55 protein-coding genes (1 of these 55 only partly in view) are annotated in these 57,303 nt (G+C 39.1%); 20 read left to right on the plus strand and 35 right to left on the minus strand.

The features are described 5' to 3' along the window. The 9 genes from pdhA to hemL all read right to left on the minus strand — a co-directional run. Positions 1-134, minus strand: partial view of a pyruvate dehydrogenase (acetyl-transferring) E1 component subunit alpha gene (gene pdhA / locus CSEC_RS05520; protein ID WP_041017437.1) — the 5' portion only. 892 nt of this gene lie to the left of the window's left edge; 134 of the gene's 1,026 nt are visible here — the first part of the coding sequence; the start codon lies at positions 132-134; the stop codon falls past the left edge of the window. Between the two features lie 196 nt (positions 135-330). Further along, entirely contained in the window at positions 331-1,578 is a 1,248-nt protein-coding gene (locus CSEC_RS05525; RefSeq protein WP_053331812.1) for a dicarboxylate/amino acid:cation symporter, read from the minus strand. A gap of 73 nt (positions 1,579-1,651) precedes the next feature. Next, positions 1,652-3,625 (minus strand): bifunctional GNAT family N-acetyltransferase/serine/threonine-protein kinase, encoded by a 1,974-nt coding sequence (locus CSEC_RS05530; protein ID WP_041017438.1) that lies wholly within the window; start codon positions 3,623-3,625, stop codon positions 1,652-1,654. A 39-nt stretch (positions 3,626-3,664) separates the two neighbouring features. Beyond that, positions 3,665-4,369, minus strand: coding sequence for a YggS family pyridoxal phosphate-dependent enzyme (locus tag CSEC_RS05535; RefSeq protein WP_041017439.1), 705 nt, complete (start codon positions 4,367-4,369; stop codon positions 3,665-3,667). Then, a complete protein-coding gene (locus CSEC_RS05540) occupies positions 4,359-4,877 on the minus strand; it encodes a hypothetical protein (RefSeq protein ID WP_041017440.1) in 519 nt (172 codons plus the stop codon). The genes CSEC_RS05535 and CSEC_RS05540 overlap by 11 nt, the downstream gene beginning before the upstream one ends. 14 nt (positions 4,878-4,891) lie before the next feature. Continuing rightward, the gene (floA, locus tag CSEC_RS05545; protein WP_041017441.1) at positions 4,892-5,893 is read right to left on the minus strand and encodes a flotillin-like protein FloA; all 1,002 of its coding nucleotides are present in this window, start codon (positions 5,891-5,893) and stop codon (positions 4,892-4,894) included. Positions 5,894-5,912: 19 nt separating this feature from the next. Beyond that, on the minus strand, positions 5,913-6,398 hold the full coding sequence (locus tag CSEC_RS05550) for an NfeD family protein (RefSeq protein WP_053331813.1): 486 nt from the start codon (positions 6,396-6,398) through the stop codon (positions 5,913-5,915). Positions 6,399-6,403: 5 nt separating this feature from the next. After that, on the minus strand, positions 6,404-8,032 hold the full coding sequence (locus tag CSEC_RS05555; protein WP_053331814.1) for an NfeD family protein: 1,629 nt from the start codon (positions 8,030-8,032) through the stop codon (positions 6,404-6,406). A gap of 260 nt (positions 8,033-8,292) precedes the next feature. Next, positions 8,293-9,633 (minus strand): glutamate-1-semialdehyde 2,1-aminomutase, encoded by a 1,341-nt coding sequence (gene hemL, locus CSEC_RS05560; protein WP_053331815.1) that lies wholly within the window; start codon positions 9,631-9,633, stop codon positions 8,293-8,295. A 316-nt stretch (positions 9,634-9,949) separates the two neighbouring features. Between hemL and smpB the strand changes: the two genes are divergently transcribed. Together smpB and CSEC_RS05570 are read left to right on the plus strand one after the other, a co-directional pair. After that, entirely contained in the window at positions 9,950-10,411 is a 462-nt protein-coding gene (gene smpB / locus CSEC_RS05565) for an SsrA-binding protein SmpB (RefSeq protein ID WP_041017442.1), read from the plus strand. Between the two features lie 54 nt (positions 10,412-10,465). Beyond that, the gene (locus tag CSEC_RS05570; RefSeq protein WP_041017443.1) at positions 10,466-10,888 is read left to right on the plus strand and encodes a 23S rRNA (pseudouridine(1915)-N(3))-methyltransferase RlmH; all 423 of its coding nucleotides are present in this window, start codon (positions 10,466-10,468) and stop codon (positions 10,886-10,888) included. A 50-nt stretch (positions 10,889-10,938) separates the two neighbouring features. On the opposite strand, the gene CSEC_RS05575 is transcribed toward CSEC_RS05570, so the two are convergent. Further along, positions 10,939-11,433 carry a hypothetical protein gene (locus CSEC_RS05575; protein WP_041017444.1) on the minus strand — a complete coding sequence of 165 codons (495 nt, stop codon included), beginning with the start codon at positions 11,431-11,433 and terminating at the stop codon, positions 10,939-10,941. A 507-nt stretch (positions 11,434-11,940) separates the two neighbouring features. Between CSEC_RS05575 and CSEC_RS05580 the strand changes: the two genes are divergently transcribed. The 6 genes from CSEC_RS05580 (at position 11,941) to CSEC_RS05605 (ending at position 16,350) form a co-directional block, all read left to right on the plus strand. Further along, on the plus strand, positions 11,941-13,050 hold the full coding sequence (locus CSEC_RS05580; protein ID WP_041017445.1) for a PIN/TRAM domain-containing protein: 1,110 nt from the start codon (positions 11,941-11,943) through the stop codon (positions 13,048-13,050). Further along, complete coding sequence (gene acpS, locus CSEC_RS05585; protein WP_041017446.1) at positions 13,051-13,422, plus strand: holo-ACP synthase; 372 nt, start codon at positions 13,051-13,053, stop codon at positions 13,420-13,422. It abuts the gene before it with no gap. Between the two features lie 159 nt (positions 13,423-13,581). After that, the gene (locus CSEC_RS05590) at positions 13,582-13,956 is read left to right on the plus strand and encodes a hypothetical protein (protein WP_041017447.1); all 375 of its coding nucleotides are present in this window, start codon (positions 13,582-13,584) and stop codon (positions 13,954-13,956) included. 50 nt (positions 13,957-14,006) lie between these two features. After that, positions 14,007-14,543 (plus strand): YciE/YciF ferroxidase family protein, encoded by a 537-nt coding sequence (locus CSEC_RS05595; protein WP_041017448.1) that lies wholly within the window; start codon positions 14,007-14,009, stop codon positions 14,541-14,543. A 69-nt stretch (positions 14,544-14,612) separates the two neighbouring features. Beyond that, on the plus strand, positions 14,613-14,768 hold the full coding sequence (locus CSEC_RS12995; protein ID WP_041017449.1) for a DUF3309 family protein: 156 nt from the start codon (positions 14,613-14,615) through the stop codon (positions 14,766-14,768). 469 nt (positions 14,769-15,237) lie between these two features. Further along, entirely contained in the window at positions 15,238-16,350 is a 1,113-nt protein-coding gene (locus tag CSEC_RS05605; RefSeq protein ID WP_079977989.1) for a fatty acid desaturase family protein, read from the plus strand. Here the strand turns inward: CSEC_RS05605 and CSEC_RS05610 are convergent. Genes CSEC_RS05610 through nusB form a run of 4 tightly spaced genes read right to left on the minus strand, consistent with a single transcriptional unit; the run spans position 16,347 to position 19,767 of the window. Beyond that, positions 16,347-17,582 carry a bifunctional folylpolyglutamate synthase/dihydrofolate synthase gene (locus CSEC_RS05610; RefSeq protein WP_041017450.1) on the minus strand — a complete coding sequence of 412 codons (1,236 nt, stop codon included), beginning with the start codon at positions 17,580-17,582 and terminating at the stop codon, positions 16,347-16,349. The two genes, CSEC_RS05605 and CSEC_RS05610, sit on opposite strands and share 4 nt — an antisense overlap. After that, positions 17,557-18,393 (minus strand): PHP domain-containing protein, encoded by an 837-nt coding sequence (locus CSEC_RS05615; protein WP_053331816.1) that lies wholly within the window; start codon positions 18,391-18,393, stop codon positions 17,557-17,559. Before CSEC_RS05615 ends, CSEC_RS05610 begins: the two co-directional genes overlap by 26 nt. Beyond that, positions 18,390-19,262: a UDP-N-acetylmuramate dehydrogenase gene (murB, locus tag CSEC_RS05620; protein ID WP_041017551.1), complete on the minus strand. Its 873-nt coding sequence runs from the start codon at positions 19,260-19,262 to the stop codon at positions 18,390-18,392. The genes CSEC_RS05615 and murB overlap by 4 nt, the downstream gene beginning before the upstream one ends. Before the next feature lie 16 nt (positions 19,263-19,278). Beyond that, positions 19,279-19,767, minus strand: a complete 489-nt coding sequence (gene nusB, locus CSEC_RS05625) for a transcription antitermination factor NusB (protein WP_053331817.1) — start codon at positions 19,765-19,767, stop codon at positions 19,279-19,281. Positions 19,768-19,948: 181 nt separating this feature from the next. Here nusB and CSEC_RS05630 point away from each other — a divergent pair, with 181 nt between their 5' ends. Then, entirely contained in the window at positions 19,949-22,216 is a 2,268-nt protein-coding gene (locus tag CSEC_RS05630; RefSeq protein WP_041017451.1) for an aconitate hydratase, read from the plus strand. A gap of 38 nt (positions 22,217-22,254) precedes the next feature. On the opposite strand, the gene CSEC_RS05635 is transcribed toward CSEC_RS05630, so the two are convergent. After that, positions 22,255-22,716 (minus strand): hypothetical protein, encoded by a 462-nt coding sequence (locus tag CSEC_RS05635; protein WP_053331818.1) that lies wholly within the window; start codon positions 22,714-22,716, stop codon positions 22,255-22,257. Positions 22,717-23,128: 412 nt separating this feature from the next. On the opposite strand from CSEC_RS05635, the gene CSEC_RS05640 reads away from it, so the two are divergent. Next, positions 23,129-23,716 (plus strand): 3'-5' exonuclease, encoded by a 588-nt coding sequence (locus CSEC_RS05640; protein WP_041017452.1) that lies wholly within the window; start codon positions 23,129-23,131, stop codon positions 23,714-23,716. On the opposite strand, the gene mnmM is transcribed toward CSEC_RS05640, so the two are convergent. Together mnmM and CSEC_RS05650 are read right to left on the minus strand one after the other, a co-directional pair. After that, entirely contained in the window at positions 23,673-24,293 is a 621-nt protein-coding gene (gene mnmM / locus CSEC_RS05645) for a tRNA 5-(aminomethyl)-2-thiouridylate-methyltransferase MnmM (RefSeq protein WP_041017453.1), read from the minus strand. The genes CSEC_RS05640 and mnmM overlap by 44 nt on opposite strands. A gap of 41 nt (positions 24,294-24,334) precedes the next feature. Next, a complete protein-coding gene (locus tag CSEC_RS05650) occupies positions 24,335-25,786 on the minus strand; it encodes a hypothetical protein (RefSeq protein ID WP_041017454.1) in 1,452 nt (483 codons plus the stop codon). Between the two features lie 217 nt (positions 25,787-26,003). Here CSEC_RS05650 and CSEC_RS05655 point away from each other — a divergent pair, with 217 nt between their 5' ends. After that, positions 26,004-27,077: a hypothetical protein gene (locus tag CSEC_RS05655; RefSeq protein ID WP_041017455.1), complete on the plus strand. Its 1,074-nt coding sequence runs from the start codon at positions 26,004-26,006 to the stop codon at positions 27,075-27,077. A 31-nt stretch (positions 27,078-27,108) separates the two neighbouring features. Here CSEC_RS05655 and CSEC_RS05660 read toward each other — a convergent pair whose 3' ends face one another. From CSEC_RS05660 to folP, 4 genes are all read right to left on the minus strand, one after another. Continuing rightward, complete coding sequence (locus CSEC_RS05660; RefSeq protein ID WP_053331819.1) at positions 27,109-27,840, minus strand: RsmE family RNA methyltransferase; 732 nt, start codon at positions 27,838-27,840, stop codon at positions 27,109-27,111. Between the two features lie 7 nt (positions 27,841-27,847). Then, positions 27,848-29,077: a CdaR family protein gene (locus tag CSEC_RS05665; protein WP_237559211.1), complete on the minus strand. Its 1,230-nt coding sequence runs from the start codon at positions 29,075-29,077 to the stop codon at positions 27,848-27,850. Between the two features lie 33 nt (positions 29,078-29,110). Continuing rightward, the gene (gene cdaA, locus CSEC_RS05670) at positions 29,111-29,827 is read right to left on the minus strand and encodes a diadenylate cyclase CdaA (RefSeq protein ID WP_053331837.1); all 717 of its coding nucleotides are present in this window, start codon (positions 29,825-29,827) and stop codon (positions 29,111-29,113) included. Positions 29,828-29,933: 106 nt separating this feature from the next. Beyond that, entirely contained in the window at positions 29,934-30,728 is a 795-nt protein-coding gene (folP, locus tag CSEC_RS05675; RefSeq protein WP_041017555.1) for a dihydropteroate synthase, read from the minus strand. Positions 30,729-30,825: 97 nt separating this feature from the next. Between folP and CSEC_RS05680 the strand changes: the two genes are divergently transcribed. The 3 genes from CSEC_RS05680 to CSEC_RS05690 all read left to right on the plus strand — a co-directional run bounded on the left by CSEC_RS05680 (position 30,826) and on the right by CSEC_RS05690 (position 34,968). Next, complete coding sequence (locus tag CSEC_RS05680; protein WP_041017458.1) at positions 30,826-32,208, plus strand: cytochrome ubiquinol oxidase subunit I; 1,383 nt, start codon at positions 30,826-30,828, stop codon at positions 32,206-32,208. Further along, a complete protein-coding gene (gene cydB / locus CSEC_RS05685) occupies positions 32,208-33,239 on the plus strand; it encodes a cytochrome d ubiquinol oxidase subunit II (protein WP_041017459.1) in 1,032 nt (343 codons plus the stop codon). The genes CSEC_RS05680 and cydB overlap by 1 nt, the downstream gene beginning before the upstream one ends. Positions 33,240-33,342: 103 nt before the next feature. Further along, positions 33,343-34,968 carry an alpha/beta hydrolase family protein gene (locus CSEC_RS05690; protein WP_041017460.1) on the plus strand — a complete coding sequence of 542 codons (1,626 nt, stop codon included), beginning with the start codon at positions 33,343-33,345 and terminating at the stop codon, positions 34,966-34,968. A 128-nt stretch (positions 34,969-35,096) separates the two neighbouring features. Here CSEC_RS05690 and CSEC_RS05695 read toward each other — a convergent pair whose 3' ends face one another. From CSEC_RS05695 to CSEC_RS05710, 4 genes are all read right to left on the minus strand, one after another. Continuing rightward, positions 35,097-36,485: an alanine/glycine:cation symporter family protein gene (locus CSEC_RS05695; RefSeq protein WP_237559212.1), complete on the minus strand. Its 1,389-nt coding sequence runs from the start codon at positions 36,483-36,485 to the stop codon at positions 35,097-35,099. Between the two features lie 27 nt (positions 36,486-36,512). After that, complete coding sequence (locus CSEC_RS05700; protein WP_154017636.1) at positions 36,513-37,874, minus strand: alanine/glycine:cation symporter family protein; 1,362 nt, start codon at positions 37,872-37,874, stop codon at positions 36,513-36,515. Positions 37,875-38,125: 251 nt separating this feature from the next. Further along, a complete protein-coding gene (locus CSEC_RS05705; protein ID WP_041017462.1) occupies positions 38,126-38,809 on the minus strand; it encodes an MIP/aquaporin family protein in 684 nt (227 codons plus the stop codon). A 64-nt stretch (positions 38,810-38,873) separates the two neighbouring features. Beyond that, positions 38,874-41,231, minus strand: a complete 2,358-nt coding sequence (locus tag CSEC_RS05710) for a helicase HerA domain-containing protein (RefSeq protein WP_041017557.1) — start codon at positions 41,229-41,231, stop codon at positions 38,874-38,876. A gap of 306 nt (positions 41,232-41,537) precedes the next feature. Between CSEC_RS05710 and CSEC_RS05715 the strand changes: the two genes are divergently transcribed. Next, positions 41,538-41,978 carry a hypothetical protein gene (locus CSEC_RS05715; RefSeq protein WP_041017463.1) on the plus strand — a complete coding sequence of 147 codons (441 nt, stop codon included), beginning with the start codon at positions 41,538-41,540 and terminating at the stop codon, positions 41,976-41,978. Positions 41,979-42,014: 36 nt separating this feature from the next. Here CSEC_RS05715 and CSEC_RS05720 read toward each other — a convergent pair whose 3' ends face one another. After that, positions 42,015-42,413 (minus strand): YchJ family protein, encoded by a 399-nt coding sequence (locus tag CSEC_RS05720; RefSeq protein WP_041017464.1) that lies wholly within the window; start codon positions 42,411-42,413, stop codon positions 42,015-42,017. A gap of 132 nt (positions 42,414-42,545) precedes the next feature. On the opposite strand from CSEC_RS05720, the gene aceB reads away from it, so the two are divergent. The 3 genes from aceB to CSEC_RS05735 are packed head-to-tail and all read left to right on the plus strand — an operon-like array spanning position 42,546 to position 46,072. After that, positions 42,546-44,150, plus strand: a complete 1,605-nt coding sequence (gene aceB, locus CSEC_RS05725; protein WP_053331820.1) for a malate synthase A — start codon at positions 42,546-42,548, stop codon at positions 44,148-44,150. A 20-nt stretch (positions 44,151-44,170) separates the two neighbouring features. Continuing rightward, a complete protein-coding gene (gene aceA, locus CSEC_RS05730) occupies positions 44,171-45,484 on the plus strand; it encodes an isocitrate lyase (protein WP_041017465.1) in 1,314 nt (437 codons plus the stop codon). Between the two features lie 9 nt (positions 45,485-45,493). Then, positions 45,494-46,072, plus strand: coding sequence for a hypothetical protein (locus CSEC_RS05735; RefSeq protein ID WP_041017466.1), 579 nt, complete (start codon positions 45,494-45,496; stop codon positions 46,070-46,072). A 4-nt stretch (positions 46,073-46,076) separates the two neighbouring features. Here CSEC_RS05735 and CSEC_RS05740 read toward each other — a convergent pair whose 3' ends face one another. Beyond that, positions 46,077-46,340 (minus strand): hypothetical protein, encoded by a 264-nt coding sequence (locus tag CSEC_RS05740; protein WP_041017467.1) that lies wholly within the window; start codon positions 46,338-46,340, stop codon positions 46,077-46,079. A gap of 68 nt (positions 46,341-46,408) precedes the next feature. Further along, complete coding sequence (locus CSEC_RS05745; RefSeq protein ID WP_041017468.1) at positions 46,409-47,905, minus strand: hypothetical protein; 1,497 nt, start codon at positions 47,903-47,905, stop codon at positions 46,409-46,411. Between the two features lie 195 nt (positions 47,906-48,100). On the opposite strand from CSEC_RS05745, the gene CSEC_RS05750 reads away from it, so the two are divergent. Continuing rightward, positions 48,101-49,216, plus strand: coding sequence for a 3-deoxy-7-phosphoheptulonate synthase (locus CSEC_RS05750; protein WP_053331821.1), 1,116 nt, complete (start codon positions 48,101-48,103; stop codon positions 49,214-49,216). A 22-nt stretch (positions 49,217-49,238) separates the two neighbouring features. Next, a complete protein-coding gene (locus CSEC_RS05755) occupies positions 49,239-49,667 on the plus strand; it encodes a hypothetical protein (protein ID WP_154017637.1) in 429 nt (142 codons plus the stop codon). A 48-nt stretch (positions 49,668-49,715) separates the two neighbouring features. Here the strand turns inward: CSEC_RS05755 and CSEC_RS05760 are convergent, their stop codons facing one another. The 7 genes from CSEC_RS05760 to CSEC_RS05790 are packed head-to-tail and all read right to left on the minus strand — an operon-like array spanning position 49,716 to position 57,272. Continuing rightward, entirely contained in the window at positions 49,716-50,138 is a 423-nt protein-coding gene (locus CSEC_RS05760; protein WP_041017470.1) for an ATP synthase subunit C, read from the minus strand. A 20-nt stretch (positions 50,139-50,158) separates the two neighbouring features. Beyond that, positions 50,159-52,075, minus strand: coding sequence for a V-type ATP synthase subunit I domain-containing protein (locus tag CSEC_RS05765; protein ID WP_041017471.1), 1,917 nt, complete (start codon positions 52,073-52,075; stop codon positions 50,159-50,161). Between the two features lie 4 nt (positions 52,076-52,079). Beyond that, positions 52,080-52,709 carry a V-type ATP synthase subunit D gene (locus CSEC_RS05770; protein ID WP_041017472.1) on the minus strand — a complete coding sequence of 210 codons (630 nt, stop codon included), beginning with the start codon at positions 52,707-52,709 and terminating at the stop codon, positions 52,080-52,082. Between the two features lie 8 nt (positions 52,710-52,717). Beyond that, entirely contained in the window at positions 52,718-54,034 is a 1,317-nt protein-coding gene (locus tag CSEC_RS05775; RefSeq protein WP_041017473.1) for a V-type ATP synthase subunit B, read from the minus strand. A 42-nt stretch (positions 54,035-54,076) separates the two neighbouring features. Next, complete coding sequence (locus CSEC_RS05780; RefSeq protein ID WP_041017474.1) at positions 54,077-55,858, minus strand: V-type ATP synthase subunit A; 1,782 nt, start codon at positions 55,856-55,858, stop codon at positions 54,077-54,079. Further along, on the minus strand, positions 55,855-56,634 hold the full coding sequence (locus tag CSEC_RS05785; protein WP_041017475.1) for a DUF2764 family protein: 780 nt from the start codon (positions 56,632-56,634) through the stop codon (positions 55,855-55,857). Before CSEC_RS05785 ends, CSEC_RS05780 begins: the two co-directional genes overlap by 4 nt. Beyond that, complete coding sequence (locus CSEC_RS05790; protein WP_041017476.1) at positions 56,631-57,272, minus strand: hypothetical protein; 642 nt, start codon at positions 57,270-57,272, stop codon at positions 56,631-56,633. The genes CSEC_RS05785 and CSEC_RS05790 overlap by 4 nt, the downstream gene beginning before the upstream one ends. Positions 57,273-57,303 lie beyond the last annotated feature (31 nt).

Raw genomic sequence — 57,303 nt, forward strand, 5'->3', positions numbered from 1 at the left:
CTAATTTCAAAATTCCTGATGAGAAGCATCTTCTTTAAAGAATCAATAAGACGATCTTTCCCAAGACTTTGCATCAATTTCTTTTGAAGCTCAGAATCCATTTTATATCGTTCTTTCGATGAGCGAGGTTCCATTCTTTAAGTCCCTTCAATCTCTAAAAATTTAAAATGAGTGGAAAAAATATCATCTTTTGGAAAACACTAAAAAACAAGGAAAAACTCTTCGATTCTCCCCCAGGAGAAGAAAAAAAGCTCTTCTTTAGAATTTTGCATCATATAGGTTAGCCCTAAAAAATGCAAAATTCTTAAAATTCCCTACGAAAGAATGAAATTAGACCGCTACTTCAGCAGTTGCTTCAGAAGGTGTTGCCATAACAATGCCTTGTTTAAGAACATCTTTTTCAACAAGCGCTGTCACACAAGAATCAGACCAAACATTAATCGCGCTCTCCAGCATATCAATCAAGCTATAGAAAGGAAGGATTGCACCTAAAAGATAAAGAGGTACATTCATAGAAGCTAAAATAGCGCCTGAAAGAAAATAGCAGCCCATAGGGACTCCGGCGTTGCCAATCGCAGCAATAGTTGCAACAAACGCCCATCCTAACATTTCTAGCATGCTGTACTGAACACCGCTGCTCATAGAAACAAAAAGAACTGTGGATAAAATAAAAGCGGCGCATCCATTCATGTTAATGGTTGTGCATAAGGGCAAGCTAAAGGAAGCGATTTTCCTTGGAATCCGAAGCCTGACTTCCGCGCAATTACAAGCTAAGGGAAGGGCTGCGCTTGAAGACTTGCTAAAGAAGGCAAGCGAGAGAGCCGGCATCATCGCTTTGGCAGTCCTAATAGGAGAAATCCCTTTAGCTTTTAAAATTAAAGGCAAAACAATAAAAGCCTGAAATAAGTTAGCTGAGATGACAACCGTCAAATAAAGCCCGAGGGATGCAACTTCAAGGCCTAGATTAAGATCCCTAAAGAAAAGCACAAGAAAAGCCCAAATCGCTATAGGCATTCCCTTTACGACCCACTGAGTAATTTTCATGACAGCCGCAAAGCAGCTTTTAAAGAAAAGGCTTAAGGTTTTTTTATTTTCATCTGGGAGTGTCAGAATTGCAAGGCTTAATAGTAAAGCTAAAATCAGAACGCCAATAACATTGTTTTCTAAAAAAGGCTGGACTGCATTTGATGGAATCACTTTTAAAAGATAGGCAAAGTAGCTGGTGCTTTCAAGATGAGGGTCCGCATTGCCTTGAAGAGGGGTCGTTAAAACGGGATTGATGAGAATGAATAAACCAAGGGCTGAAAGGGCTGCAATTAGTGTTGTCAATATCGTATATTTAGAAACAAGCCGCCCCATTACTTTTAACTCTTCCACATTTTCCATGCTGGAAGCCGTAGAGACTAAAGAGAGGAAAATGATGGGAAGACTCACTAACTTTAAGAGACTTATAAAAATATGCGAAACAGACTCGGCCCCTGAAATCAAAGTGGGATTTTGAAAATATCCCGAAAGAACCCCGGCAATAACCGCTATTGTAAATAAAACGTTTTGTGAAAAATAAGAAAATAAACGCATGACACCTGAAATCAAAAAATATTTATCTAATTTAAGCAAAAAAAGACTTTTAGGTCAATCAAATCGCCTTAACTTAAGCCTTCATTTTTAAGAGTATCGCTTTTATTGCTAAACTTGCTGACTCGGCAGTGATCTGATTTTCAGCCTTAACTTGCAAGCACTGATGAATCACCTTCCAAAGCTCTACGATAGATGGATTTTCCTCCAAACGCATAAAAAAAGCGATCTCATCATCGATCTCTACTTGAATTTCTTGGTCTACCTCATTCTTATCAACTTTATCCGCTAATCCTTTTTTAACTTTTTCAAAAATTGAATTTACAGAATTTAAGGGAATATCCCTTTTATTTGGCGAAATTAAGGTAGCAAAAGACAAAGCAAGACCCCAGACATCGCTGCCTCTAATAGTTTCATAGATTTCTTTATCTGAATATTTTACGGATTCAATTTCATAGTAATACCGCTCATGGGCAGGTGACCTCCAGGGAGTCGTACCCCCTATCAATTCCAGGCAGTTTGAGGTTCCAAAATCACTTAAGACAAACTTGACTTTTCCAGCTTTTGTCTTTTTAAATAGGATGTTAAAAGGGTGGATGTCTCCGTGAAAATTGGGGAGTTCCCCTTTCTCGTTGTCTATAAAACGATTTGAATGAAAGATTCTTAAGGTCTCAAATAATTGAAAGGCGATCTTCAGCAACTCTTTTGGTTTACCGATTGGATTTGAAAGAACAAAAGTTCCTAATGACCCGCTATAGTGTGTTGTTACCAATAGGTTTCCCTCTGTATTACCCAAGGGAATAACTGCTTTTAAGGATTCTACCGTTTTTTCTTTCTTTAGCGAGGTCATGATTTCAACTTCTCTATCCGATACCGCTTTTTTCATGACCCTTATTTTTTCTCTGCTCAAATCGTACCCTTTGAAAATATCCCTTTCAGCTCCATGCGCTATTATATTTTCAGTAGAAAAAAGATAAGCTTTACTTATTGAGGATGAACGGTCGAAAAGAACCGAAAAATTCGGGCTTATAGATAAGATTCGATGGTCTAATGAGCCCGATCTTAAAAGAGAAAGCTTTACGTTATCCCATAAAGATCTTGGCACCTTCATCTTGATTAGATTTCTTTCAAGCGCTGAGCGGTCAGATCTTAAAAGTTTCATTCGAATTCTACTTTCAGAATTTTTTTTAGTTTCTAAATCTAATTCTAGGGAAGACGGAGTTTCCTTAAATCCATTTCTTTGGAAAAAAATAAGAGCGCTTTCGTATTTTTTTGTATAGACCTTTTGAACTCCTGCATTTCTGATGCGGTTGAGAGCAGACTCTAAAAGAAAGGTGCCAAGATCATTCCCTGCATATCCTTGGGTCACCTCAAGGCAAAGAATTTTCGCTTTTTCTTTAGAGATCGAGTGGAAAATAAAGCCGACTGCCTTTTCAACTCTGCACCCCACATAATCTAGAACAATTACTTGATAACTTTTACCCTCGCGAATAAAGTCGCCCTTATTATCTAGAGCTGATTGAATCGAAAGAGGTGATTTATCCGGAAAGATTTTTTTAAATCGTGAAACGATGTCGGCATCCTTTAAACTACCATTTCGAATCAGCAAGTTCCGATGTAAGAGAATGGGCAATGCTAAATGAAAAACATTTGAAAAACATTCGGAACTTGTATCAAAAGTTTCATTAAAGGACTCGTAGTGTTCAAGTAAATTAGAGATTTTTTTGCAAAAAAAGTCAGTTTTATTGGTTTGAGTTTGCAATACTAATAATTTGCTGAAAAGCGGATAAAATCTTTCATCCACTTTCTCTTTAAACGAATAGGAGGACTCATTGAAATCTATATAAGGAGTGGAGCGGCTTTTCTTGAATCTTTGAGAAGTCGGTACTGACTTAAATTTTCTTTTATGGAGATTCACTTCGGTATCAGGCGATCTTTGGGAAAGCCTACTATTTTCAGAACTCTCAGAATTATCTCTTCTAAATCTTGCCTCTAAAAAATTAAACAGGGGCTGTTTGACTGAATTAGATAAAGAGTCGGAACCTTGCATAAATAACCTTATTAATTAATAAAATCATAAGGTTATACACTATTTAATAATTATATTTCCTTGGTAATTTCTTTTTCCAAATAAAATTGTACCTAAACGTAAAAGAGTGGCCCCTTCTTCTATAGCAATTTTATAATCTTCACTCATCCCCATAGAAAGTTCCTTTAACGGTAAATCTTTGCTTGAAAATTTAGTTTGGATCTTTCTTAGATTTTGAAAACAAGAACGGATGGTTTTTTCATCCTTGGTTAAAGGAGCCATGGTCATAAGACCTTGAACCTCAACCCCCTTTAACAAGACAATTTTTGAAATAAATGACTCAAATTGCTCGGTTAAAAATCCATGTTTTGTCGGCTCATAAGAGGTATTAATTTGAAGTAAAATTTTTGTCACGGTATTCTCTTCAAGGCTAACCTCGGATATTTTTTCGGCAAGCTCAAGAGAGTTTACAGAGTGGAGTAAAGAAAACTTATTAATGATTTTTCGAACTTTATTTTTCTGCAAAGTTCCAATAAAATGCCATTCAATATCTTTGGGAGCTTCTTCTTGTTTTACAAGGGCTTCTTGAACGCGGCTTTCGCCAAATAAGCGGCACCCTTCCTCATAGCAAAATGAGACTTCTTTCCATGGGTAGGTTTTGGAAACGGCGACAATTTTAACTTCTTTTGGATCTCTATGACACTTTATGGCCGCATTTTCAATGATAGATAAGATTTCGAGATACCCTTCCTTTTCATTTTTCATAAGGATCAAGCCCTCTTGGCTTTCCGATGACTTCGCTTGCAACAATATAATCTGTTAAGTGATTCAAGGATTTTAAAGCTTCGCTGCCGCGTGTTTTCTTTTCCCCTCCCCGTTCCCTGTAGGGTTTTTCTATATCCGACCAATTAGAAGCTCCATAAAGAGCTTCTAATTCGTTTTTTATCTTTCTCTCTTCAATCGAAGTCTCAAATTTTCGGCTCTCTATTTTGCTTTGCAAAGGAGGTCTTTTTAGAAACGCAGACTGTTTTAAGGGCACTACTTGAGCCAGAGGTTTTACTCTCTCTTCCTCTTCCCAAAAATCTTCATCTTCATCCTCTTCTTCATCTAGATCATCCCAAGCTTCCTCAGGCTCTTCAGGCATTTTTTTAAGCTCCTGTCTTCTTTTTCTCTCGTTTCTCGAAAGAAAAAAGAAGAGCGTGAGCATGAGAAGAGAAATGAAATACTGAATTAAACTTGAAGGGTCAATCGCACCATTTGCAATAAATAGCATAAATCAAATTTCCGTTAATGAGGCGCGTGAGTATCAGAAATATTATCCGTAGGCTTTGCGATCGCTTGTCTCATATCAGTATCGGCTTGAATATTTTGTATTCTTTGATAGTCCATAATCCCGAGTTGGCCTTTTCTAAAAGCTTCCGCCATAGCTAGGGGAACGCTGCTTTCAGCTTCAATTAAATTAGCCTCTTTTTCTTTGACTCGAGCTTTATATTCTTGCTCTTCAGCAACCGCCATGGCCCTTCTTTTTTCAGCTTCAGCTCTTGCGACACGCATATCCGATTCGGCCTGATCCGCCCTTAACTTAGCCCCGACGTTTTCACCTAAAACCATTTCTACGATATCAATCGACAAGATCATAAAAGCGGTCGATGAATCCAAACCTTTTTCAAGAACTACTTTGGAAATTCTTTGAGGGGCTTCTAAAACCTGAAAATGGGTGTCCGATCCGCCTATCGCGCTTACAATACCTTCGCCGACTCTTGCGATAATAGTCTCTTCGGTGGCGCCGCCAACTAATTGAGCAATGTTAGTTCTAACGGTAACCCTAGCCCGCACAAGGATCTGTATTCCATTTTTTGCAACGCCGGTAATAAAACCGCCATGGCTTGGGCAATCAATAACTTTCGGGTTGACTGAGGTCCTAATCGCTTCTTTGACATCTCTTCCCGCAAGATCAATTGCAGTAGCTCTCTTCCAATCTAATGATATATTGGCTTTATCAGCCGCAATCATAGCGTCCACGACTTCTTTAATATGGCCGCCTGCTAGATAATGTGTCTCGAGATCTTCTACTGTGATCTGCTTAAGTCCAGCTTTGTAAGCGTTGATTCTTGTCGCGACAATAACTCTAGGCGGGATTTTTCTTAGGCTCATCCCAATGATATTAGTTAAGGGAATGGGTGTTCCTGAAACAAAGGCTTGGAACCAAAGGCTAATAAATTTTCCCAAAATGCCAAGAAGAATAACCAAAAGGATGGCAACGATAATAAAAATAAAATAGGTTTCCATGATATTCCTTAAATCTTAATTAACTTTCTTTTTCAGGCCTCTTCGGGATGACAAAAAGCGTTTCACCCTCGCCTCCAACCACGACTATCTCTTCGCCTTTTTCAATAAAACGACTCTTGGAAATAGCTGTAAATGATTCTTTTTCGATTCTGACATGACCGCCCGGCCTTAGCTCAGTTAAAACAATGCCTTCTTTTCCAACGAGGCTCTGATTCCAAGATGAAGCTACATACCCTTCCTGATTGTCTTCCGAATAAATAGAAGTGCTTAAAAACCCTTTTCGAATGCAAGAAAGAGCTAACTTTATAACTATATATACAGACAGGGCGGCAAAAATTAAAAAAATGAGACTGAACCATAAGGATTCAGCTAAAGCTGCAAAAGCAATAATGCTTCCGAGAACTAAAAGAGCCCCAATAACCGCAAAAATTCCACCGGGTAAAAAAAACTCGATAAAAATAGAAAATAACCCGAGAACTAAAAACACAATCGGCATCAAAGGCATTTGATTCAATCCTCCCTGGCCACATAAAGAATGTTGCCATCCACTTTTTCAATGACTATGGACTCCCCTTTTTCAATATATGCTCCGGTTGTCATGGCATCATAAATTTCTTCGCCTATCTGAATTTTGCCGGCAGGCCTTAATGTCGATAGAACTTTTCCTCGCTCTCCCAATTTTGGAAGGTGCAGAGGATCGATTCCGGCAAAATACCCATTTTTAGCGTCTTGCTCATGACCTTGTAAGACAAACTTGCTAACGCCCATAAGACGAGGGGTAATAAATCGGCTGATCAGTGCAATAATGGCAATGCTTGCGATAAGCGTGGCTGAGAAAAGTCCAAGCTTGCTCATTACAGCTTCCCCGGCCGCATTAAAGGTATTCGTGTCAAATTCATAGTCGACTCCACCAATGCCGGGTAGCAATAGTCCAAGAAGTCCGCCAAGAAAAAATAAAGCTCCGATAAAGGCTAGAAGCCCTCCTGTTGGAAGCAGCGCAAATTCAAGGATAAAGAGAATAATTCCGGCTACTAATAAAATCAGTTCAAGCGAGGAGGCGATTTCTAAAGAAAAGCTTGAGAGAATGATTAATATGAGGCAAGTTAAAGCAAGTGTTCCTGGCAAGCCAAAACCGGGTGTTGTAAATTCCAAATAGAAGCCGACAATAAGTCCAAGCATTAGTAAAGAGGCGACCATAGGACTTGCAAGGATATAGAAAAATTGGGTTTTCCAATCCATTTTGTAAGCATGGATAAAGGCGTTTGGAATTTCTTTAAAAAAGGGCGCTTCACTTAATAGCTCTTTTGAAAAAGCCCATACCCCGGCCTTTTTTTCTTCTTCTGTAATTTCATTAAGCTTTCGGCTTTTTAAAACAATATCTGCCACGCCAAAGCGAAACATCTCTTCTGCCGACAGGGTTAATAGTTTCCCTTTTGCAGAAATAATTTTATCTTTGTCAGCGCCTGTTTTAATAATTTCATCTTCGCTATCTAGTCGAATCACTTTCCCGCCACGCAGGACTAAAATCAAATCCTTATCCACCATAGCTTCGGCAATATCAGCATTTCTGCCAAAAAATCTGGCGCGATTGGCAAAATCTGTTCGTATGGCAGAATTGACTTTCTCGGAAGCGGACTTCATCTCCCCTGACTCTCCAACAAGAACAGGTTCTGCAGCCCCCATGCTTGCATCTTCTGTTGCCACAATAAAACGGCAGGAATACGCAATTAAAGCGCCTGCAGAGATGGCCCAGTTATCAATATAGGCAACAGTTGGTATTCCTAGCTGCACGTCTAGCTCTTTTAATGCGTCTCCTATCTTTTGGGACGCAAAAACTTCACCGCCAGGGGTGTTTAACTTCAAAAGAATAAAATCAGGCTTATTTTTCTTATAAAAATCTATGGCGGATTTTACATAAAGCCATGTGGCTTGACTAATCGAGCTTGATCGATCGGCAATTTCTATATAACCGATTCGATTATTGCCTTCTTGAATTAGAATATGCTCTTGAAGCTGTTTTACTAAGCCGTCTTGAATTAAAAAAGAATCCTTAGGATTTATTGAAATTTCAGAGAAAGCCAAGTTCCCAAAGCTTGAGAATAAAATAACAAAGAGAATATGAACTAAAGGCTTTATCATTTGAAATATTCTTGCAATTCAAAAAACTTGAGGTTACAAACGGTTCTTGCCCAAAATTTTAAAAGATCAAACTATTAAACATCATACCACCCTATTAGTAAGCAGTTTATGAGAAAAAAGCAATCAATTTTTAAAAGAGCTAGAAAGACTTATTAATAACATAAACGTTAAATGAAATCTAATATATAAAAAAAGAGGAAAGAAGTCTTTTCTAAAATAAATGCAAAGAGCCAAGAAAATTATCTTGGCTCTTACCTAATTTAAGACATCATTTCTGCACAGCAAGCCATTTCTTGATTAAGGGCATCTTCTTTCCAAAGATTAAGAAATTCCAATATAACTTCTCTTGTATAGACTAACTGCTCATCACTATGTGCCATGGAAATAAAAGAAGCTTCTTGTTGAGCCGGCGAAATTAAGATTTTTTTATCGACCAAAAATTTAAAAAATTTTTGAAAAGCCGGACCATCTAAAGATTGAATATCATCGAAGGACTCCACCTTTTTATTTCCAAAAAAAAGGGTCATCATGGAGCCTTGCCTATTTAAGCAGGCGTTAAGATTGTTATCTTTAATGTATTGAATGATAGGCAGAGTTAATAAATCTGTTTTTCTTTCAAGCTCCTCATAAAAATGATCGGCTTCCGTCAAGGAAAGAGCTGCATAGCCGGCTTCCATCGCCACAGGATTTCCGGACAATGTCCCCGCTTGATAAACTTCTCCATTCGGAGCCAAATGGTTCATGATATCTTCTCTTCCGCCAAAAGCTGCCGCTGGAAACCCGCCTCCTATTATTTTGCCAAAGCAAGTTAAATCAGGCTTTTCCGGATAAAGGGATTGAGCCCCTCTAAAACTAACCCTAAAGCCTGTTATGACCTCGTCAAAAATCAAAAGAGTGCCGTTTTTTTCAGTTTCTTCCCTGAGCATTGCCATAAATTCATGGCTTGTCGGGATAACACCCATATTTCCTGCGATGGGCTCTAAAATAATACAAGCTATTTGTTTTCCCTTCTCTCTTAAAAAAGCTCTCACAGCTTCAGTATGGTTAAATGGAAGAACATAGGTATGCCGGATAAAATCTTGCGGAATCCCTTTTGAGGTTGCTGTTTGATTAACATCCAATACAAAAGAGCCTGCCTGGACAAGTAAATAGTCTGAATGTCCATGATAATGACCCTTGAATTTGATGATGCCATCCCTGCCGGTAAAACCCCTCGCTAATCGAATAGCGCTCATAGTAGCTTCTGTTCCAGAGGAGACGAAACGAATTTTATCAATTGAGGGGATTCGATCCCGAATTTTTCTTGCCAGTTTTTCTTCAATAGCCGTAGTCATCCCAAAACTTGATCCGGCTTGAAGCTGCTTAGTGGCCGATTCAACAATCACCGGATGGGCATGTCCATGGATAAGCGATCCCCAAGAGCTGCAATAATCAATATAGCTTTCTTCTTCCTCATCATAAAGAAGAGCCCCTTCTCCTCTTTTAGCGATGATCGGAGGTGTTAATAATCCCCTAAAAGCTCTTCCGGGTGAATTCACCCCGCCAGGGATGACCTCTTTTAATTTTTCGAATACCATTTCACTTCTATTTCTCTTATCCATAACTTCAAAACCTTATAATAGTAGGGAAGGTGGCATTTTACCGATCACTTGTGCTATAGCGCAATTGAAAAAGCAAATAAGCATTTCTTTGAAATGAATTTTATTTTAAAATAGGCTTCTTTCAAATTCGCTTGGATTAGAAAAATGAATTCTTGCTTGTGAAAATTTTTTGAAAATTTGAAAACATATGATTATAAATCTAGCAAAAAAGATATCAAAAAGAACTTTTTAAAAAAATCGAATGGAGCTTCCGAAAGAATTCTAATCATTTAGGTTGGAAAACTATTTTACTTTTACTTTAGCTAAGATTGCACCTATGAAAAAAAACGCTTCTTCTGAAATTGTTAAAAACCGTAAGGCCTTTCATGATTATGAAATCTTAGAGAGCTTTGAAGCGGGCCTCGTTTTATCCGGAACTGAAATTAAATCCATTCGTAATAATGGAGCAAGCCTTCAAGAAGCCTATGTCCAACCTTTAAAAGGCGAGCTTTGGCTTATTGGCTCGCACATTGCCCCTTATTCTCACGGTAATATCCACAACCACGAGGAGAGACGGGACAGGAAATTGCTGATGCATAGAAGGGAAATTTTAAAGCTTAAGCAAGCTGCCCAAGAAAAAGGGCTGACTCTTATCCCCCTTGCTTTATATTTTAAAAAAGGGGTCGTTAAGCTAAGTTTAGGCCTTTGTAAAGGCAAAAAAAACTTTGACAAACGAGAATCGATTAAAGAGCGGGACGAAAAAAGACGGATGGATGCAGCCAAAAAAATGCATGAATAAAAATTTCTTGCATCCCTTATCTCCCCCTTAGGAGTTTTCAGGAACAAACCCCTTATGTTAAAAATAAAAATATTATCAATCGGAAAGACCAAAGAAACTTGGCTCGAAGAAGCCTTATCTCTTTATTTTAAAAGGCTGGAAAGTCAGGTAATTATCGAAACAGAGTGGTTAAAAAACGATGACCTTCTTGAAAAAGCTGTTTTAAAAGAAAAATTCGCTATTGCGTTAGACTCTACGGGTCCCTCTATGAAAAGCGAAGAGTTCGCTTCATTTTTAAAAAAAGGATTTGAGGAAGGCGGAAGCCGCATCGCTTTTGTGATAGGCGGAGCGACAGGCCTTCCTCTATGCATAAAGAATAAATACCCACTATTAAGCCTTTCCTCTCTAACGCTCACTCACCAAATGGTGCGTCTTCTTCTTGTGGAGCAGATATACCGCTCCTTTGAAATATGGAAAGGATCCGGCTATCACAAATAATCCTTTAATCCTTTAAAGCTTAGGGGTGGATTTGGTCTCAAGTCAACGGTTTAAGCGGCCAAGCTCTCTTTAACTTTTTTAGCTCCCCTAAAAAAGAAAGAGGCTCCATTAATCAAAGCGGCTCCAATTGCAGTATCTATAAAGCCTCTAAGATCTATAGGCATTCCTGTGAGGTTGATAAGCATTCCAATCCCACCCATCACCAAAATTAAAATAATTGTTTTCTTTTCAAAAGCGGCGCTTAGAGGAGCCGGATTTTCTTTGGAAACAATATTTTGAATCACTCTATTCGCTGTCTTCGATAAAATGACTCTCGCTTTTAAATAGCCAACCAGTAGCGCGCCTAAAAGAAACATAATCGCCATTTCCTGCGCCCTTTGAGGATCGAGAGTAAAATTTTTAATAATCAAGGTCTCTTTCAAAGCGTCCAACGTTTTTGTAGACGTTATAAGAAAATTAATACCTTTTGAAAAAAGCCAGAATCCCATTGCGAACCAAACAAGGCCGGATATAACTATTAAAGTGGGCTGTTTTAATTTAGGCATCTTTTAAACTCCTTTGATTCAAAAAAAAAGATTATACCCAAGGTTGTCGTTACAACAAATAAGAAAATGTTAAAAAGGAATTTAATCTTTGCTTCTCTTTAAATAATCTTAGACTTCAAACCTTATTTTTCTTAAAATCTTACTTTTGTCTTTTTTACGATGTAATAGAGAGACTAAGCCTCACAATCTTGCTGAAAATGTCATTTTCACGGGAAGAGGTATTTTCGGATTCATTTTTTAAATTTTTTCGTTAATCTTAAAAGCTTGAAAGGGGTGCTCCTATTAAAAAGAAACTTAGGAGTGGATACCACCTGCAAGGTTACTGTTGTGAAAAAATTATGAGGGGCGTGTCATTCTCCGAATAAAAAAGGAACCTTTATAAAAAAAAAACCTTCAGTGCAAAGATTTTTGTTGTCAATTCAAACTCACATTCTTACACTGACCTCTTTTAAAAAAACCTCAGTTTAGTGAAAGGTTTTAAGTTTAACATTTAAGGTAATGACTAACATGGATATTTCGATCTCTTTTATTCGAAGCGCATTTGCTTTTCTAGCAGTGATTTTAGCGATTAATTTTACAAGTGTGCTTTTTAAGGATAATTCTTTAGTTTTAAATTTATTGATGGGATCAGCCGGGGGGTTATTTTTAGCAATCATCCTCATCTCATCAGAAAAGTATGTGAAAAAGTTTAATTTAAGAACTTTCAACACTCTGATCATAGGCCTTTTTTTAGGTTTTCTACTGGCAAAAGCTGTTTCTTTAATATTAGAAAATATGACCTCATTTGCTCCTTTTTCTTACGGAGGAGATGTAAAAAATCTAATTCAAGCCGTAATTTATCTTTTTTGTGTTTTTGTGGCGGTCATTATGACTGCAAGAGCTGCAGAAGAAGCCTATGTTTGCATCCCATTTGTTAAATTTAGCCCTCATAGTTTGCAAAAAAAAGACTTATTGCTGGACAACGCCATTTTACAAGACGCGAGGTTAATAGATGTTGCAGCCTCAGGTTTATTAGACCACCACCTTGTTCTTCCAAGATATATTCTCGCTGAACTTTATGCTCAGCTCGAAAAAGGGGACGAATCTGCAAAAGCAAGATCAAAAAGAGCTTTAGAAGTCGTTAAAAAGCTTGAAAGCATCCCGACTTTAGGGCTTCGGTACAGCAGTACGGATTTCCCTGAAATCAAAGACCCTCTTGAGAAATTAATTAAACTTGCTCGTTTTCTCGATGCTAACCTTTTAACCTCAGATATCAGCCAAATCCAGCAATCCAATGTCGAAGATATTAGAGTTATTAAATTTCAAAATCTTTGCAATGCCTTAAAGCCCCTTTCTCAATCGGGGGAATATATTAATATTAAAATACAGAGATACGGAAAAGAGCCAAGGCAAGGGGTCGGTTATTTAGATGATGGCACAATGGTGGTTGTAAATGGCGGAGCCGAGTTTATAGGTGAAGTGATTAAAGCCCAGGTTTTATCTGTAAAGCATACTTCTTCCGGAAGAATGATCTTTAGCAATGCCTCGCAGGAAAATTTATACGGAGATGAAGAACTTTCCCTAGACGAAGAAGGTTTAGAAACGCATCCGCATCCCAAAAATTACTTTGCGGTGTAGATGATTATTGGAATTGGAACAGACATCATTGAAGTAGAAAGGATTGCTAAAGCCATCGAAAGGCGAGGGCACCCTTTCTTAGATCGTCTTTTTACAAAACAAGAACAAAATTACTGTTTGCAGCATAACATCTCCTCAAGAAACTTTGCGGGGCGTTTTGCTGCAAAAGAAGCCATAGCAAAGGCTTTTGGAACAGGCATTGGCGGCAAAGTCGGTTGGCTTGATCTTGAAATCGCCTCTGATGAATTTGGCAAGCCCTATTTAAAAAAATGCGAAAAGCTTGAGTCTTACTTTCAAAACAAAAAACTTTTACTCTCAATAAGCCATTGTAAAGAATACGCTACCGCTGTCGCCATATGGGAAGTGGTCTAATTGCTTTATAGTAAGCATTTTACGTTTTTTGTATACATAACAATTAAAAAAATGTTATTAATTTAATTAATAACGCACTGTCCCCTTTCTTTCCTTTTAGATTCCTTACACTTTTGTTTTCTTTTAATTTGTTGTAACAATTCAAATTAGGGAAAAAAGATGAAATTTCGAGAACAGAAAAAAAGTTTGCCTTCTGATGATAAAAGCGTTTCCAAGACGAAAAAAGGCTTAGCTTCTGCTAACCCTAAAAAGAAAACCGCTCAAATTATCCGGAGAGTTGATCGAAATGAGGGAGACACAAAACCCCAAAAACAAACGAAAGTTCGAAAATCATTAACCACATCCGAGACCAAAAAAGAACCTGAACAGAAGTATACTTGGGGCTATGATGATTATGAGGTCGAAGATTCAGGATTTGAACGTTATGGCAGACCCCCTAATAAGTCATTAAAAAGAAACGTAACTAGAGAGGGCTCGGGTCTCTTTGAATCAGACATTAATTGGAAAGATATCGATCCTAACGAAGAAGATTAATTTTAGTAATAGTAAAATAGCCCTTAAGGGCCTTAAATTGGAGGTTTTTCATGAAAAATTTAGATTTAAATGAGCTCTTTATTGATGAACTTGAAGACATGTTAAGCTGTGAAAATCAAATTGTTCAAGCTCTTCCAAAAATTATAAAATCTGTTTCTTCCCCTGATCTTAAGCAAGCTTTATCAAAACACTTAAAAGAAACAGAAAACCAAGTGGGAAGACTTGAGAGAATTTTCTCGCTTCTTGGATTAAGATCTCAAGAGAAAACTTGCGAAGGAATGGAAGGCATACTTGCTGAAGGAGATGAGCTGATAAAAAATAAAGCAAAGTCTCCTGTATTGGATGCTGCTATAATTGGTGCTGCACAAAAAGTAGAGCATTATGAAATCTCCTCTTACGGAACATTAAGAAGCTATGCCGAACACCTTGGTTTTGATGATGAAATCATCGATCTTATCCAAGAAAATTTAGATGAAGAAGGAGCAGCAGACAAAAAACTAACTAAGCTTGCTGAAGGAACCATCTTTACAAGCGGCGTTAATACAGAAGCTGCAGAAATGGAAAATACGCGAAAATCTAAAAGATAGACCTTCCTTAAAAAAGCTTCAAAATGTTAATTAATATTTTGAAGCTTTTAATCTTTTTCGGCGGTACTTATGTTAAGCACAGTTTTAATTATTATTTTAATCCTCCTTCTTCTCGGAGCTATTCCAAGATGGCCCCACAGCAGAAACTGGGGATATGGACCAAGCGGTGTCCTGGGTCTTGTTTTAATCATTCTGCTTATTTTAGCTTTGCTTGGCAGAATCTGATGTCTATAAAAAGCTAAAGCAATTCTTCTAATTTTCTGAAATTGATTCTCAATTGTTTTAGCTTCTTGTTTAGGATGTCATAAAGCAAAAATCTGCCATGCAGCCTTAAGAAACCCTATACAATTCAACGTATAGGCCGTATCTTTAGCTCCTATACAAGTCCTCTCGGCAATCTAATTCTTTTTTATAAAAACGATTCCGCAGTCGTTTAAAGATTCCTTCGCTAAGTAACGCCAGTTCGTTGTTGCTGTAGCAGATGAATTCAATAAGTTATTATTGGATAAGGTTATTAAATGGCAATTCCCTATTATTTTATATAAAAGCTTAAAAAAAATGGCTAAATCGGAAAAATTTTCCTGCTTTTATTCATTTTTTTGTTAAGAAGTTAAAATATCAATTATTTATTTTAACAATGCATTGATCAAAAAATGAAAATTTTAAATAATAGTCTCAAGGGGGGCTTTTACTCATGACTCTTAATTTAACGACTGAAAATGAGAGACTTGAATCAAAACCTGCCAAGATCTCTTTCCAAAAATATAAAGAAGAAGATTTCTTTCCCGTTGTCAAAGAAAGGGTTGAAAGTTACTTTAACCGCTTTGACATTTCGCAAAAAGGAGACTCTCTTCTCTATATAAAAGTGTTCTTTATCGCTTTGCTTTATTTAGGTTCTTACTTCTCTCTTTTGTTTGGGCACTTGGGTTTAGCCGGCATAATGCTTGCCTATTCTCTAATTGGGATCTCCAAAGGGCTTCTTGGCTTTAATATTATCCATGATGCTCTTCATGGAGCTTTTTTTAGAAGCCCGAAGGCCAATCGCTTTATCGGATACTGGTTTGATTTTAACGGCACGAGTTCCTATATCTGGAAAATCACCCATAACGTAATGCATCATACTTTTACAAACATTCCAGGTCATGATTATGATATTGATAAAGCGACCCTTCTAAGACTCTCTCCGCGTGATGAACTTTTATGGTTCCACCGCTATCAACACATTTATAGTCCTATTCTTTACTCGCTTATCTGTCTTAACTGGGTTCTTTATTCAGATTATCTTTGGTTTTTTAAAAGCCTCAAAACAAAAACTGTTTCTTTGAAAGAAGCGGCTCTTTTCTTTAGCTTAAAGGCCCTAAATTTATTTTTCTTTCTTATTTTGCCGCTGCTTATTTTAGAAAATCCCTTCTGGCAAATCATAATTGGGTATGTCTGCATGCATATTGCGGCGGGGTTTATGATTTCAATTGTTTTTCAGCTAGGTCATATCGTAGAGGGAGTCGTTTATTTATCACCCGATGAAGAAGGAAAAATGGCTAATAACTGGGCAAAGCATGAGCTTTTAACCACTTCTAATTTTGCGACCAACAATCGATTATTAACAGCCGCCATCGGCGGGCTTAATTTTCAGATAGAACACCATTTATTCCCCTATATCAGCCATATTCACTATCGTGAAATTAGTAAAATTGTTCGTCAAACGGCTGAAGAATTCAATATCCCCTATAACGAAGTTGGAACGTTTAGAGAAGCTATTCAATCTCACTTTAGGACACTTAAAAAACTGGGGTCGGGTAAAATCTAGGAATTAACCCTTCTTTCATTCATATCTATAAAGTCAATTTCCTCTTGAATGCCAAGGGCTCTTCTTGCTTCTGCCATTATAAAAAAAGTGCCTGTAATCAAAAGAAGGGATCGAAGAGAATTTGCAGTTTTAAGACCCTCCAGGACACCCTCTTTAATAGTGGCATGCGTTCTAATTCGGTCTTCACATACTCCGAGTTGAAGCAGTTTTTGCTTTAAATTTTCCCGATTTTCTCCCCTTCCGTTTGTAGCTTCTATAAAGTGGAAGCTTGAGGCTTCATTCTTAACGATTTCTAAACAGCTTATTTGGTCTTTTTCTTTTCCCATACCCATTATGAGGGTAATTGGGATCGGGCCAAATTCTTTTCTTATCATTTGAAATAAAGCCGTCAATCCCCCGGGGTTATGTCCCACATCAAAGATAATCGGGTAAGCCAACTCTTTATAATAAAGCTTTTCCATACGGCAAGAGGGCCTAACCATAAGACCTGCTTCAATCGCCTCTTTTGGCAAACTCATGGCTTCCATAGCCTTCTTGCTTGTGGCATTATTTTCTTCATCATAAGAGGAAAATTGGCCTTCCACTTTATGAAAAGGGGCATTTTTGTTTAATGCTATTTTTTCAAATAAAGAATGAGGAAGCTTTGGCCCGACTACAATGGGGGTATTTTCTTTAATGATGCCGGCTTTCTCTTGAGCGATAGCTTCAATAGTGCTGCCAAGCGTTTCTGTATGGTCTAAACTAATCGAGGTTACAATGCTGATAATCGGACTTAATACGTTTGTAGCATCAAGTCTTCCACCTAGCCCTGTTTCAATGACCGCATAATCTACTTTTTTTTTAGCAAAGTAAGTCAATCCAAGAAGGGTTGTAATCTCAAAATACGTCGACCCTTCAGCGACACTCATAATTTCACTTAAAAGACTTTCGACTTCTTCTTTTGAGATCATTTCCCCATCGACTCGAATTCTTTCACGGTAAGTTGAAATATGGGGAGAAGTAAATAGCCCTACTTTTTTACCCATCGATTCGAGGGCTTTTGCGATTTTTAAGCAAACCGATCCTTTTCCATTTGTGCCGGCCACATGAATGGTTTTATAAGATTTTTCAGGGTTGCCAAGCTTTTTTAAAGCAAGCTCCATTCTCTTTAACCCAAGATGCATCCCCTTACTGGTATTGATAGAAAAAAGCTCTTTTAACCATTCTTCATAGCTTTTTTTGATTAGCGTCATAGCGCATCCTTAATTTTTCAAACACGTCATGTTCTGTAAAAGAAGCTCCAAGCTGTATTGAGGGCTTATTAGCTCCATGGAAATCAGAGCCCCCCGTTAAAAGCCAATTTTTTCTCTTTCCTATTTTTAACCATCGAAGAGACTGGCTAGGATTGAAATTTGCATACCTTGCTTCAATTCCATCAAAATCCATGTTCAGAAGGTCAAGAAGCACTTGATTATTCCGAATCAGTTGAGGGTGTGCGATGATTGCAACTCCATTAATTTCTTTAATAAGATCTAAGGTTTCTTGCACGCTTGGAGCCAGGCTTTCAACATAACAATCTCTTTGATCCCCAAGAAAGCGATCAAACGCTTCTTTGATAGTTTTAACAACGCCCTTATTGACTAAACCTTGCGCTAAATGCGGACGTCCCGGAATTCCTTGAAAAGGCACATCTTCCAAGGTTAATGGAATTCCTCTCTCATTTAACTTTTTTAACATGGCAAAAAAACGCTCCTCTCTTCTTTTCTTATGCAAATCAATAAATTGATTAAGGCTCGCCTCTTGCAAATTAAAGCCATAAGCTAAGATATGAACGCTTTCTTTTAAATGGGTGGTTGAAAACTCGATCCCTGAAATTAAAGGAAATCCTTTTTGTTCGGCGTAATGTACGGCTTTCTCATAGGCCCGGGTAGTGTCATGATCTGTAATGGAAAGGCCTTTTAAACCGCTTTGGATAGCTAAATCAATAATTTCTTCAGGGCTGACAGTTCCATCTGAGGCAGTTGTATGGCAATGAAGATCATATCGAAAATGTTCATCGCTCATAGATTTAAAAAACCGTCTTTCGAAATAAAGCAAACTTCTTTTTTTAGAGTATGACCTGTTTTTTCTTTAACGGTCTCAGAAACATGTTCTATAAGCATTTTAATATCTTTTGAGGTGGCGCCCCCCTTGTTGACGATAAAATTTGCGTGAACAAGTGACACTTCAGCCCCTCCGATCTTTGCCCCTTTTAATCCGCTTGCTTCAATTAAAGCGCCGGCTTTCGCGTTAACCGGGTTTCTAAAAACACAGCCGGCAGAACAATCTTTTAAAGGTTGGGTATTTTTTCGGTAATGGATAAGCTCGATTTGTCTTTTTCGAGCCTCTTCTGATTTGAAAAGTTTAAAAGTGGCGCTCACAAGAGCCCCTTTCATCTCTTGAAAAGGCGAGTGGCGATAGGAAAATTGAAGCTCGCCCCTGTCAAATTGTCTTAAGGTGCCGTCTTGAAACAGATAGTTACAGCTCTCTAAGAAATCTTTCGTCTCTAACCCGTTTGAACCTGCATTCATATAGATAGCCCCCCCGACTGTTCCAGGAATGCCTGAGGCAAATTCAAGCCCGCTTAAGTTATTTTTGGCTGTAAAAGTTCCAAGCCAGGAAAAACTAAGCCCCGCTCCGACTTCTACTTTTGTCTCATTTAAATTGCAAAATTCAATTTTGTTATGAATCACAAGGCCTGAGAACCCTTCATCATCAAAGATGCAGTTAGACCCTTTGCCTAAGATAAAAAAAGGAAGCTGTCTTTCTTTCGCAAACTGAAGAGCTTCTCTTAATTCTTCGATGGTGCCGACTTTGATATAATAGCGGGCTTCTCCTCCCACTTTCATTGTGGAAAAAGCTTTCAAACAAACATTTTCAGTAATTTTGTCCAAAAACCACCTCGGTCTTTCACGCTTCAGGTTCTTTAGGCTCGAAGCTTTCATTCATTTTTGTCAGGGATTCTTCTATACCTTCTCCCTCTGTCGGCACGCCAAGTTTCTTCTTATAGATAGCATCCAAAACCGCATTCACAAATAAAGAAGATTCAGGAGTGCTAAATTTTCTTGCCAGTCTAATGCCTTCTGCTATGGCTACTTTTTCGGGTATAGTATCATCAAATAGAATTTCATACGCGCAAAGTCTTAAAATATTTCTTTCAACTTTTTGTATTCTATCAAATGAAAACGTCCGGCTTGTGCTGCCAATAGCTTCATCTAAGGAAACTTTGGATTGGTTAATCAACCTAGCACGATCAAAAGCTTCGCGGACTGATTTTTTGGAAACTGAGAGCATCTCCATGATAAGTTTTAATAGCTCTTCTTCATTATTGAAATCGGTTTCTAATGAAAAAAGGGCCTGGAATACAATTTCTCTAAATTTTTGATGTGGGAGGGACACGGGCTTAAATCTCTTTTTGGGAATAATCTTTTAAGAAAATATGTAAACAGAATAGCAAAAATCCTCTTTAGAGCCAAGTTTCGATTTTGACTTCCGGAAGCCGTTCCTGCAAAAGATTAGTTTTAAATAAAAAATTTATCTTTTATGATGGGATAAAAAATCAGAATTAAGGACGTCTTATATGCTTTTTGACTGGGATAAAATAGAAGTAATTTATAAGAATTTCCCTGAAAAAATCGCCTATGCTAGAAGTCTTTTAAAGCGCCCCCTCACCTTAACTGAAAAAATTCTTTACGCCCACTTAGCTGAAAAACTCAAAACTCCTCCCGAGCGAGGCAAGTCCTACACTGAATTTTACCCTGATCGTGTGGCCATGCAAGACGCCACAGCTCAAATGGCCCTTTTGCAATTTATGGGTGCCGGAAAAAAAACAACCCACGTTCCGACAACCGTCCATTGCGATCATTTGATCCAGGCCGAAATGGGCGCCAAAGAAGATCTTGAACGTGCTGAAGATGAAAGCTTTGAAGTATTCGATTTCCTGCAAACCGTGTCAAGTAAGTATGGGATCGGTTTTTGGAAGCCGGGAGCCGGCATCATCCATCAAGTGGTCCTGGAAAACTATGCATTTCCTGGCGGCATGATGATCGGGACGGATTCGCATACGCCGAACGCCGGAGGCCTTGGAATGCTTGCGATTGGCGTTGGCGGCGCTGACGCCGTTGATGTGATGGCAGGAATGACCTGGGAGCTTAAATTCCCTCGCATTATCGGGGTTCATCTAAAAGGTAAGTTTTCAGGATGGACCTCTGCAAAAGATGTGATTTTAAAACTCGCCGGCATTCTAACAGTCAAGGGCGGAACAGGCGCCATCATTGAATACTTTGGAGAAGGGACAAGCACTCTTTCATGCACAGGAAAAGGAACTATATGCAATATGGGTGCTGAAATTGGAGCCACCACTTCCATTTTTCCCTTTGATAGCCGCATGTTTGATTATTTAAAAGCCACCGGCAGAGAAAAAATTGCAATCGGGGCGGATAGAATAAAAGAACACTTAACCCAGGACAAAGAAGTCCTCTTAAATCCGGATTCTTTTTATGATGAAATCATTGAAATTGATTTGTCCAACCTAGAACCTTATGTTAATGGCCCATACTCTCCGGATAAAGCTTGGAAAATTTCCGAATTAAAGGAAGCTGTTAAAAAACATGGGTATCCGGAGAAAATATCAGTCGCTCTAATAGGCTCTTGCACAAATTCAAGTTATGAAGATATCGATAGGGCGGCAAGCATCGCAAAAGAAGCCTCTAAAAAAGGTTTAAAAGCTAAATCCCCTCTCACAATTACTCCTGGATCAGAACAAATAAGAGCCACGATTGAGAGGGATGGTCTATTACAAGCTCTTGAAGATATTGGAGGGCTTGTTTTAGCTAACGCTTGCGGCCCTTGCATCGGCCAGTGGAAGCGTCATGATGTGGCTTATGGCGAAAAAAACTCCATTCTAACCTCCTATAACCGTAATTTTTCGGGAAGAAATGATGCCAATCCGGGAACCCACTCTTTTGTGGCAAGCCCGGAAATTGTGATTGCCCTTTCGCTTGCCGGTAAATTATCATTTAACCCTCTTGTAGATACATTGAAAGATAAAGAGGGCAATGAAATTAAACTTTCGCCCCCTTTTGGAAAAGAACTTCCTGAGAAGGGATTTACATCCGGCGAATCGGGCTACATTGCCCCTGCTAAAGATGGAGAGCAAGTCCATGTGTCTATTCAATCGAAAAGTGAACGCTTACAGGAACTTACACCTTTTGAGCCTTGGGACGGCGAGGAATTGAGAAACCTGAAAATCCTTGCAAAAGTCAAAGGCAAATGCACAACAGACCATATTTCCCCGGCCGGCAAGTGGCTTCAATATCGAGGTCATTTGGATAATATATCTAACAATCTCTTTATAGGGGCCGAGAACGCGTTTAGAAAAGAAATAGGCTCAGGTTTTAATCAAATCACCCATGAAATCATGCCCTTCTCAGCCATGGCGAGATCTTACAGGAACCATGGGATAGGCTGGATTGTGATCGGAGATGAAAATTACGGCGAGGGCTCCTCAAGAGAGCACGCTGCCATGGAGCCGCGGTATCTCGGCGGAAAGGCAATCATTGTTAAAAGTTTTGCAAGAATTCACGAAACTAATTTGAAAAAGCAAGGGATGCTCGCTTTAACTTTCAAGAATCCGGAAGATTATGAGAAAATCAGAGAAGACGATACGGCAGATATTTTAGGGCTTAAAACTTTTGCTCCAAATAAGCCTTTGACGCTTGTTCTCCATCACTCCGACGGGACAAAAGATGACATTCTTCTCTCTCATTCTTTTAATGAAGGTCAGATTGAATGGTTTAAGGCTGGCGGAGCTCTAAACCTTATCGCTAAAAAAGCTTCTAAAAAATAGGCTGAAGCTCTAAGGAATAGCCTTTTTAAGGCTATTCTTTAGCTTGCTTTTTGTAATTTAGAAACACCCGTCATCATATTTTCAACCATGAGAGGCTCAAATCGATTACCGATATAGGAGCATCTTAGAACGATTTCAATTCCCGGATCACTCTCTACTTGCTTATGATTTAAATAAATCCGCCTTAAGCAGTTATTTGAATCAAAGCAAAGAACAAATTCTATCCACCCCTCATTAAAATAAAAAGAGACAAGTGTCTTGTCCCTAAAAAATTCTACGCAGGTCGCATTTTGGAAGACAGCTTCCGCCACTTGCCTTGGCATATACTTTGAAAGCGATGTTACATAGAATGCCGGGTTGGATAAAACATTAAGCAGTTCTGAGAAAGAAAGAAAATTAGAAACTTGTATTCCTAGAGTTCCTGCAACCTCTTCTGGGAGGGCGACGGGGTACCATATCCTGGCAATTAGCCTGGATAGGCGATATATTGCTTTGACCATATCAAACGTATTGTGATTCCCAAGGGGAAATTAAAGTTTTGAGCTCGTTTTCACTAAAGGGTATTCCTTTAAGAAAACCTGAGTTAGCAATCCTTCAAGATTTACGAGGATTTTGCCTTTTCTTAGCGGTCCTCACCTTCAAAAGTGAGTTCTCTTAAGTCTTAGGTTAAATCGGTCTTAACAAAAAGATAATGGACTCGCCTTAAATATTTCAAGCCCCATTTTACCAAAGCCTCTTCAATTTGCATATAAAAATCTTTAAGAATCAATTAAATAAAACTTTTTTTATATATTATTGAATTAGCTCTACATTTATTGTATGTTTTAGATTTTTAAGCTCTTGCAAATTGAATTATCAATCTGCTAAATTCAAATGATTCATCCACCCTAGCTTATAAATTATATCCCCGGCATGAAAGGTATTTTTCTTGATATTGAAACGACAGGCCTGAATCCTTTAAGGCATAAACCGATTGAAATCGCTTTCGAAATCGTTGATTTTTCCAAAAATAAACGTATTTCCAGTTATCAAACGGTCATAAAACAGCCTCGGCTTGTTTGGGAAACAAAAGACCCTGCAAGCCTTGAAATCAATGGATTTACCTTTAATGAAGTATCAAAAGGAAAGGATACAGGGCAAGTAAGCCTAGAAATTGAGTCTATTTTTAAGGATTTAGGGATTGAAAGAGCAAGCGATGCCTTTATCTGTCAAAACCCTGCCTTTGATCGAACTTTTTTTTCTCAAATTGTTGAAATAAGAAAGCAAGAAGAGCTTAAATGGCCTTATCACTGGTTCGATTTAGCTTCAATGTTTTTTGGAATTCAAGTTTTGGACTCTTTAAAAAAGAATCAATCCTTTCCTCAAAAATTGCCCTTATCTAAAAATAGTATCGCCGAAAGCCTTAATCTGCCAAAAGAGGGGTCTCCTCATAGGGCAAAAGCCGGAGTCACACATCTTATGTTGTGCTATCAGGCGCTTTTTGGCATTTCTTTTGGATGAAATAGACAACCGGCGCTTTTAGCCGATTAACAAATTCATGGCGGGTAATTGAAAAAGTATCCTTGGGGCAAATCTTAAGAAACTCATAGACCGCTTTTTCTTCCTCAGCCCCTTCTTCATGGCCCGGATAACAAGTGAGAGAGACCATCCCACCTGGAGCAATTAAAGAAAGTGCGCTTTCAAGACTGTCAAGGGTTGTTTTTCTCATGGTAGTCTTAAGTTTATCCCCTCCCGGCAAAAACCCCAGATTATAAACAATAAGGACTACGGGATGATTAAATTGAAAATCCTCAAAACGGTCATGGCTTGCTTTAAAAAAAACGACACTCTCCTCCAGCCACCCGGGCTCCTCGGAATCAAAATGCTCTTTAGCCTTTTCAAGTGCCAAATCTTGAATATCAAAAGCATAAAGCTTGGCATCGCTTTGATTTTTTCGAATAAGCCTGTAAAGAAAAAGCGCATCCTTGCCATTGCCTAAGGTAGCGTCAATAACAGAGCCTTCTTGATCTAAAATCTTTTCCCAAAAAGGTCTAACAAAGTCTAGGTGTGTTTGAAATAAAGGAAAGTCTTTTCGCATGATTTTTTTAGATTAAAATATAATCGATAAGGAAATGATTATCAATCTTCCATAACTTCGTAAGGGAATTCTAGGGTATCGTAAAGAGTAGCAAGCCTTTCTGCCATATCAGGAGACTGGCCCCTTGGAACGTGGATTTCTACTTTATCTGTCATTGTCCAGCTGTCTAAATGATCTTTTCTGCTTGCAAGTTCGGTTACTTGTTCCATCGCAACTTGGGGAGGCCCGCCTTTTGGATCCTTGTGGATATACCTCACTCTTTGAGTGACAGTTATTCCCCCATCCTCTGAAAAGAAATAATTGATTTGCTTACCTTCATGGTCAATTGCAATAAAGCGGAGTTCTTTAGAGACATCTCCATCTTTGGGGGCTAACGCTTTGTTGATCTCCTCATGTTTATAGAGCATGACCCTCGCTCTTGCAGTTCCGAGATAAAAAGATTGAGCATTTGCAAACATCAGTCTCGCCGCATCTTTTTGTCTTCGATTGCCTTTAGAGAGCTTTTCAAAAATACGCTGCAGGCCTGAGTCGAGTCTTCCTTCAAAAGAATTAAGAGAGAGAGGCTCGTCTTTTTCATCATTAAGATCAGGCAGCAGAGATTCGAAAATTCCTAGAATTTCATTATGAAAACGCTCTTCTACGGTTGTTTCAAGCTCTTTTTTATCTCTTCGGATTTCTGATACGGACGCTTTTTCTTTTATCTGGCCTTGACCTGAACTGAGGAGTTGTTTTGTTCTTTCAACTTGTTCATCTGTCGGCTTGCAAGCGTCTGCAATTTGATGCAAATAAACATTTACCCTATCTAGCTCCAGTTTCTTTCGTTCTTCAACCTCTTTCTCATCTGTCAGGGCGGTAAGGTCTCTACGATCAAGACCGGCTGTTGCAAATATGTCAGGATCTCTTGAAGACGCAAGCTCAATGAAACCTGAGGTGATATGTCTAAATATATCCGGGCCGACAGAATTGGTTTTAACAAAATCACCATCAATATGTCTTAGTTGCAAGGTTAGTTTTTCCCGATAATCGGCATCTTGCAGTCCAAGCTCGTGTATGACAATCTCAGACCTTAATTTTTTAACTTCCGACTCATCTGTGCCTTTTGTTAAGGCAAGGCAAATGTCATCCAAGGACTTTACAAAACGCTCTTTTTGTACGTGATCAGGCTTTCCACCCACTTTCAGAACGTTAGCTTTATAAAACTTATAAGTTTTCTTAGCTTCTTTATCAAGGGTGACAGCTTTTGGGTTTTTTACATGAGCGCTGATGTTAGTTAACACCCTAATCGTTTTTTCATTAGCTTTGATAATTTCAGAAGAATCCATCTCTTTAAATGTTTTCTTAACAATTGCGCCATCTTCTTCGCTTAAGGTAACCACTTCCCCGTTTTTTGGCGGCGTCAAAGATTTTAGCGCTCGTACCTGGGTGGAACTTTTTTCGTCTCTTTGAGCCGGATATTTGTCGGGATCATAAATGGGCAATTCTGATGATAACATAATAAAGCCCCTGTGAAATTATTAGGTATTTTTTACTTTGATTATATAATTTCAAATATTTAAAAAACAATACTTTAAAAATTGTAATATTATTATTAGAAATCGTTTTTGTCATAAAATTATAATTTCCATAAAGTGACATTAAGTTTACTTATATTAATCTTATATCTTTTGTATTCCAATAACTTAAACCTCTAGATAAACAGGCAGGTTTGCTATGTCAAGTCCGGATATTGCGCTACAACCCATAAGTAACTTAAATTATGGTTTTATAGCTTTAAATGAAGCGTTTGCAGGAGAGCCCATTAATTTAGATGAAGTCAGAGGAGATGCGGCTGTCGGGTTAGCTACAACAAATTCATCCGTTCAAGAGATAGCAAGCAATACTCTAAAAAAGATCTTTGAAACCGACGCTACAAGAGCAAAACAGATTCAAGAGTTGGAAAGTAGCTCTAAAATTTGTTCTCTTTGCAGGACAGGCGGTGCCATCTTCACTGGTGCTTCTCCAATCCTAGGATATTTTTGCGATGCTCTGGTACAGATCCTCCAAAAAGATGAGAAAGATGGAACCGAAGAAGATGCGTATTGGGGGACCCAGCTTGGCATTATAATTGTTGCGGGAACAGCTTGCGTGATATCCGCTATAACTTCTGTAATTTTTCAATTTACGCTTAGTCGAAAACAATCCAAGCGAAAAGAATTACTTAAACTTACAGAGCATGACAAAAGCGCTCTTGTTAAATTGACGGCAGTGCTTGAAGGGATCGGACAATTATGGAAGCTTCGTAAAGAAAATGAAGAAGAAAAGACTAATCTTGAGCCTTTGATTTCCGATCTTTTCGAGAATTTAAAAGGATTGCCCAAAAAGCTTGATGATAAGCCTCTTCCATCAGCTGAGCTTTTAGCTTCGGTTATTATTGATAATCTACCCGAGGATCATCCTATACGCCGGTCTCTTCGCAGCATTGCCATTCAAGAAAGAAATGTTGAAGAAAGCGATAGCGATAGCGATGAGTTTGGAAAACGAAATCAATCTTTTGAAAATAAGGGTCAAAAAAATGCTCGAGGTTCTCAGCTTCTTGAACCTGAAGATGTTTTAAATTATAAATCCCCTGAAAAAAGGCTTGAACTTGAATGGCAAACCCTCAAGCAATACATGGGAGGTTTGCATGTTTCCCATCTTTTATTTACCCGAGATGAAGACAATGAAGTCATCCAATTAGACAATGCGTTCAATTCTTACCAGGATATGGACTTTTTTAACCCGGACCGGATCTCCGAGGAAGTTTAACACTCGATTACCACTCCGACGTATAAAAAAACTACTGGAAAGGTTTTTGCTTTAGCAAAAGATAATGATGAAAAAGCGTCAGGGCTGAAAGCGGGGCGGTATCTGTTCTTAAAATATTTTTATGAAGAGCTACCCCCTTTCCCTTCTCTTGCAAAAAAGCTTCTTCCCTACTTGAAAAGCCGCTTTCAGGGCCGATGGCAATAGCCCAAGAAGTTTCCAAAGAGGCTTTTTCAAGCTCTTTAAGTAGCGGAGGAGCCTCTTTTCGTGTGTCCCCAAAAAAAATCTGAGCCTCTACATTTAGAGCTTCTTCAATACCGGAACAAAAGGTTATTTTCGGAAGATAAAGCCTTCCGCATTGCTTAATGGCCGAAAGTAAAATATGGGAAGCGCGGTCCATTTGATTTTTAGAAAAACCTACTTTCTCGCTTAAATCCCCGGAAAATAGTCGGATTTCATCCATTCCAAGCTCAGTTCCCTTTTCTAAAATGGTATCCAAACGATTCATTTTTGGAAGAGCTTGAATAAGGATTAAATTAAGGGCAGGTTTTTCTTGATGGACGAGTCGATCGACTCTTAAAACAGCCTTTTTCTTATCAAGTTCGGTTAAGGTGGCTTCCGCAAGGTCTCCCCTGCCATTAATAATTTCTGCTTTTTCACCAATCCGGAGTCTAAGCACATTTAAATGACGCCTTTCTTCCTCGCCCAAGAAAAGTTCTTGATCGGAAGATAGGGTTTCATCTGAAAAAAAGCGATATACCGGCATAAAGGACTTACTTCACAATAATTTCATGATCCCCAAGAACAGGCTCTAAGTTAAGTCTTTGAGTTGGTGTGCTCCAGAGCGTAAGCCTGTCTCGGTATCTTTTAAAGCGGTTCCTTAAAAGCTGCTCCCGCTTCTTTGAGAGGGATGGAGGTTGGAAATTCTGTCTTGCGCTATTCGAGAGCATAAAAGCCACATAGGTATTTTCAAGAGCCTTTGGGTCTACAAGTCCTGAAGACCACTCTAAAACATCTCTTTCAGTCCTTGGACTCGCAATTAAAACGACTTCAAGATAATTTCTAATCACTTCAAGAAATTGTCGGCTGACATCTTTTACGTAAAGCGGGACTGTCAATAAAGGCAAATCATTCACAATATCAACTTTTGCGCTTTTAACTAGACTATAGGTTGATGGATTGATTAAATTGCTATACTCTAAAGGATAAAAAACTCGTAAAGGAAGATCTTTTTCCAAAGCAAGGGCATCTTTTTTAAGGAATTCGACTTGAAGAAATTCAGCCTCAGGGTCATTAATTTCTTCAAGGACATTATTTCTAAATCCGATCATCACCTTTTTCCATTCGGGGGGAATTAAAAAGGAAACTTCGTCTTTCCCTTGATTTTTTTGAACAAGAGTTAAACCATCCAAATCTTGTTTTGTAATTTTGTTTAGGTCCAAAACAAGTTTTAGCCCTTTTAACTTTAACCTTTGAATTTCCTCTGCGGGCCCGGTCAATGTTTGGAATAAAGTTTCCGGCCAAACATCCAGAAATTCGTAGCCCTCAGGCGCATTTTGAGAATTGACCATGATACGAATAGGGACATCCGCTGTCATAATCGGAGTTAAATTAATGACAAAATCATTATGCTGCACCTGCGTAATGTGATGTGCAAGATCGATTGCCGGATTTAAACTCACAAGATTTTTTTTCCCTATTCTCGCAATCCAGCTATCATGATCTATCGAGGAGGCATCAATAACGACCTCTAAATCCCCCGGCTCAAGCTCTTGGATTACTTCTCTTGAGCCTGATAAAATTAGAGAAATTCTCTTTTTTAACATCCCGTTTGGAAGAAGGCCGGCGATGGTTTTATCAGAAGGTAAATTAATAATTTTAATCGGAACATTCGGGATAGTCTTGGTATCCGTTATGGAATGATTAACGTAAAGCCAAAGCACTATTGCCGTGATGAATGAAAGAAGCTTTCTTTGCCAGTTCCTCAGGAAAAAACCACTCATGAACCCCTCCATTGTTTAATCCAGCTAATCGCGTCAATACCGGTGTCCATGCTGGATTTCGGGGGGGGTAAAAATACTTCTAATAATCCCTTTGAAACGATCTATTTTAACGCCTCTTGTCATAATACCATCTCTTGCAATAGAAACTTTTCCGGTTTCTTCCGAGACAACAATAATAAGCGCATCCGCAAGCTGGCTCATTCCAAGGCCAGCTCTATGCCTTGTTCCCATAGACTTTGACAATTGAGTACTATCATCAGCTAATGGAAGAATGGTGGCTGCCGATAAAATCTCAGTTCCTCTTATGATAACCGCGCCATCATGAAGAGGAGTAGAGGGAATAAAAACCGTTTCTAAAAGTTCGGGAGAAAATTTAGCGTTTAAAAGAACCGCTTTATTGGCATATTCATCCAGAGAATCCTGGTTTTCCAAGACAATTAAAGCGCCATACCTTTTTTCCGACATACGGTAAACGGAATAGGCAATCCCCTCAAGAAACCTGTCAAACTCAGTGACTTCTTGGTATTTTTTTCCTTTTACGCTTAATTTTGAAAGCGCGATTCTAAGCTCCGGCTGAAATAAAATAAGGAGCGCGATCACTGCGACATTGACAAAGTAGAACATTAGCTTTTGAATTACCGGCAATTGCATCCAATTGGCAAGTGTGAATACAGCCAAAAACGCCATTAAACCGAAAATCAAATCCATTGCCCTTGTATTCCAAAAAAAGGAAAGCAAGTAGTAAATCATAATGGATATGATGCCGATTTCAAGAGCCGGAATAAAAAGTGTAAAAAGTTCTAGCACAGTTTCCTCCAAAGCGTAAGAGCGTTTAAGTCATTAAAAGCTTAAAATTTTACAAATTCGGTTTGATAACGTTAAGGACTGCCATAGCATCTTTGTGAGATGCCACATCATGAACCCTTATATAATCAGCCCCGTTTAAGGCTGCAAAACAATGCAAAGCCAAAGTGGCTGACTCAAGCTCAACGGTTGGCTTTTGTAATAATTTGCTTAAAAATGACTTTCTTGATGCCCCTATGAAAAGGGGTACTCCCAGGCTTTTAAACTTCTGCAAATTTTGTATGATTTCAACATTATGAGCAACCGTTTTTCCAAAACCGATACCAGGGTCCAAAATGAGGTTCTCTTTTGATATCCCTTTCAATATTAGGTGTTTAATTTTATCTTCAAACCAATCCATCAAATGCGGCAAAACCCCTTCCCTATAGCTTGGATTTTGCTGCATGTTTTCCGGAAGCCCTTGCATATGCATACAAATGATCTTTGCGTTAAATTGCTTAGCCACCCCAATCATTTCGTCATTTGAAAAGCCTTGGATGTCATTTAAAATAACGGCTCCATTTTCAAGCGCTTCTTTGGCCACTTTCGGCTTTCTTGTATCTATGGAAATCGGAATTTTAAGCTTTGATTTTAAAGCTTTTATAACTGGAATAACACGGGCAAGCTCCTCTTCTTCGCTTACAGGAAGAGCAAAAGGCCTTGTGGACTCTCCTCCGATATCTAAAATGTCCGCACCTTGAGACTCCAATTGAAGCCCTCTTAATACCGCTTCATTTTCATTAAAATATTTTCCCCCGTCATAAAAAGAATCCGGGGTGACATTTAAAATTCCGACTATTTTTGCCATCAAAAAACCTAAAAATATTTCTTGGAAAGATAATAACTGTTGACGTCTAAAAAAAGAATCTATTTTCTTAGAGCTTTCTAATAAAGGAGAGATAAAGATGGATGTTGAAATGCTAGCCCGCATCCAATTTGCCTTAACGATCACTTTTCACTATATCTATCCGCCTTTAAGTATTGGGCTCGGGCTTTTTTTATGCCTAGTGGAAGGCACCTATCTAAAAACAAGAAAACCTATCTATCGGGATATCGCCGCTTTCTGGACAAAAGTCTTTGCTTTGACTTTTGCAATTGGAGTTGCAACCGGCATTGTCATGGAATTTGAATTCGGAACCAATTGGGCTGTTTATTCCCGATATGTTGGGGATGTCTTTGGAAGCGCTCTTGCGGCAGAAGGCATTTTTGCTTTCTTTTTAGAATCCGGATTTTTAGCGCTTCTTCTCTTCGGATGGAATAGAATAGGCCCAAAACTTCACTTTTTTTCGACTGTCATGGTCTGCCTTGGAGCCCATTTTAGTGCTATCTGGATAGTCGTGGCAAATTCTTGGATGCAAACTCCGGCGGGTTTTCATATAGTTGGGGAAGGTCTTGCGGCAAGAGCTGAAATCACCGATTTCTGGACCATGGTGTTCAACCCATCTTCTGTTGTTCGTCTTCTCCACGTCGTTTTTGGCTGCTGGCTTGCAGGCGCTTTTTTAGTTATAAGCATTTCGGCTTGGTATTTGTTAAAGAACAGGCATAAGCAATTTTCTCTTATATCAATGCGTTATGCCCTTTGGATTTCTCTTGTCGCCATTATTTTACAAATAGCCACAGGGCATTTCAGCGGTCAAATAGTCGCCAAATACCAACCCGCAAAACTTGCCGCTTTTGAAGGGCTTTATCAAACCCAAAAGGGCGCGCCTTTAACTCTTTTTGGAGTCGTTAATCCAAAAGAGGAAAGAGTGGATTTTGCCATACAAATTCCAAAATTATTGAGTTTTTTATCGTTTGATGATTTTAATGCTGAAGTCATGGGGCTTGATCAGGTTCCGCCAAAAGATAGGCCTAATTCCCCCTTGCTTTTCATCACCTTTAGAATGATGCTGGGCACAGGTTTCTTAATGCTTTTTGCCTCCGTCATTGGCCTATACTATCTTTATAGACACAAGCTTGAAGAGAAACGAGTTTTTCTTTGGATGCTTGTGCTTTCAGTTCTCTTGCCGCAAATCGGAAATCAGGTAGGCTGGATTTCAGCAGAAGTGGGTAGATACCCCTGGATTGTCAACGGACATCTTCGCATTTCAGAAGGGCTTTCAAGAACTGTTACTCAAAATATGGTGCTTGGCTCAATCATCATGTTTTTAACTGTTTATGTATTCCTCTTTATTCTATTTATTTATCTTCTTAACGAGAAAATAAAACATGGTCCTCATGATATTTTCCATGATGAAGGGTCGACGCCCTATCACCATTTAAAAGAATTTGTGGACGAGGTGAGTTAATGAACTTCATTTTTGAAAATCTAGAATTTGTCTGGTTTACTATCTTTGTATTTTTATTAACCGGTTATGCCATTCTCGACGGGTTTGATCTAGGCGTTGGCATGCTGCACCTTTTTTCGAAAGAGGATATCGAAAGACGAATCATGCTTAATTCCATAGGCCCACTATGGGACGGCAATGAAGTTTGGCTTGTAACGGCAGCAGGCGCCCTTTTTGCCGGTTTTCCGGGCATCTATGCCACCCTTTGCTCGGCTTTTTATATCCCCATTATGATTTTGCTATCTGGCCTTATTTTTAGAGCCGTCGCCATTGAATTTAGAAGTAAACGTCCTATGGCTTGGTGGCGCTGGATGTGGGATATATTGTTTTCCTTAGCGAGCCTTATCATCGCTTTTACCTTGGGAATTGTTCTCGGCAATATGGTTACAGGCATTCCTCTAGACGCGAAAGGGGATTTTATCGGAGATTTTTGGACAATGGTACACCCTTATTCCATTATGGCAGCCATTTTTACAACAAGTCTTTTCCTTATGCACGGCTCCATTTTCCTTATGATGAAAACAGAAGGGGCCTTTCATGAAAAAATGCGTAATTTGGTAAACCCATGCATCATTTTTTTTATCATGTGCTACGCCATTGTGACTATGGCAACCTTAATTTATTATCCTCATATGACAGAAGCCATCAAAGAGAGGCCCTACATTTTTTTAGTAGCTCTTGTCAATATGTTTGCTATCGCTAATATCCCAAGAGAAATCAATTTAGGCAGAGATGGATTTGCTTTTCTATCATCAAGCTTAAATATCATCTGTCTTGTCGCTCTTTTTGGAATCGGCAGCTACCCTGATATCATAAGAGCTCCTAACGACCCCGCTAACAGCCTAACCATTTGGAATTCAGCTTCTTCTGAATATACACTTTCCATCTTGCTCCTCATTGCGGCTATTGGAGCACCTTTGGTAATTGCCTATACAATCCTTATTTATTATATCTTCCACGGAAAAGTCAGGTTAGATGCTACCAGCTATTAGATTTTAATATATTTAATATAATTTACTAAGGAAAACAAACAAGTTTATCTTTTGTTTCTTTAGATGCTATAATTAAATTATATTTTTATTGAGAGGATGATTTATGGATAAATCCAGCCCTCTCGGCGGCGTTCCTAAGTGGGCAAAAATTTTAGGTGATGAAGCAGGCCAGCCTCTTATCCAACGGGATAAAGAGGCCTTAAAAGAAACGGATGCAGTTAAAATTTCTGAAACTTCAGAGCTAAGTGAAGAGCAGATTAAGCATCTTAAAAGCCAGGAATTGAAATCTCTTGCGTCAAGAATTGGACTAACTGCTGTTGCAATTCTCACATCCCCTGCTATCCTGGCTGTTGGTGGCGTTCTGTTACTGTCAAAATTTCTGACAAGCAAAGAAGAAATCAGTCCGTTTGATAAAGCTCTATCCTCACTTCTTTTACCGGCTGCCGGTAGCAAAAATTTCCCGCCGAAACCTATGGAAGATTCCCATACTCGATATTTTCAACTCCAAGGAGTTAAAAATAAAGCAGGCGAAGTAACTCTTGATGGGATTGTTCATCTAGCCGATTCAATGGATCCTAAAATTGCTGTTAAAATGCCCTGTGTGGTTCTTTTTTGCCCGAACATGGGTTGTATGGAACAGATGACTGACCAAGCCTATGAATATAATCTCAAAGGCTTTAACGTTGTTGTGTTTAATTATCGCGGGGTTAATGAAAGCAAAGGCAGAGTCTTAACCGGTAAAGATTTAGAAGATGACGGAGAAACTGTTGTCAGAACACTTTTGGAAAAAGGTTTGTCTATTGGAGATGATAAAGAACCTCTTTTGCTCAAACCTGATGTTTCTGATCTTATTCTAGACGGAGCCTCCCTTGGTGGTGCGGTGGCAGCAAGTGTTGGAGAAAAATTTCCCTCCGCAACTCTTGCTACAAGTAGAACCTTTACCTCATGGGTAGATGCCGCAGCGGGGCTTATAAGTCAATTTACAAACCCGATCTTTGGAAAGATTGCAAAAGTTTATCTTTCTATTGGAGATGAAACTAAACTTGAGACCTTAGCTTCCTTGAAAGGACGGTTGGCGAAGGAGCATAATTTAACTTTTATTGAATCAGCCGGATTAAAAGGGGACGGCCTTATTTCCGAAGACTCAAAGCTAAGTGAAGAAACAGTAAAAAAAGCCATACCTGAGTTGTCGCCTAAAGTTCAATTTGAAACCCATATTAGACGAAAAGGAGGGGAAGCGAGAGAAGATCTTTATCACCATAATAGTGAAATTTCTCTAAATGAAAGGTCGCATCTCTATACAAAGATTGTTGAACCTCATTCAAAAACAATTAGGCTGCTTCAAAAAGCATCTTCTATCGGAACAAATCTAGAGGGAAACATCAATTTGGTCTTAACTCAAAGAGTAAGAGATAGGTCGACGTTATTAAGGTTAGTGCGTGAAAATGACTTCCATCTTCCTCATAAAGCCCTCAATGAAAATCTAATCAATTTATTAAACTCTATCCAGTCAGACACCCCCTATTTAGAAGAAATTGAAGAAGTAGTGAGGGGTTTTAACTTAGAAGGTTTGGTGAAAGCCATAGATAGGGCTCATGAAATGGAAAAGGATCCTTTAAATGAAATGAACTTAGAGACTATTCAAGAAGGAGCCGCCTACCTTGAAGCCATCGCCGAAAATATCATTAAATTAGAAAGAAAAATTGATGAGCTCAAGAAGCCTCAATAAAAATAGTAATCTTATATTTTATCGTAAAGATAGCCAAACCTAGGGTTGGCAAGCCACGGAAAAGGAATGTTATTAAAAACTTATAGATGCTTCTTTAGAAAATCTTACATAAAGTAGGCCACTTTTATTCAGCTAAGTTCCTGTTTCTTTTCCTTCTTAAGCAATTCTATGAAATGCTTAGTTTCTTCCTTTACAACAGGGGATAAAGCAAGCAGGGCTATTAAGTTTGGAAACGCCATCAAACCATTAAAGATATCTGAAATTTTCCAAACGAGGTCAAGCTCAAGAACTGCCCCCGGAATGACAATCAAAGTAAAAAGAATACGGTAAAAAGGAACTGATTTATCTCCGAAAAGATACTCGCAGCACTTTTCGCCATAGTAAGCCCATCCGACCAGAGTTGTAAAAGCAAAAAGTATAAGGCCGAAAGTCACAATATAGCCGCCCCAGGGAAAGACCGATGAAAAAGCAGCCATAGTAAGAGAGGCGCCTGTGACAGCTTTCCCCCCTTCCCCTGTCATTCCAAGAACATTTGTCACCCCAAGGACAAGGCCGGTTACCGTACACATCACAATCGTTGCAAGAAAGCACCCCGTCATAGAAACAAGAGCTTGCCTCCCGGGTACATCGGTTTGAGCGGCAGCTGCCGCAATGGACGCCGTTCCAAGGCCTGCTTCGCTTGTCATTAGCCCTCGGCTAATTCCCATCTGGAAGGCAAGAATAATGGTGGAACCTAAAAATCCGCCAACCGCTGCTTGGCCGGTAAAAGCCGTTTTGAAAATGGTTGCAAGAACGCCTGGAATTAAATAAAATTTAGCTCCTAAAATAATTAAAGCCCCGCCAATGTAGATAAAAGCCATCATAGGAACGAGAAAAGAAGCCACTTTTCCAATGCTTTTGATCCCGCCAAGAATGGTAAGGCCTGTAAAGGCCGCGACTAATATTCCTGTATAAAGAGGACTTACGGAAAAAGTCCCATACATCACATCTGCAACAGAGTTAGCTTGCAGCATATTACCGCCGCCAAAAGCTGCAATGGCTCCAAAAAAGGCAAAAGAAATAGAAAGCCATTTCCAGCCGAGAGCATACTCAATAAAATACATGGGACCGCCGCACATTTCCCCTTTGCTATCGGTAGTTCTATATTTTACCGCTAGAATAGATTCCGCATACCTTGTGGCCATTCCAATAAGGGCTGTAACCCACATCCAAAAAAGAGCGCCAAGGCCGCCTGTCACAACAGCTGTTGAAATACCGGCGATATTTCCAATACCGATTGTGGCAGCAAGAGCTGTCATAAGAGACTCAAAGTTTGAAATATCCCCTTTTTCTCCCTTATATTGCTTATTGGAGACGACAAGCTTGAAAGCATAGCCTAGGTAGCGGAACTGGATTCCTTTAAGTAAAAAAGTTAAGTAGATACCGATGCCGACTATCAAAAGTAGAAGAGGAAAACTCCAAACAATAGCGTAAACCTTATCTAAAAACCCGGCAATCCAGGAGGACATTTCTGTCATAGTTCGTTCCTTAAAAATACTTACTTTTTATGCTTTTCCGGATTTTATCAAGGCAATGAACTCATCGGTTCTTTTCCCGATAACACGGGATAAAAGTACGAGAGCAATTAAGTTGGGTATGGCCATAAGGCCATTCGCGATATCAGCGAGCGTCCAAACCGTTTCCATTTTAAGAATAGCACCCGGAATGACCGCGAGTGTAAATAAAATGCGGAAAGGAAGTACGGATTTTTCACCAAAAAGATACTCAAAACATTTTTCCCCATAATAAGCCCAAGCAATCACTGTGGAAAAAGCAAAAAGGAAAAGGCCGATCGCAACGATATATTCCCCCCCTTTTAAATTAGTTGAGAAGGCTGTGACTGCAAGGCTTGCTCCATTTAAGGTTTTTCCTGTACTGTCTGCAAGTCCCTGAACCCCTGAAAGGGCGATTACAAAACCTGTAATCGTACAAACAATCAAAGTTGAAATAAGCGCTCCCACCATAGTGATTAAAGCTTGTCTTGCCGGATAGTCTGTTTTAGCGGCTGCTGCTGCAATCGAAGAAATTCCAAGCCCGGCTTCATTTGAAAAAATACTTCTTGTCACTCCAAGCTGAATTGCCATCATGGTCGTGGCTCCAGCAAAACCGCCAAAGGCTGCTTGGCCGCTAAAAGCGGATTTAAAGATAAGAGAGAGGACAGCCGGAATTTTTTCATACTGAAGACCAACCACAATAAGGCCTCCAACTACATAAAAAATAGCCATAACAGGAACTAGAATCCCTGACACATGACCAATTGATTTTACGCCGCCTAAAATCACAAGAGCGGTTAAAACGGCAATCGCAATCCCAACTACAACAGGATGGATGTCCCATATCATATTAACCGACTCGACAATAGAATTGACTTGAACTAAATTACCTGTTCCAAAAGCTGCGATGACCCCAAAAATAGAAAATAAAACCGCCATCCATTTCCATCCAAGCCCCCTTTCGATATACTCCATTGGGCCGCCGATCATCTCTCCTCTTTTGTCGAGCTCGCGATACTCAACGGCAAGCAAGGATTCGGAATACTTTGTAGCCATTCCGACAATAGCTGTCACCCACATCCAAAATAGGGAGCCGAGACCTCCAATTGCAATAGCTGTTGCAACCCCCACAATGGATCCTGTTCCAATAGCTCCTGCAAGCGAGGTCATCAACGCTTCAAAATGGCTGATATCCCCTTGGCTTCTTTTCGAGGATTTAGAGAGGACTTCTTTGATTCCGAAAAAGAGATACCTGAACTGGATGCCTTTCAAAATAAACGTTAGGTAAAATCCGGTTCCAAAAAGCAAAATCAAAAGAGGCAAGGACCATACCCAATCTTTGATTTGCACGAGTATTTCTTCAATATTCATCATCACTTCAATTCCGATTCTGCTTAAATTTTGTCCAAGTAAAAACTTTTAAATTGACTTCTCAAAACGGTAACATTTTAGTCTCTTACCTGAATTAGCGCAAAAGAAATTGACATTCTTAAATTTTATTTTTTGAAAGGAAAATTTCTAAACAGGAGGGTTTTTAATAAAATTAATTGTAGAATTATATTTTAACAATAAAAAGCCGAAGAAATTCTTCGGCTTTAAACTATCAATCAGAGTTTAATAAAACTTTATACTTTTTGGCTTTTTCCTAAGTAAACGTTGCTATATAGAACGCCCGCAATCAACCCCCCTAGAATGGGGCCGATCCAATACACTAATTGATCTGACCAAGTCGAGCTGATAAGAGCCGGTCCAAAGGCTCTTGCCGGATTCATGGCGGCGCCTGTGATCCCTCCAAAAGCTATAATATCAAAAAGAATTACAAGCCCGATTCCAAAACCTGCGATAGCCTTGAAAGTTCCTCTTGGGTCAATAGCGGTTGCGTAAACTGTAAAAACTAAAAAGAAAGTTAGAATAGCTTCCGTAAATACGCCAACCCAAAAGCTAATTCCAGGCCCAAGTTGCGGAGTTCCAAGTTTTGCAACCTTTGCCACTTCAGTTGGGAAAATAAGGGTTAGGCAAATAGCTGCTAAAATTGCGCCGCCAACTTGAAATAAAATTTCAAGAGCCGCTGTTTTGGCATCAATTTTACCGCCAATTAAAAGACCTAGAGTTACAGCCGGATTAATCTTTCCTCCGGAAATTGGAGCGACAGCTGAAATCATAACCGCAAGAGCTAAGCCATGAGCGACAGCGATCCCAAGCAAGCCAACTCCCCCGTTTGTCATCTCATTTAAGCAGATAGAGCCGGCGCCAATAAAAGTAAGGGCAAAAGTTCCAATTAGTTCTGATAATAGCCAAGGTAAATTCATGAATCGCCTCCAAAATAAAAAAATTTTTACCTAAAGGCAACATAGGGAAAGGTCCTTTTTTTTTCTATGAAAAGATAGGCCACCAAAGTAAAATTACTTTTTCAATATTTATATCGCTCTTTCTTGGCTTGATTTCTATTTTTTCGATAAGGTCATCATTATAATTAAAAGAGACCCCGGCAATTTGGCTCTCTAAATCAGACTGAAGGTTTTGGAGCTCTTCTTTATAGCTGCTGCTTTCACCCTCTGCTTGTTCCACGTCCTGATTTTGTTTTTGCATACGCCGCGCTTTTTGTATGGAAGAGCCGGCTCCTGTGATAGTCCCTTTAGTAACGCTTTTTTTCCCGAATATAGAACCTAATATCGTAGTCCCGATAGAAACATAAGTTTCAGCTTTTTTTAAGCTTGCTTCTTCTTTTTCTTTAGCTACTTTGGCATCGGCCTTCTGAATCTTTGATTCCAGTTGTGTGATCTTTTTATTGAATTGGGCTTTTAGGTTTTCAATCATCTCATCTCTTTTTTCACGGCAAGCATGGGCGACCCTAGCTTTAAACTCCTCTTCAGATTCCCCTTGTTTGGCCGTTAATTTTAAAGAAGGCGCTTTTAGAAGAGGCACATTGTAATTTTGATAAAGCCAGGAGCTAAAGGTCTTTTCAAGAAACTTATAAGTTTTTTCTTGCATCAAGTTCGCATTCAAGGTTTCAAAAAAGCTATTATCAATCGGCTTATTACCCATCCTTTCTCTAAGTTCTTTATATTCGCTTCCCTCCCCCCAAAGGGCATCTGTTCCATCTTTAGTAAGAGTTGTAACAATTGAGATATCTTTCCAATAATCAATTCCATTTTTGGCATCGACAAAATGAAGTTTAGCAAAACCTGCTACGAGAGGTTTATAGGTGACATGATTGCCTGTTTGGTCAGATCGGAAGAAAAACTCTTGAATTTGCGAGGAAAGAAGCGGCTTTGTCACAGACCCTGTTTTCTTTGTATCTAGGGGGTCTAAGGCAGGCTCTTTTCCTTCTTCATTTTTTTGAATTTTTGACTTCATAAGCTTAGCAATTTCGGTTAGAGAAAGGGGGCCTCTTAAATAACAAAGTGTGAACCTTGTCTTAAATACGACTGGGGCCTCATGATAGATGCTTCTAACAAGAAACGTTCTATTCGGAATTGAAGATAAGAGGGTGTCAATCGACTTTGTGTCTCTTCCTAAATTATCAGAAGCGGTTTTCAATCCTTCCAAAACCCTAAGTTTATCCCTTTCTGTTTGCATTTTGCCAATAAACCACGTCCCTGCATTCGAAAGGCCCTTGTAATCGAGGTCCACCGGGTTTTGCGTAGCTAAGATACACCCCACCCCAAAGGCTCTTGCCTGTTTTAGCAATGTCAGCATAGGAATTTTAGAGGGGGGATTAGCAATCGGTGGAAAAAAGCCAAAAATTTCATCCATGTAAAGAATAGCTCTAAGACTTGTTGTCCCGCTTTGCTTTCTTGTCCAGGCAATAACTTCATTTAAAAGCAACGTGACAAAAAACATCCTTTCTTTGTCGCCAAGGTGGTTAATTGAAAAAATAGAAAATTTTGGCTTGCCTTCTTTGGTATAAAGCATTTTGGCAATATCGATAGGCTCACCTTGCATCCAGGAGGTAAAACTTGGGCTAGCCAAAAGCGCATTAAGTTTTAAGGAAAGCTCAAGACGCTCTTTGGGAGGGAAAAAAGTATTTAAATCAAAGACACCCACTTTTTCAAAAGGGGGCTTTTCAACGAACTGGATAAGAGAAGGCAAGTCGAGATTTTTGCCGCTTTTCCAAATGTAATCGATAATTGTAGAAATAAGAATGTGCTCTTTGCTAGTCAGGGCATCCTCTGTAATTCCAATTAAACTTAATAGCCCGGTAGTTAAGGATGAGACCTTATCTCTAATAGCGCCGCTATCTTGGAAAAGCTCTTTGCTTGGAACTTCAAAAGAACTTAAAATTGAAACACTTACCCCGCTTGTACTTCCGGGCGTATAAATAGTAATATCGATGCTTTCTTTAAATTTTTTTATGCGAGCTAATGGCTCATCAGATTCTTCCAAGCCTTTTTTCCAAGTCTTGCTAATATCTTCTGCAAGCTTTTCGGGCGTTTCCCCTTTTCTTTTGGCAGCTTCACTATCGACCCAGGGCAAGAATTCGTCGGGTTTAAGATCTGGAAAAGAAAGCATTAGATTCCCCATATCCCCTTTCGGATCTATGATAATGGCTGGAATTCCATCAAGGGCTGCTTCTTCAAGTAAAATAATACCAAGACCGGTCTTTCCGCTTCCTGTCATCCCAACGCATACCGCGTGAGTTGTAAAATCTTTCGATTCTAATAGGAAAGGAGCTTCCGACTCTATTTCCTTTCCTAAATAGAAAAGGCCGAGTTTCTCGTAATCTTCCATTAAAGAACTCACTTTATCTAATTTTTTTAAACTTAGAACTATAAGAATGCTTTCTAAGCTTTTTTCCCTGGAATCATATAATAAAAAAAGTAAGGGACGGTCTATAAAAAAGCAAGCTTTGGCCAAGAAACGGTTTTTTTCGTAAGGAATAGGGGTCTTTCTTTTTATCTTATTGATAATTAGTAAATTATTTCGTTTTAACCGACTTGTAAACGATAAAACCAAAATTTTTTTTCAAAAAATATTTTTTCAATTTATAGAAATGTTAAAGTAAAAATTGAAAGGTAGTAAATATTTGGAGGCTCCATGAAAAAGGTTTTATCCTTCCATCATTTTTTATTAAGCGCAGCTATTTTTACATTTACAGCTCTAAATGCTGCAGATGCGCCCGTTAATGTAAACGTCAACCCCTCTTCCGGATCAAGCACAAGTTCTTCTGAAGGCTATCAGACCCCGGCTTTTAATAACGACGGTTTTGAGAACCCAACAGTTATTTACGATCAAAACGGGACTGGAGGAGTTTATTATCAAGGCGGAACGCCTGTTTATGGACCTGGGTATCGTGGTGGAAATTGGAACCATCCGGGCAACTGGAATCACGATGGCAACTGGAATCATCATAATAATTGGAACCATCATAACAATCAGCATCACCAGCATCACAATCAGCATCACCAGCAACATCACCAAGGGCATCATGGGGGCCACCACGGTGGCGGACACCACGGGGGCGGACACCGCCGTTAGATTATTTGACACCCCTAACCGCTAGGGGTGTCTCTCTTACTCAGTTAATAATTCCCCTTTCCTATAAAGCCATTTCCCATTCACTTTTTCAAACGTGCTTTTTTCGAAAAGGCAGTACTTTTCCCCTTCTTGTTCAAGATAAGCTTTGAATGTGACTATTCCATTTAACCCTTCTTCTTGATTATCAATGATTTTTAAATCATTAAATCGAGTTTTCCGGCAGAATCCGTCAATTTCAGATTTCCATTTTTCCTTATTACTTTTGTAACTTGGGTTTTTGGGGTGGGTGGTTGCGATGATATAATTCGATAGCCCCTTAGCGTAAGCTGCATATCGAGATCTCATAAGGCTAAGAGAATCAGGAAGGATTAAGCCCGAATGATGAGGTTCGCAGCACTCACTATATTTTTTTCCGCTATGACAAAAACAATCCATTTTAAAATTAAACCTTGAATCGATCCGTTAAAGTTTGTTAATTCATATAAAGGGCTTAAAGAGTTTCACTAAGCTTAAATCTTGAAATAGCTTGAGCTTTTTTCTATTCAATAAATTAAGTTATGGTGCTGCATGTCTGCCAATAAGATTCAAACAGAAATCACTAAAAGCGATTTGCCAAATGGCCCTGCCATCTTAACAAAAGAAGCGATTAATTTTTTAACAAATCTTCACTCGAATTTTCAGTCAAAAAGACTCGCTCTTTTGGAGATGCGTTCAAAAAGACAAAGAGAGCTCGATTTAGGCTATGACCCAGACTTTTTGACTACCACTCAGTGGATTAGAAATGATCCTAATTGGAAAGTAGCTCCTTGTCCAAAAGAAGTGCTTAAAAGACATGTTGAAATAACCGGTCCAACCGATAAAAAAATGGTGATTAATGCGTTGAATTCCGGGGCTGATGTTTTTATGGCAGATTTTGAAGATGCCAATTCACCGACTTTTGAGAACATGGTAGAGGGTCAAGCGAACCTTAAAGAGGCTGTAGCCAAAAGACTCAAATTTACCTCTCCTGAAGGCAAAGTTTATCAACTCAATGAAACGACGGCTCACCTTTTCGTTCGGCCACGCGGCTGGCACTTAAATGAGAAACACTTTCTTGTTGGAAATGAAGAAATTTCAGCTTCGCTTTTTGACTTTGGATTATTCGCTTTTCATAATGGACAGGTTAAAGTCAATCAAGGGTCCAATATTTATCTTTATCTGCCGAAAATGGAAAACCATTTAGAAGCAAGGCTTTGGAATGAGGTTTTTAATTACACTGAAGAAGCCTTAAAATTACCAAAAGGGTCTATCAAAGTAACTGTTCTTATTGAAACGATACTAGCCGCTTTTGAAATGGAGGAAATCCTTTTTGAGCTTAAAGAGCGCTGTCTTGGGTTGAATGCCGGAAGGTGGGATTACATTTTTTCAGCTATAAAAAAGTTTAGCACAAGAGAAGATTTTGTTTTCCCGGACCGAAAAGAAATCACAATGGCAGTTCCTTTTATGAAAGCATATGCCGAAACTCTCGTCCGGGTTTGTCATAAAAGAGAGGCCCACGCGATGGGAGGGATGGCGGCTTTTGTACCCAGTCGAAAGGACCCTGAAATTAATAAAAAAGCCCTTCTTAAAGTTGAGGAAGATAAGTTAAGAGAAGTAAGCCAAGGCTTTGATGGCACGTGGGTTGCGCACCCCGATCTTGTTCCCGTCGCAAAAAAAGTTTTCGAGGCAGGTTTAGCTTCCAAGCCTCACCAAAAAGATAAAAAACTGGAAGAGAATGAAATAGAAGCCAGTAAACTGCTCGATTTTGAAATTCCAAATAGCTCCATTACAGAAGAGGGTTTAAGACAAAATATTTCCGTTTCTCTTGAATATCTAACCTATTGGCTTCTTGGAGTCGGAGCTGTTGCCATCCATAACCTTATGGAAGATGCCGCAACTGCAGAAATTGCAAGAGCTCAAGTCTGGCAATGGCTAAGAAGAAGCCAAGCCGTTTTAAAAGAGGGTCCTAAAATTACTTTGGATTTTGTAAAGAAAATTCTAGCCGAAGAAAAGAAAGTTTTAGAAAAGCGTTTTAACGATAATGAAGCGCATAAAAAAGCTTTAAATCAAGCCTCTATTTGCTTGAAGGAGCTCTTTGAAAATGAGCCCTTCACCGATTTTTTAACCTCGTACTGCTACAAATACCTTAATTAACAAAATCTCATGAGAAAGCTATGCACGCCTTCATAAATAAAGACGCTGAAGAAATGGAAAAAAAGTGGCTCAAGGATCCAAGGTGGAAAGGCATCAAAAGAACCTATAAAGCAATGGATGTTGTAAGGCTTCGCGGCTCCCGTCAAATTGACCATACTCTTGCAAGGCTTGGCGCTGAAAAATTATATCGATTACTCAAAGATGAAACTTTCATTCGCTCACTTGGAGCAGAAACCGGTAGCCAAGCGGTTCAGCAAGTTCAGGCAGGCTTAAAAGCCATTTATGTGTCAGGCTGGCAAGTTGCGGGCGATATGAACGAAAGCTTGGAAACTTACCCTGACCAGTCGCTTTACCCTGTCTTAAGTGTTCCAAAATTGATTAGAAGAATTTATAAAGCCCTTAAAAGACAAGATGAAATAGAATTTGCGAATGGAAAATTAAAAAGGGATTGGTATGTACCCATTGTGGCTGATGCGGAAGCAGGTTTTGGAGGGCCGATCAACACCTATGAGCTTATAAAAGCTATGATCGAGGAAGGAGCTGCCGCAGTTCACCTTGAAGATCAATTATCCTCTTTGAAAAAATGCGGTCATATGGGCGGGAAAGTACTTGTACCGGTAAGCGAATTTATCACCAAATTGATCACAGCAAGATTTGCAAGCGACATCATGGGAGTTCCTATTATTATTATCGCTAGAACCGATTCTTTTACAGCCAATATGGTGAGATCCGATTCCGACGCGATAGATGCCAAATACTTAACCGGAAAACGATCCCCCGAAGGCTATTACTACTATGAGCCTTCTATGGAACAAACCGTTGAAAGGGGCATTAGTTTCGCTCCTTATAGCGACATGATTTGGTGTGAAACTTCAATGCCGGATCTTGGTGAAGCGCGGGAATTTGCGGCCGGGATTCATGAGAAATTTCCTGGCAAATGGCTTGCTTACAACTGCTCTCCGTCCTTTAATTGGAAAATGCATTTAGATGAGAAAAAAATGAGAACCTTTCAGGAAAAACTAGCTGAAATGGGATACAAATTCCAATTTGTGACACTCGCAGGTTTCCATGCGATCAACGCCAGTATGTTTGAGCTTGCCAATGCCTATCAGAAAGAGGGTATGAGGGCGTATTCACGCCTTCAAGAAAAAGAATTTGAACTTGAAAAATTGGGGTATTCCGCCATCAAGCATCAGCAATTTGTTGGAACCGGTTATTTTGATGAAATTATGACAGCGATCCATGGGGATAACATCAGCACAAAAGCGCTTAAGAATTCAACTGAAGAGCATCAGTTTCACGCTAAAAAAGAAAAGAAGAAAACAAAAAAATAAAGCCCTTAAATGAACTCATTTTCTCCAAACTATGATTTGATTTCTCTAAGAATCATGGACCCCCCTTTGGATGTTTGTTCTTGTTCCAACGATCCAAAGCCTAGAGTCATAGTTTTTAGCAGGCCCTTAAATAATTGGGCGCATCTTCCAATAGCAGGCAGCTTTATTGGCTTATATCGCGTTCTAGCCGGCATTGCGGATCTTGCAGCGGGTCTATTTAAATTATCCTTAGCAAGAGGAATGCTAGGTTTAAAAAATATTACTTTTGGGGCGATTCAAATTATTCCAACAGCTCTTGCCATAGGGTTATTGATAGGAACTCTTTCGGTTCTTGGGATCGCTTCATCACTTTTCCTGGCAAGCTTGGCCCATCTTGTCTCCCTTGTTGCTTTAAATATTCTTTTACTTCCGTTAATTCAAAGGTTGACTATCAATACCGATAAAATGGCCTCTTCGGCTGAAGTATCTGTTTTTTATGATAATGAGTGCGCTATAAAGGGATCTAAAGAATACTTGAGCGCCAATGAGGATCATTGGCTAGAAGAGCTTGATACCCGGGGTATCAAGCTCCATAAAATTTTTGTTTAAGCCGCTATTTTGAGACCGCTTCAGAAGAAGCGGGAGGAAGAAGATATGGCTTCCAGCTCTCACGCTCCATCCAATGCAATTTGCTTTCCCACACTTGTCCTGTGCGTGTATCTAAAAGATAATGACGAATATCGTGCATCTTATCCACTACCACTGTTGTTAATTGATACCTTCCGATTTCTTTGGTGTCTAAATTCGGCGGGAGATCATCTGCCATCAAAAAAGTGAAACTTAAACAAGATGCTGCAAGTAAAAAAAATTTTAACATTAAAAAACCTTTTTAGCTATTACACAAGAAGGATATTAACCTTTAAGCCAAAATATTAACAAGGCTTTTCAAGCCCACCTAGACTCTTTGAGAATGCGTATGGCTTCTGGGTCTTCAAGAATTAAATTTGGCTTTTTTAAAAAATGAGGTTTACTGTTTTTTTTATTGTTTTCATCGAACTTGGAATCTGTAAAGAATGACGGGCTTTTATCTTGATTCTGCCATAAATCACGCGCCGGTATTTTTAATAAGCCTGCATGGCTATTAATAAAAAATTTAAGGTCTTTTAAGAAGAATAAGAAATAGGCCGTAATTTTTGCATCGCTAGAATAAAGGGGCATCGATTTTTGCAATCGATTTATCTTTGAGATCATTTCATAGAGGATAAGACGAGAAGTTTCCACTGTTTCATCCTCGCCTTTATAAGCAATCGATTTCACTTCTGAAAAATTAACAATCAGTTCTCTCACTCTCTCAAGCTCCTTAACTAGACCTTTAATGTCTTCTATTTGGCTATAAGTTAAAAGCCATCCTTCAAGTATCGGCTTTGATGGAATTCCCCAGGCATAAGAAGAGGCATAAAAAAGAGCTAAGTCAAGGAATGAACCCGGTTTTGGAATATCATGAGAGAGAGATATCATCCCTTTTAAAAACTGCTTATCTTTTTTTTGTTGGAACTCATCGAACCCATTAAAAGCCAAATTCGGCCAAAGTCCGCTGCCTTGATTTATTCCGCCAGAATTAATAATTGGGATTAAGGGTACTCCAAGAGATTCTCTTGATTTGGATAACTCATCCCAAAACGAGTGAGCAAGGTGATGGTCTTCCCATGGCAAACCTTCTCTTTCTGAAAAAACAACTATAACATTTGAGGGCAAGTCTAAACAAAAATCTTTAACAGCTTTTACGCCAAGCGATCCCTCTTTAAGATAAAAAAATATTTCTCTTTTGTCCCCTACCTTTTCTAAAAGAAAGGAAACTTCTTTTAATAAAAGCTCGCTTTGTAAAAATTCCCTTACTTCAGAAGGAGCCAGAAAGGGGTTTAAGCTTCCGGCTTCCCAAAATAAAGCCGTCTCATCCGGAAGGTTAAATTGAATCTCCTCCTTTGTTTGGCAGCTTTCAAGAGAAACATTAAGAATAAGTTTAATGGAATAGCGCTTTAGAATTTTAATAAAGGGCTCGAAATCAAAAGAATTTTTGCTATCTGTTGCTTGCTTGCTAATTCCAAGTAATAGCGCGTTGAATCCAAGGGCGGATAAATCCTCCATACGATCCTCTGTTTCTTTAAGATCAAGACACCACTTTGGGATTTCAATGGAAGTGCCTTCATTTAAAAAAAAACGCTCCCCTTCTCTCATCATCCAAAGAATTCGAAAAGAGCACACGGCTTGAAATCGAGATAAAAAATCATTTTTCCTTCCGCTATTTTTAGCAAGTTTTAGACACCTTTTCGCGAAAAGAAAAGCTTCTTCCGAAACTTCCTTTATAATCAGGTTTTCACCTTCTCCTTTAAAAAGAAATGAAGGTTTTGTTGCGTTATTTAAGAAACAAGAAGCTGTCATCATGTACGTTTTTCTCTAAAATTCTAGTTAACTTGGAAGCCCTTGGAATTTTTTTAAATTACCAAAAGTTTTACTTGAGTTGATCAGTTCTTAAGAAGATACTGAAAAAAGCGCATGGGTTCAAGATTTAGAACCTCTTTTAAGAAATTTTTTAAGACTCTCGACTTTTTACTAAACCAAAAAAATCTTGACTGACTTATGACAATAGATAAGACTTATTTTTCAGAAGAGGATTATCTTCCTTCTCCTCAATCCATTAAAGAAGAAATCCCTCTCTCGGCTGAATGCAAAGAATCTATCAATGCCCATAGAAAAGAGATTGAAGCTATTTTAAGTGGAAAAAGCAATTCTCTTTTACTCATTGTAGGTCCCTGTTCTATTCATGATGAATCCTCAGTCCTTGAGTTTGCAAAACGTCTAAAAAAATTAAAAAATGAAGTTTCTGACGTCTTTAAAATTGCAATGCGTGTCTATTTTGAAAAACCAAGGTCGCTTTTAGGTTGGAAAGGTCTTCTTTATGACCCCGGACTTGATGGCTCTCATGACATTGCAACAGGTCTTCGAAAAACAAGATCCCTTTTAAAAAAAATTGCAGAATTGGATATCCCGATTGCAGCCGAGTTTTTAAATGGGGTGACAGCTTCCTATTTAAGCGATTTTGTCTCCTGGGGATGCATAGGAGCCAGGACTTCCGAATCTCAGGTTCATCGGGAACTTGCATCTTCTTTGCCCATGCCGATAGCTTTTAAAAATAGCACAGATGGCAATATGCAAATTGCGGTTAATGGAGCTCAAGTAGCAAGGGCGCCGCATACCTTTATCTCTATTTCAGAAACAGGCCGGGTCGTTCGTAAAAAATCCTCGGGAAATCCTTTTTCCCATATTGTTTTAAGAGGAAGCACGACTCTTGGCGCGAATTATTTCCCGGAATCGGTTGAAAAAGCCTTAAATCTATTAAAAGAGGCTGACTTAAATGAAAGCCTCCTTATCGATTGCTCTCATGGGAATTCGAGCAAACAACATCTCGGTCAAATCACAGTTTTCCAGTCTGCTTTAAGCCAAGTGAAGCAAGGCAGAATAGAAATTAAAGGACTTATCCTTGAAAGTCATCTTCATGAGGGGCGTCAAGATTTGCCCGATTCTTTAAATGAGTTGAAATATGGCGTTTCTTTAACGGACCCTTGTTTGGATTATGAATCTGCTGAAACGCTTATCAACCAAGGCTATCGCTTTCTTAAAGGAGATAAGCCTGAATTTACTTCATGGAACGATTGTGAAACCTCATATCAAGAGCCAAATCTCATATATAATTAAAGCTTTTCAACTCTTAAGTCTAATGACTGTATTTTCTTGCACAAGATCCCCTTTTCAAGTGCATCTTGAATATATTAGCAAAGAGCAGCTTGCAAGCTATCATGTCGGAACGCCTGATCCAAGGCTTGTATTGATGCCTGTCGGACAAAGAGTAGTCATTCAGTGGCGTCTTGAAGAACCTATTTTTGATCTGGGAACATGGAAAATTGCGCTTTATTTTAGATATAAAAATCAAACAGAAGGTTTTTCTGAAATCTTTTTAATTAAATCTCGCGGCCAACATATCTTTGAGCTTGCCGATGAGCAATATTTTTCAACCTGCGGAATTCTGGCATGGAAAGCTGAGTTGATCAAAGATGACGAGGTTATGCTCGTTAAACAGCATCTTTTGTGGACACGACTAATTGAGTTTGAAGACCCGAAAGTGGCTGACGAATTTAAGTTCGATTAGGACCTAAGACTACCCGTGATTAATTTAGCTAATCACGGGTAACCATTTTTAGATGATAAGAAGCGCGAACACAAGCGCAAAAAGCGCAAAAGATTCAATAATACCAATCGCTGCAAAGCATTTTCCAAATACGGCAGGTTGTTTTGCAGAGGCTTGGATGCCGGTGGCACAAGCCATTCCTTGATAAATAGCTGATACCATGATAGCAGCTCCCGAACCTAAGCCAATGGCAATGGCAGATAAAGGCGAAAGAGTTCCATCTTGAATTGCCCGGCTCATTAAAAGCATAAGGATAAATCCATAGATAACCTGAGAAGATGGGGCTGCAGCCATACCGATAAACTTACCATGTCCTTCCTCAACTCGGCTCATGACAGCATGAGAAGCCATGCCGGCAATACCGCAACCGATGCTGCTTCCGATGGCAGCAAGTCCTAAGGCCAATGCAGGCCCTGCCATATCAAAATTCATTTTTGTAGCTCCTAATTCATTTATTCAACTTTTATATTTTCTAATGGACGGAACGGTTTTCCGCCTCCGTAAAAGGAATAGTGGTACCATTCCAAGAAATTAAGACGAAGCCCGTGAATAACCCCGCCCATTATAGCCAAAGCAATGTTGATCACATGCCCGAGCAAAATAATGAAAATTCCGGCTATAAAAAATACCGATCCGGCAAGTTCATTGACTGTAGAGCTGACTATTCCTCCGGCAAGCCCAAGGGCATAAAGACGAAGATAAGAAAGAATATCAGCAAAAATTTGTACGAGGGTCATTATCTCAAGCATTCCCATCAACTTATTTTGAATTAAGCTTAAAAAGACGGCAATAGCCGTGCCGCTACCAAGCAAAATAAGACCATTTGTAGCTAAGCTGCCCCGATCAAAACCGGCAAGGTAATTAAGCATAGAGGGCGTCTTCAAATATTCAGGGAAATAAAGATACCCGCCGATAATTGCTAAAATCCAACCAAACCAGGCCCAATTTCTATCAATATAGCGGGTCATCGACAAAATAATGTGGATAATACCGATTAAAAGAGCCAATTCCGCCAAAATGCCATTGGCTGTTTTGTCAAATAGCGGATGGGAGATAACCCCTCTTAAATCTTCACTTTTAGTGGCTTCAATAATCTTTCTCGGGTCTTTCAAGTTAGCCGTTTGAGGATGGGTTTTTACCCATTCTTGATACGTTTCATCTTTCGTTTCCCATTGAAAAGCTATTTTCTTTTCTGTGAGCTTTGTGATTAAGGAAACTTTTCTAATCGGGCTCTCAAGCGAAATGGGTATTCCAAAGAAAGAGGTTGTCATAAGTCCCCAGACAATGCAGGCTCCGGCAAGGATGAAACTCAATTTCATAAGGCGTTTTGGCAAATCCCTTGTCGGTTTATAGCGATATTGAACGTAGAGGCTTGCGCACAAAAGTATAAGTCCATAGCCGCCATCTCCGACAATAAAAGCAAAAAACATGGCAAAGAAAAGTAAAACCCAAGCAGAAGGGTCTCGATCGATAGGAGAGGGAGTATCATAAATATGAACTAAATCCTCTCCAATTTTATTTAAGCCTCGATTCTCTAAATAAGTCGGTATAACGTCATTTGCTTCAATGGCGACTTCTTCATAATGAATATTTAGCTTATCGGCGATGGATTGAAGTTCTTTTACTTTATTTTTAGGAACCCATCCCGTGACCGCGAAAAGGAGGCCATTTAACTCATCTTGAGAAATTGATTCGGCAGACTTAAGGTGGAACGAATTTAATTTATAGGTTAAATCATGATGAAGAAGGGTGTTATATTTAGAATAACTTTTTAATTTTTCCTCAAGAGAAACTAATTCTTTTTCAACTTCATGTTTTCTTTCTAAAAGCTCATCCACAGGCCTATCGATTTTCATCTCGATCATATTATCAAAGGTTCTTTTTTCCTTTGAGATAGAGATAAAATAATTAAGTCCCATATCTGTGCCGATATAAATGACGTCTTCCGGCAGATCCTCCCGACCTATTTTTTTTGAGGAAAAGAATTGGATGTGGCGGCGCCCTTTTTTTTCTATAAACTCAATATCTTTAAGGGAAAACTTTCCAAAAGGGGCTACACGCGCAATTTCCAAACGAAGGGTTCTAAACTCTTCTTCTTTTTTTTCTTTTTCATGCTTAAGGTTAAGGATAGCAGAGACAATAGAGTCAGCTTTTGAATCGTCCGTAAGCTCTTCTTGCTCGGCAACAGGAAGCCCGCGTAAAACCTTAATGGCTTGAAGGATGCGCTGTATGTTTTCGGGAAAGTCCTTCCCTCTTTTCTTTGACGCATCAATAAAATCGATAATGCCAAGGTCTTGAGCCTTTTCAAAAAAGGTTTTCTTGAGATCGATTGGACCTATAAATAAAAACTTTTTAACATCTATTCGCATAAGCTTAATGCACGCTTTTTAACTTAGAGAGGAGTTTTCTTTGTTCAATTTTATTTTTGGCTTTTTTAGCTCTGGCTACAGCCGCAAGGTCTTGATCGCCTAAAAATACTTTTATCTTTTTAATGTTGGCAAAAGCTTCCGGGATAAGGACTTTTTCAAAAAGATTGACCCTTATTGAAACTTCCCGAAGCTCTTTTTCAAGCGCTTGCTTTTTTTCTTCAGCTATTTCAAGCCTTGCTTTTTGCTCAGATACTTTTCTCATTCTAGCAATAGCCGGATCTACCCAAACAGGGGCTTCAAACAAGCTATACTCGAAGGGAGCAAATTCAATATTTTTAAAAACGGGAACTTCCACTCCTGCAATATTATCATAGCCTTTTTCTACCGCTTGAATTTTGGCAGCTTCTTGAAGATCGATAGATTCAATATCGGTAAAAAGCGCCGAAAACGATTGGACATCTTTGTAAAGCTTTTCAAACTCGGACTTTAAAGTTTGAAGCTCTAATTTTGCTTCTTGCACTTCCATTTGCAGTAAAGCTTTTTTTAATTGCAGGGTCGGCAAGTACTTTTTCAAAAGATCTAAGCGTTTTTCTTCGGCTCTTAAAGAATTTTTTGTAAGTTTTATATCTGCCAAGACAGGTCCTATGAGTTTAAGGCTTTTTCTTTAGGCCAATATTTTTCAACAAGCTTTTCTTTTATTCCGACCTCTTTTGGATCAAAACACTCGGCTAGTGTCTCCCAACCTAAATCAAGCGCTTCTTCAAGAGTATAGTTCACTTCAAGATTCATCATCCTATTTTCAAAAAGATAGGAATAAGCAAGAAGCTTCTCATCCCATTTTGAAAGCTTAAAGCCCATGCTTTGACGCTCTCTTGCCTTTTTGGATTCCGCATATAGACGGATCATGGCATTTGCAAGGTCTCCATGATCTTCCCGGGTCGTCTTTCCGATCACGTTTTGCTTTAATCGGGAAAGGGAGCCGAAAGGGTCAATCCTTCCGCCATGCAAATAAAATTGGCCTTCCGTGATGTAGCCGGTATTATCCGGAATCGGGTGAGTCACATCATTTCCGGGCATTGTAGTCACTGTGATAATCGTAATAGAGCCGCTTCCATCAATTGAGACGGCTTTCTCATAACGAGACGCCAAATCGGAATATAAAGAGCCCGGATAGCCGCGATTAGAAGGGACTTGATCCATTGTAATGGCAATTTCTTTAATGGAATCTGCAAAAGCTGTCATGTCAGTTAAAAGGACTAGGACATTCTTATCATCTATGGCAAATTTTTCTGCGGCTGCAAGAGCTAAGTCCGGCACAAGAATACATTCTACCGCCGGGTCAACAGCGCGATGAACAAACATCACCGTCTTATTTAAAGACCCTGCCTGCTCGGCATTATCAATAAAGGCTTGATAGTCTGCAAAAGTTAGACCCATTCCCCCAATAATAACAACATCCGCATCTGTTTGGTTAGCTATCCTCATGAGCAAATTATTGTAGGGCTCCCCGGGAATTGAGAAAATAGGGATTTTCTGGGATTTCACAAGACAGTTAAAAACATCGATCATCGGAATGTTTGTCCGAACCATCTCTTTTGGAACAATACGTCTTGTAGGATTAAAAGAGGGCTGACCTATATCAATTTTTTCACCAACAATGCTCGGGCCGCCATCAATTGGCTCTCCTGTTCCTTTAAGCCTTCTTCCAAGCAAACTTTTTCCATAAGTCCCTTGCATTTGCCTTGAAAGAAAAGTGACTTTGTCCCCGGTTGAAATCCCTCTTGTGTTTTGAAAAACTTGCAAAGTCACTTCATCTCCGTCAATTCTTAAGACAGAAGCATAAATGTTTCTCCCATCGCTTAAGTCAATTCTTGCAAGTTCGCCGAGCCCCACATCTTTTGCCCTGACTTTTATGAGGTTTCCCCTCATATCGTGAATTCTATCATAAACTGTTTTCATACTATTAAAAGACCTTTTTTCTTAAGGATGGGCCAACACATTTTAGTCATTCTTATTTAATAAAGTTTCAATTTCTTCCATATGAGAGTAGTATTCAGCTGATTTGAAAGGAAGATAGTTTAGGTTTTTAATTTTTGTCTGAAGTAGAAGGAAGTACTCTCTTGCTTCATCATGAGTTTTAAAGAAGAATGGCTTTTCAAAAATTCGCTGTATCAAGCCAAAAAGAGGCACCTGTCTCTCCATTGGGCAGTAAGCATCAATTTTATCAAAGGCATTTTGCTGCAAGTAGCAAAAGTCGTAGAGTTCCCCTTTAAGATAGGTGACAAGATCTTCAAGAGCTGTTCCCTCTTCACCGACGACCGCCATTCGCTTTCCGATTTCGTCCCCTTTTTTCAGGAAGTAAAGGGCTCTTTTCACAGCCTTATCCCATCCTTCCATTTGAGAGGATAACTCTTCTGAAACATCTTCAATATAAGAAGACCAGGAAATCAAAGGGTCGATAGCAGGATATCTTCTGGAATCGGATCTTTCTCTTGATAATCCAAGAAAAGCGCCAACGACAGCTAAGGTAGACTGTGTGACCGGCTCTTCAAAGTTTCCTCCGGCAGGCGACACCGCGCCGCCTACTGTCACAGACCCATTTTTCGGGGTTTGCTTAAGTTCAAGAACCCCGGATCTTTCATAGAATTCAGCAATTCTTGAGGCTAAGTACGCGGGAAACGCTTCTTCCCCCGGGATTTCTTCAAGGCGACCTGACATTTCACGAAGCGCTTGCGCCCAACGTGAGGTTGAATCCGCTAAGAGTAGTACATCAAGACCCATTTGGCGATAGTATTCAGCAATCGTCATTCCAAGATAAATTGAAGATTCTCGCGCTGCAACAGGCATGGAAGAAGTGTTGCAAATGATTACAGTTCTTCGCATTAAAGACTCGCCTGTATGGGGATCTGTTAAATGCGGAAACTCCTTTAATATCTCAACGACCTCGCCCGCTCTTTCACCGCAGGCGCAAACAACTACAATATCCACGGTCGAGTACTTTGAAAGGTGGTGTTGAAGAACCGTTTTACCGGCTCCAAAAGGCCCTGGAGTGCAGAAAGTTCCGCCTTTCATCACAGGAAACTGCGTATCCAAAATACGAAGACCCGTTTCCATCATCTTTTGGGTTTTTACTTTCTCGCCTTGTTGCAAAGCATTTTTAATGGGCCATTTCTGGACCATTGTGATCTCATGGAGCTTTCCGTCTTGGCCTCTGATTTTAGCAATTACTTTGTCAACTGTATAAGAACCTGCGGGAGTAACCCACTCTACTTTATATTGCCCATAAAAAGAAAAAGGAACCATGATATAATGGTGAAAGCGCTCTTCCATTGTCACGCCAAGAAAATCGCCTCTCCTCACCGTGGCGCCAACTTCCACCTTCGGTTCAAAGTCCCAATGCTTACTTCGATTTAAGGCATTGAGATAAATCCCCCTTGGAAGAAAAAGACCGGCTCTATCAGCTACATCTTCAAGAGGGTTTTGCAAGCCGTCAAAAACTGAGGTTAAAAGACCAGGCCCAAGTTCTGCTTCCAGCAAGTGCCCGGTAAAACTCACTTTCGTTCCAAGCTGAACCTCTCTAGTATCTTCAAAAACTTGGATTTTCACTTCTTTACCGGCAATTTCAATCACTTCCGCTTTTAAGCCAAGTCCATTTAACTCGACCATGGCAACTTCACCTTGGCGAACAGAACCTTCAAATTCAACTTGCAGAAGGTTACCGAAAGCTTTAACGACAGTTCCTTTGGCATGGCTTGATTTTTTTTCTTCGCTTACTTGAGTCATTTTGCTTCCTTCAATAGGCTGTCCAAAATTTTCAGACCTTGTTCTTGATTTAATTCATTCCACTTTTCAACAAAGAAAAGACGGGCTACATAACCTAATAGGCTATCTATAGAGAAAAGTTCCACCCCTTGCATCTCTTGGATTTTTTCAAATTTCCATTTAAGAAAGTGCTGCTCTAATTTGATAGGGTCTTCACCGTACTCTTCAAAAATAGATTTTAATTCAATGTACTTGTCGGGCGGCTCAAAAGATGGAGCATCTTTTTGGGAAATAATCTCAGCTACGATTTCATCATTCGGGTCTTCAAATTGAAGTTCATTAATCAAATCTCTATTATAGCGTTTGGCTCGAAAAGCCATCATCACAAGGCGAGACTCTCTTTCGAGCTGTAAAAACTTCCTTAAAAATCCGTCATTTTTTGAAATTTCTTCGTCGAAAAAAACAGCTAATAGCTCGGAGAAGTGTTTCAACCTCTCGTCGGTATTTTCATACTTTTCCAAAAAATTATAGACATAGTCAGGAAACCCGGTTCTTGTCAAAAGAGCTTCTTCAAGTTCATTTTCATTGAAGTTTCCTTTTTCCCCGATTTTTTCTTCCTTCCAAAAAGAGCGAAGGTAATAAAGATCAATTAGCCGACGAAGGACTTGCAGTTTCTTTTGATCTTCTTTTGAAAGGTTTGTTTCAAGATAAACGACTAGCTCCTTATAGCTCATTTCCGGGATTGTCCCGAATTCGAGAGGAGGTAAAAGAGATCCTAAGAAAAAATACTGGGTCATTCTTTATCCGCTTTAGTTTGGAAAATTAATTCTCTAAAATCTTTAGGGGTATAAGATGAGATCAGTTCTTTTAGGGATTGATCCGTAACATCAAAAGTGATTTCCTTACCTAGAAGTTTTATCTTAACGCCGCCTTCAAACTCCCCTAAGGAAATCGGTCCGTTTTCTAATTTTTTTAAAGCATGATCCGCAAGATGCATTACGACTTCTTTACTTGGAACTTCTTTTGGAATAATAACTTCAAGTTTTGAGTGAATGCCTTCTTTTTCTAACGCCGAAACAAGGGCTTTAATAATTTTTGCAATCACATCAGGCTTTTTGGAATAGGCTTTTACTTGAGAGTCTAGCTCTTTATCAAAAATTTCATTTAACACTGCTTGCTTTAGAGCTTCGATGCTTTGCGATGAAGCCTGCAAAAGAGAAGATTTAAAGACATTTCTTTCTTTTTCTATGGCTTGCCGGCCTTCCTGAATAAGTCTATTTTTTTCTTTTTCACCTTCGGCAATAATTTTTTTAGCTTTTTCCTCAGCGTCTCTAATAATTTCTTTGGCAAGCGTTTCTGCAGGCTCAAGCGTTTCTTTCTTTAGCTGATCACTGATTTGCTGAATTTTATCTTGTGCATTATCAAATGTTTTCACATTTACCTCTTATTAGAACTTCTTAAGGAAA

This window comes from Criblamydia sequanensis CRIB-18, assembly GCF_000750955.1.
In the GTDB taxonomy this organism is placed as follows: domain Bacteria; phylum Chlamydiota; class Chlamydiia; order Chlamydiales; family Criblamydiaceae; genus Criblamydia; species Criblamydia sequanensis.

Excerpts from the sequence above, each read along its gene's own strand:
- CSEC_RS05680 (WP_041017458.1), top strand. The coding sequence starts at position 30,826 with ATGGATGTTGAAATGCTAGCCCGCATCCAATTTGCCTTAACGATCACT.
- CSEC_RS05735 (WP_041017466.1), top strand. The coding sequence starts at position 45,494 with ATGAACTCATTTTCTCCAAACTATGATTTGATTTCTCTAAGAATCATG.
- CSEC_RS05690 (WP_041017460.1), top strand. The coding sequence starts at position 33,343 with ATGGATAAATCCAGCCCTCTCGGCGGCGTTCCTAAGTGGGCAAAAATT.
- CSEC_RS05570 (WP_041017443.1), top strand. The coding sequence starts at position 10,466 with ATGTTAAAAATAAAAATATTATCAATCGGAAAGACCAAAGAAACTTGG.
- CSEC_RS05760 (WP_041017470.1), bottom strand. The coding sequence starts at position 50,138 with ATGAATTTTGATATGGCAGGGCCTGCATTGGCCTTAGGACTTGCTGCC.
- CSEC_RS05695 (WP_237559212.1), bottom strand. The coding sequence starts at position 36,485 with ATGACAGAAATGTCCTCCTGGATTGCCGGGTTTTTAGATAAGGTTTAC.
- CSEC_RS05750 (WP_053331821.1), top strand. The coding sequence starts at position 48,101 with ATGACAATAGATAAGACTTATTTTTCAGAAGAGGATTATCTTCCTTCT.
- CSEC_RS05785 (WP_041017475.1), bottom strand. The coding sequence starts at position 56,634 with ATGACCCAGTATTTTTTCTTAGGATCTCTTTTACCTCCTCTCGAATTC.
- aceA (WP_041017465.1), top strand. The coding sequence starts at position 44,171 with ATGCACGCCTTCATAAATAAAGACGCTGAAGAAATGGAAAAAAAGTGG.
- CSEC_RS12995 (WP_041017449.1), top strand. The coding sequence starts at position 14,613 with ATGTTAAGCACAGTTTTAATTATTATTTTAATCCTCCTTCTTCTCGGA.
- CSEC_RS05700 (WP_154017636.1), bottom strand. The coding sequence starts at position 37,874 with ATGATGAATATTGAAGAAATACTCGTGCAAATCAAAGATTGGGTATGG.
- CSEC_RS05535 (WP_041017439.1), bottom strand. The coding sequence starts at position 4,369 with ATGAAAAATGAAAAGGAAGGGTATCTCGAAATCTTATCTATCATTGAA.
- CSEC_RS05590 (WP_041017447.1), top strand. The coding sequence starts at position 13,582 with ATGAAATTTCGAGAACAGAAAAAAAGTTTGCCTTCTGATGATAAAAGC.
- folP (WP_041017555.1), bottom strand. The coding sequence starts at position 30,728 with ATGGCAAAAATAGTCGGAATTTTAAATGTCACCCCGGATTCTTTTTAT.
- cdaA (WP_053331837.1), bottom strand. The coding sequence starts at position 29,827 with ATGATTTACTACTTGCTTTCCTTTTTTTGGAATACAAGGGCAATGGAT.
- CSEC_RS05610 (WP_041017450.1), bottom strand. The coding sequence starts at position 17,582 with ATGACGCTAATCAAAAAAAGCTATGAAGAATGGTTAAAAGAGCTTTTT.
- CSEC_RS05755 (WP_154017637.1), top strand. The coding sequence starts at position 49,239 with ATGACTGTATTTTCTTGCACAAGATCCCCTTTTCAAGTGCATCTTGAA.
- CSEC_RS05665 (WP_237559211.1), bottom strand. The coding sequence starts at position 29,077 with ATGAGTGGTTTTTTCCTGAGGAACTGGCAAAGAAAGCTTCTTTCATTC.
- CSEC_RS05640 (WP_041017452.1), top strand. The coding sequence starts at position 23,129 with ATGAAAGGTATTTTTCTTGATATTGAAACGACAGGCCTGAATCCTTTA.
- CSEC_RS05605 (WP_079977989.1), top strand. The coding sequence starts at position 15,238 with ATGACTCTTAATTTAACGACTGAAAATGAGAGACTTGAATCAAAACCT.
- CSEC_RS05615 (WP_053331816.1), bottom strand. The coding sequence starts at position 18,393 with ATGAGCGATGAACATTTTCGATATGATCTTCATTGCCATACAACTGCC.
- CSEC_RS05635 (WP_053331818.1), bottom strand. The coding sequence starts at position 22,716 with ATGGTCAAAGCAATATATCGCCTATCCAGGCTAATTGCCAGGATATGG.
- smpB (WP_041017442.1), top strand. The coding sequence starts at position 9,950 with ATGAAAAAAAACGCTTCTTCTGAAATTGTTAAAAACCGTAAGGCCTTT.
- hemL (WP_053331815.1), bottom strand. The coding sequence starts at position 9,633 with ATGGATAAGAGAAATAGAAGTGAAATGGTATTCGAAAAATTAAAAGAG.
- CSEC_RS05775 (WP_041017473.1), bottom strand. The coding sequence starts at position 54,034 with ATGAAAACAGTTTATGATAGAATTCACGATATGAGGGGAAACCTCATA.
- CSEC_RS05540 (WP_041017440.1), bottom strand. The coding sequence starts at position 4,877 with ATGCTATTTATTGCAAATGGTGCGATTGACCCTTCAAGTTTAATTCAG.
- CSEC_RS05555 (WP_053331814.1), bottom strand. The coding sequence starts at position 8,032 with ATGATAAAGCCTTTAGTTCATATTCTCTTTGTTATTTTATTCTCAAGC.
- CSEC_RS05765 (WP_041017471.1), bottom strand. The coding sequence starts at position 52,075 with ATGCGAATAGATGTTAAAAAGTTTTTATTTATAGGTCCAATCGATCTC.
- CSEC_RS05710 (WP_041017557.1), bottom strand. The coding sequence starts at position 41,231 with ATGGAAGATTACGAGAAACTCGGCCTTTTCTATTTAGGAAAGGAAATA.
- CSEC_RS05580 (WP_041017445.1), top strand. The coding sequence starts at position 11,941 with ATGGATATTTCGATCTCTTTTATTCGAAGCGCATTTGCTTTTCTAGCA.
- CSEC_RS05650 (WP_041017454.1), bottom strand. The coding sequence starts at position 25,786 with ATGTTATCATCAGAATTGCCCATTTATGATCCCGACAAATATCCGGCT.
- mnmM (WP_041017453.1), bottom strand. The coding sequence starts at position 24,293 with ATGCGAAAAGACTTTCCTTTATTTCAAACACACCTAGACTTTGTTAGA.
- CSEC_RS05530 (WP_041017438.1), bottom strand. The coding sequence starts at position 3,625 with ATGCAAGGTTCCGACTCTTTATCTAATTCAGTCAAACAGCCCCTGTTT.
- CSEC_RS05660 (WP_053331819.1), bottom strand. The coding sequence starts at position 27,840 with ATGCCGGTATATCGCTTTTTTTCAGATGAAACCCTATCTTCCGATCAA.
- CSEC_RS05575 (WP_041017444.1), bottom strand. The coding sequence starts at position 11,433 with ATGCCTAAATTAAAACAGCCCACTTTAATAGTTATATCCGGCCTTGTT.
- CSEC_RS05705 (WP_041017462.1), bottom strand. The coding sequence starts at position 38,809 with ATGAATTTACCTTGGCTATTATCAGAACTAATTGGAACTTTTGCCCTT.
- CSEC_RS05740 (WP_041017467.1), bottom strand. The coding sequence starts at position 46,340 with ATGTTAAAATTTTTTTTACTTGCAGCATCTTGTTTAAGTTTCACTTTT.
- CSEC_RS05720 (WP_041017464.1), bottom strand. The coding sequence starts at position 42,413 with ATGGATTGTTTTTGTCATAGCGGAAAAAAATATAGTGAGTGCTGCGAA.
- acpS (WP_041017446.1), top strand. The coding sequence starts at position 13,051 with ATGATTATTGGAATTGGAACAGACATCATTGAAGTAGAAAGGATTGCT.
- CSEC_RS05715 (WP_041017463.1), top strand. The coding sequence starts at position 41,538 with ATGAAAAAGGTTTTATCCTTCCATCATTTTTTATTAAGCGCAGCTATT.
- cydB (WP_041017459.1), top strand. The coding sequence starts at position 32,208 with ATGAACTTCATTTTTGAAAATCTAGAATTTGTCTGGTTTACTATCTTT.
- CSEC_RS05525 (WP_053331812.1), bottom strand. The coding sequence starts at position 1,578 with ATGCGTTTATTTTCTTATTTTTCACAAAACGTTTTATTTACAATAGCG.
- aceB (WP_053331820.1), top strand. The coding sequence starts at position 42,546 with ATGTCTGCCAATAAGATTCAAACAGAAATCACTAAAAGCGATTTGCCA.
- CSEC_RS05550 (WP_053331813.1), bottom strand. The coding sequence starts at position 6,398 with ATGCCTTTGATGCCGATTGTGTTTTTAGTTCTCGGGTTATTTTCTATT.
- CSEC_RS05630 (WP_041017451.1), top strand. The coding sequence starts at position 19,949 with ATGCTTTTTGACTGGGATAAAATAGAAGTAATTTATAAGAATTTCCCT.
- CSEC_RS05780 (WP_041017474.1), bottom strand. The coding sequence starts at position 55,858 with ATGACTCAAGTAAGCGAAGAAAAAAAATCAAGCCATGCCAAAGGAACT.
- CSEC_RS05745 (WP_041017468.1), bottom strand. The coding sequence starts at position 47,905 with ATGATGACAGCTTCTTGTTTCTTAAATAACGCAACAAAACCTTCATTT.
- floA (WP_041017441.1), bottom strand. The coding sequence starts at position 5,893 with ATGGAAACCTATTTTATTTTTATTATCGTTGCCATCCTTTTGGTTATT.
- CSEC_RS05655 (WP_041017455.1), top strand. The coding sequence starts at position 26,004 with ATGTCAAGTCCGGATATTGCGCTACAACCCATAAGTAACTTAAATTAT.
- CSEC_RS05595 (WP_041017448.1), top strand. The coding sequence starts at position 14,007 with ATGAAAAATTTAGATTTAAATGAGCTCTTTATTGATGAACTTGAAGAC.